The organism is Streptomyces sp. NPDC059247 (genome assembly GCF_042754005.1).
Classification (GTDB): Bacteria; Actinomycetota; Actinomycetes; order Streptomycetales; family Streptomycetaceae; genus Streptomyces.
The window spans coordinates 1-57,671 of record NZ_JBHYZW010000010.1; the positions used below are offsets into that span (position 1 = coordinate 1).

General features: G+C 72.8%; 48 protein-coding genes and 1 tRNA gene (1 of these 49 running past the window's edge). 30 read left to right on the forward strand and 19 right to left on the reverse strand.

The annotated features are described in order from the left end of the window. The first annotated feature begins 174 nt into the window (after positions 1–174). The 5 genes from ACFXGN_RS19235 to ACFXGN_RS19255 all read left to right on the forward strand — a co-directional run bounded on the left by ACFXGN_RS19235 (position 175) and on the right by ACFXGN_RS19255 (position 10,231). Entirely contained in the window at positions 175–2,460 is a 2,286-nt protein-coding gene (locus tag ACFXGN_RS19235) for an FG-GAP-like repeat-containing protein (protein ID WP_384860407.1), read from the forward strand. 184 nt (positions 2,461–2,644) lie between these two features. Next, positions 2,645–3,928 (forward strand): FG-GAP repeat domain-containing protein, encoded by a 1,284-nt coding sequence (locus ACFXGN_RS19240; protein ID WP_384860410.1) that lies wholly within the window; start codon positions 2,645–2,647, stop codon positions 3,926–3,928. Positions 3,929–4,064: 136 nt separating this feature from the next. Beyond that, on the forward strand, positions 4,065–5,369 hold the full coding sequence (locus tag ACFXGN_RS19245; RefSeq protein ID WP_384860413.1) for an FG-GAP repeat domain-containing protein: 1,305 nt from the start codon (positions 4,065–4,067) through the stop codon (positions 5,367–5,369). Positions 5,370–5,669: 300 nt separating this feature from the next. Next, a complete protein-coding gene (locus tag ACFXGN_RS19250) occupies positions 5,670–7,877 on the forward strand; it encodes an FG-GAP-like repeat-containing protein (RefSeq protein WP_384860416.1) in 2,208 nt (735 codons plus the stop codon). Positions 7,878–7,966: 89 nt separating this feature from the next. Beyond that, positions 7,967–10,231, forward strand: coding sequence for an FG-GAP repeat domain-containing protein (locus ACFXGN_RS19255; protein WP_384860419.1), 2,265 nt, complete (start codon positions 7,967–7,969; stop codon positions 10,229–10,231). Between the two features lie 333 nt (positions 10,232–10,564). Here ACFXGN_RS19255 and ACFXGN_RS19260 read toward each other — a convergent pair whose 3' ends face one another. Further along, complete coding sequence (locus tag ACFXGN_RS19260) at positions 10,565–11,752, reverse strand: hypothetical protein (RefSeq protein WP_384860421.1); 1,188 nt, start codon at positions 11,750–11,752, stop codon at positions 10,565–10,567. Positions 11,753–11,925: 173 nt separating this feature from the next. Further along, on the reverse strand, positions 11,926–12,180 hold the full coding sequence (locus ACFXGN_RS19265; protein ID WP_384860424.1) for a hypothetical protein: 255 nt from the start codon (positions 12,178–12,180) through the stop codon (positions 11,926–11,928). Between the two features lie 531 nt (positions 12,181–12,711). On the opposite strand from ACFXGN_RS19265, the gene ACFXGN_RS19270 reads away from it, so the two are divergent. The 3 genes from ACFXGN_RS19270 (at position 12,712) to ACFXGN_RS19280 (ending at position 14,192) form a co-directional block, all read left to right on the forward strand. After that, positions 12,712–13,314, forward strand: a complete 603-nt coding sequence (locus tag ACFXGN_RS19270) for a TlpA family protein disulfide reductase (RefSeq protein ID WP_384860426.1) — start codon at positions 12,712–12,714, stop codon at positions 13,312–13,314. A 162-nt stretch (positions 13,315–13,476) separates the two neighbouring features. Continuing rightward, positions 13,477–13,953: a hypothetical protein gene (locus ACFXGN_RS19275; RefSeq protein WP_384860429.1), complete on the forward strand. Its 477-nt coding sequence runs from the start codon at positions 13,477–13,479 to the stop codon at positions 13,951–13,953. A gap of 104 nt (positions 13,954–14,057) precedes the next feature. After that, the gene (locus ACFXGN_RS19280; protein WP_384860432.1) at positions 14,058–14,192 is read left to right on the forward strand and encodes a hypothetical protein; all 135 of its coding nucleotides are present in this window, start codon (positions 14,058–14,060) and stop codon (positions 14,190–14,192) included. A gap of 198 nt (positions 14,193–14,390) precedes the next feature. On the opposite strand, the gene ACFXGN_RS19285 is transcribed toward ACFXGN_RS19280, so the two are convergent. Then, positions 14,391–15,014 (reverse strand): peptidase inhibitor family I36 protein, encoded by a 624-nt coding sequence (locus ACFXGN_RS19285; RefSeq protein ID WP_384860434.1) that lies wholly within the window; start codon positions 15,012–15,014, stop codon positions 14,391–14,393. A 711-nt stretch (positions 15,015–15,725) separates the two neighbouring features. Next, entirely contained in the window at positions 15,726–16,052 is a 327-nt protein-coding gene (locus tag ACFXGN_RS19290; protein WP_384860435.1) for a nucleoside triphosphate pyrophosphohydrolase, read from the reverse strand. 462 nt (positions 16,053–16,514) lie between these two features. On the opposite strand from ACFXGN_RS19290, the gene ACFXGN_RS19295 reads away from it, so the two are divergent. Further along, positions 16,515–18,821 (forward strand): FG-GAP repeat domain-containing protein, encoded by a 2,307-nt coding sequence (locus tag ACFXGN_RS19295; RefSeq protein ID WP_384860438.1) that lies wholly within the window; start codon positions 16,515–16,517, stop codon positions 18,819–18,821. A 2-nt stretch (positions 18,822–18,823) separates the two neighbouring features. Here ACFXGN_RS19295 and ACFXGN_RS19300 read toward each other — a convergent pair whose 3' ends face one another. Then, positions 18,824–19,225, reverse strand: coding sequence for an ATP-binding protein (locus ACFXGN_RS19300; protein WP_384860440.1), 402 nt, complete (start codon positions 19,223–19,225; stop codon positions 18,824–18,826). Between the two features lie 90 nt (positions 19,226–19,315). Between ACFXGN_RS19300 and ACFXGN_RS19305 the strand changes: the two genes are divergently transcribed. The 9 genes from ACFXGN_RS19305 to ACFXGN_RS19345 all read left to right on the forward strand — a co-directional run bounded on the left by ACFXGN_RS19305 (position 19,316) and on the right by ACFXGN_RS19345 (position 26,491). Continuing rightward, positions 19,316–20,179 carry a helix-turn-helix domain-containing protein gene (locus ACFXGN_RS19305; protein WP_384860443.1) on the forward strand — a complete coding sequence of 288 codons (864 nt, stop codon included), beginning with the start codon at positions 19,316–19,318 and terminating at the stop codon, positions 20,177–20,179. Next, positions 20,176–20,421, forward strand: a complete 246-nt coding sequence (locus ACFXGN_RS19310) for a DUF397 domain-containing protein (RefSeq protein WP_384860445.1) — start codon at positions 20,176–20,178, stop codon at positions 20,419–20,421. Before ACFXGN_RS19305 ends, ACFXGN_RS19310 begins: the two co-directional genes overlap by 4 nt. A gap of 82 nt (positions 20,422–20,503) precedes the next feature. Continuing rightward, complete coding sequence (locus ACFXGN_RS19315) at positions 20,504–20,809, forward strand: DUF397 domain-containing protein (RefSeq protein WP_384860448.1); 306 nt, start codon at positions 20,504–20,506, stop codon at positions 20,807–20,809. A gap of 118 nt (positions 20,810–20,927) precedes the next feature. Further along, on the forward strand, positions 20,928–21,758 hold the full coding sequence (locus ACFXGN_RS19320; RefSeq protein WP_384860451.1) for a S1 family peptidase: 831 nt from the start codon (positions 20,928–20,930) through the stop codon (positions 21,756–21,758). Positions 21,759–21,896: 138 nt separating this feature from the next. Continuing rightward, positions 21,897–22,142, forward strand: a complete 246-nt coding sequence (locus tag ACFXGN_RS19325) for a DUF397 domain-containing protein (protein ID WP_384860454.1) — start codon at positions 21,897–21,899, stop codon at positions 22,140–22,142. 62 nt (positions 22,143–22,204) lie between these two features. Continuing rightward, positions 22,205–22,726, forward strand: coding sequence for a DUF6879 family protein (locus ACFXGN_RS19330; RefSeq protein ID WP_384860457.1), 522 nt, complete (start codon positions 22,205–22,207; stop codon positions 22,724–22,726). 298 nt (positions 22,727–23,024) lie between these two features. Beyond that, positions 23,025–23,504: a hypothetical protein gene (locus ACFXGN_RS19335; protein WP_384860460.1), complete on the forward strand. Its 480-nt coding sequence runs from the start codon at positions 23,025–23,027 to the stop codon at positions 23,502–23,504. Between the two features lie 260 nt (positions 23,505–23,764). Beyond that, on the forward strand, positions 23,765–24,319 hold the full coding sequence (locus ACFXGN_RS19340; RefSeq protein ID WP_384860463.1) for a hypothetical protein: 555 nt from the start codon (positions 23,765–23,767) through the stop codon (positions 24,317–24,319). Positions 24,320–24,472: 153 nt separating this feature from the next. Beyond that, positions 24,473–26,491, forward strand: coding sequence for a protein kinase (locus ACFXGN_RS19345; protein WP_384860466.1), 2,019 nt, complete (start codon positions 24,473–24,475; stop codon positions 26,489–26,491). Positions 26,492–26,564: 73 nt separating this feature from the next. Here ACFXGN_RS19345 and ACFXGN_RS19350 read toward each other — a convergent pair whose 3' ends face one another. Beyond that, positions 26,565–28,841, reverse strand: a complete 2,277-nt coding sequence (locus ACFXGN_RS19350; protein ID WP_384860469.1) for a collagenase — start codon at positions 28,839–28,841, stop codon at positions 26,565–26,567. Positions 28,842–29,265: 424 nt separating this feature from the next. On the opposite strand from ACFXGN_RS19350, the gene ACFXGN_RS19355 reads away from it, so the two are divergent. From ACFXGN_RS19355 to ACFXGN_RS19375, 5 genes are all read left to right on the forward strand, one after another. Continuing rightward, entirely contained in the window at positions 29,266–30,519 is a 1,254-nt protein-coding gene (locus tag ACFXGN_RS19355; protein ID WP_384860472.1) for a hypothetical protein, read from the forward strand. A gap of 99 nt (positions 30,520–30,618) precedes the next feature. Beyond that, positions 30,619–30,692, forward strand: a tRNA-Met gene (locus ACFXGN_RS19360). 41 nt (positions 30,693–30,733) lie between these two features. Beyond that, the gene (locus tag ACFXGN_RS19365; protein WP_384860473.1) at positions 30,734–31,072 is read left to right on the forward strand and encodes a hypothetical protein; all 339 of its coding nucleotides are present in this window, start codon (positions 30,734–30,736) and stop codon (positions 31,070–31,072) included. Positions 31,073–31,325: 253 nt separating this feature from the next. After that, the gene (locus ACFXGN_RS19370) at positions 31,326–32,777 is read left to right on the forward strand and encodes a condensation domain-containing protein (protein ID WP_384860476.1); all 1,452 of its coding nucleotides are present in this window, start codon (positions 31,326–31,328) and stop codon (positions 32,775–32,777) included. 76 nt (positions 32,778–32,853) lie between these two features. Next, positions 32,854–34,305 (forward strand): condensation domain-containing protein, encoded by a 1,452-nt coding sequence (locus ACFXGN_RS19375; RefSeq protein WP_384860478.1) that lies wholly within the window; start codon positions 32,854–32,856, stop codon positions 34,303–34,305. A 118-nt stretch (positions 34,306–34,423) separates the two neighbouring features. Here ACFXGN_RS19375 and ACFXGN_RS19380 read toward each other — a convergent pair whose 3' ends face one another. Continuing rightward, positions 34,424–34,831, reverse strand: a complete 408-nt coding sequence (locus tag ACFXGN_RS19380) for a Zn-ribbon domain-containing OB-fold protein (protein WP_384860480.1) — start codon at positions 34,829–34,831, stop codon at positions 34,424–34,426. Then, a complete protein-coding gene (locus ACFXGN_RS19385; protein WP_366439771.1) occupies positions 34,831–35,280 on the reverse strand; it encodes a DoxX family protein in 450 nt (149 codons plus the stop codon). Before ACFXGN_RS19385 ends, ACFXGN_RS19380 begins: the two co-directional genes overlap by 1 nt. 418 nt (positions 35,281–35,698) lie before the next feature. On the opposite strand from ACFXGN_RS19385, the gene ACFXGN_RS19390 reads away from it, so the two are divergent. After that, positions 35,699–36,871, forward strand: a complete 1,173-nt coding sequence (locus tag ACFXGN_RS19390) for a flavin-containing monooxygenase (RefSeq protein WP_384860482.1) — start codon at positions 35,699–35,701, stop codon at positions 36,869–36,871. Between the two features lie 102 nt (positions 36,872–36,973). On the opposite strand, the gene ACFXGN_RS19395 is transcribed toward ACFXGN_RS19390, so the two are convergent. Both ACFXGN_RS19395 and ACFXGN_RS19400 read right to left on the reverse strand, forming a co-directional pair. Then, positions 36,974–38,074: a CU044_5270 family protein gene (locus tag ACFXGN_RS19395; RefSeq protein ID WP_384860485.1), complete on the reverse strand. Its 1,101-nt coding sequence runs from the start codon at positions 38,072–38,074 to the stop codon at positions 36,974–36,976. Beyond that, complete coding sequence (locus ACFXGN_RS19400; RefSeq protein WP_384860488.1) at positions 38,071–38,709, reverse strand: RNA polymerase sigma factor; 639 nt, start codon at positions 38,707–38,709, stop codon at positions 38,071–38,073. The genes ACFXGN_RS19395 and ACFXGN_RS19400 overlap by 4 nt, the downstream gene beginning before the upstream one ends. Before the next feature lie 935 nt (positions 38,710–39,644). On the opposite strand from ACFXGN_RS19400, the gene ACFXGN_RS19405 reads away from it, so the two are divergent. Both ACFXGN_RS19405 and ACFXGN_RS19410 read left to right on the forward strand, forming a co-directional pair. Then, positions 39,645–40,664, forward strand: a complete 1,020-nt coding sequence (locus ACFXGN_RS19405) for a helix-turn-helix domain-containing protein (RefSeq protein ID WP_384860490.1) — start codon at positions 39,645–39,647, stop codon at positions 40,662–40,664. Next, positions 40,661–41,164: an RICIN domain-containing protein gene (locus ACFXGN_RS19410; protein WP_384860493.1), complete on the forward strand. Its 504-nt coding sequence runs from the start codon at positions 40,661–40,663 to the stop codon at positions 41,162–41,164. The genes ACFXGN_RS19405 and ACFXGN_RS19410 overlap by 4 nt, the downstream gene beginning before the upstream one ends. Positions 41,165–41,299: 135 nt before the next feature. Here ACFXGN_RS19410 and ACFXGN_RS19415 read toward each other — a convergent pair whose 3' ends face one another. After that, entirely contained in the window at positions 41,300–43,075 is a 1,776-nt protein-coding gene (locus ACFXGN_RS19415; protein ID WP_384860495.1) for an FG-GAP-like repeat-containing protein, read from the reverse strand. 316 nt (positions 43,076–43,391) lie between these two features. Between ACFXGN_RS19415 and ACFXGN_RS19420 the strand changes: the two genes are divergently transcribed. The 3 genes from ACFXGN_RS19420 (at position 43,392) to ACFXGN_RS19430 (ending at position 47,213) form a co-directional block, all read left to right on the forward strand. Continuing rightward, positions 43,392–45,629 (forward strand): acetate--CoA ligase family protein, encoded by a 2,238-nt coding sequence (locus tag ACFXGN_RS19420; protein WP_384860497.1) that lies wholly within the window; start codon positions 43,392–43,394, stop codon positions 45,627–45,629. Further along, positions 45,626–46,414, forward strand: coding sequence for an enoyl-CoA hydratase/isomerase family protein (locus ACFXGN_RS19425; RefSeq protein WP_384860500.1), 789 nt, complete (start codon positions 45,626–45,628; stop codon positions 46,412–46,414). Before ACFXGN_RS19420 ends, ACFXGN_RS19425 begins: the two co-directional genes overlap by 4 nt. Positions 46,415–46,622: 208 nt before the next feature. Then, positions 46,623–47,213: a flavin reductase family protein gene (locus ACFXGN_RS19430; protein WP_384860939.1), complete on the forward strand. Its 591-nt coding sequence runs from the start codon at positions 46,623–46,625 to the stop codon at positions 47,211–47,213. Between the two features lie 157 nt (positions 47,214–47,370). Here the strand turns inward: ACFXGN_RS19430 and ACFXGN_RS19435 are convergent, their stop codons facing one another. The 4 genes from ACFXGN_RS19435 to ACFXGN_RS19450 form a co-directional block, all read right to left on the reverse strand. After that, complete coding sequence (locus ACFXGN_RS19435; RefSeq protein WP_384860502.1) at positions 47,371–48,384, reverse strand: aminoglycoside phosphotransferase family protein; 1,014 nt, start codon at positions 48,382–48,384, stop codon at positions 47,371–47,373. Between the two features lie 97 nt (positions 48,385–48,481). Beyond that, positions 48,482–48,988: a hypothetical protein gene (locus ACFXGN_RS19440; protein ID WP_384860505.1), complete on the reverse strand. Its 507-nt coding sequence runs from the start codon at positions 48,986–48,988 to the stop codon at positions 48,482–48,484. A 22-nt stretch (positions 48,989–49,010) separates the two neighbouring features. Next, complete coding sequence (locus tag ACFXGN_RS19445) at positions 49,011–50,318, reverse strand: MFS transporter (protein WP_384860508.1); 1,308 nt, start codon at positions 50,316–50,318, stop codon at positions 49,011–49,013. Between the two features lie 171 nt (positions 50,319–50,489). Continuing rightward, positions 50,490–51,743: an MFS transporter gene (locus ACFXGN_RS19450; RefSeq protein WP_384860509.1), complete on the reverse strand. Its 1,254-nt coding sequence runs from the start codon at positions 51,741–51,743 to the stop codon at positions 50,490–50,492. 57 nt (positions 51,744–51,800) lie between these two features. Here ACFXGN_RS19450 and ACFXGN_RS19455 point away from each other — a divergent pair, with 57 nt between their 5' ends. Next, on the forward strand, positions 51,801–52,784 hold the full coding sequence (locus ACFXGN_RS19455) for a GlxA family transcriptional regulator (protein ID WP_384860512.1): 984 nt from the start codon (positions 51,801–51,803) through the stop codon (positions 52,782–52,784). A gap of 171 nt (positions 52,785–52,955) precedes the next feature. Here ACFXGN_RS19455 and ACFXGN_RS19460 read toward each other — a convergent pair whose 3' ends face one another. The 4 genes from ACFXGN_RS19460 to ACFXGN_RS19475 form a co-directional block, all read right to left on the reverse strand. Continuing rightward, positions 52,956–54,128 (reverse strand): glycosyltransferase, encoded by a 1,173-nt coding sequence (locus tag ACFXGN_RS19460; protein WP_384860514.1) that lies wholly within the window; start codon positions 54,126–54,128, stop codon positions 52,956–52,958. A gap of 77 nt (positions 54,129–54,205) precedes the next feature. Beyond that, a complete protein-coding gene (locus ACFXGN_RS19465) occupies positions 54,206–55,417 on the reverse strand; it encodes an MFS transporter (RefSeq protein ID WP_384860516.1) in 1,212 nt (403 codons plus the stop codon). A gap of 350 nt (positions 55,418–55,767) precedes the next feature. Continuing rightward, a complete protein-coding gene (locus ACFXGN_RS19470) occupies positions 55,768–56,823 on the reverse strand; it encodes a Zn-dependent alcohol dehydrogenase (protein WP_384860518.1) in 1,056 nt (351 codons plus the stop codon). After that, a protein-coding gene (locus ACFXGN_RS19475; protein WP_384860521.1) for an SDR family oxidoreductase crosses the window boundary here: on the reverse strand, positions 56,820–57,671 show its 3' portion. It continues 129 nt past the right edge of the window; only the last 852 of its 981 coding nucleotides appear in the window; its start codon lies off the right edge, out of view; its stop codon occupies positions 56,820–56,822. Before ACFXGN_RS19475 ends, ACFXGN_RS19470 begins: the two co-directional genes overlap by 4 nt.

Below are 57,671 nucleotides of genomic sequence, written 5' to 3' on the forward strand. Positions count from 1 at the left end.
GGGTTTGTCCTTCTTTATCTTAATTTTAGTTTTATCTTTTTGGTTACCCCGGCTCGGGTCAGGCTGGTTGGGTTACTGGGGGGGGGGGGCGGGGGGGGGGGGGGGGGCGGCCCCCCCCCCCCCCCCCCACCACCGGAGTCACGTACAACCCTCGCCTTCGTACGTGTGTCTGACATGACGGCACCTGCACACGAGCAGGTGCCGTTCGCCACTCCTCAGGAGAAGCACGTGACCCCTGGCACCGCCCGGCGGGCCCTCGCCGCCGCGATCACCACCGTCCTCGCCGCCACCGCGCTGGCGACCGCGCCCGCCGCGACGGCGGTGCCCGGGGCGAGAGCGGCCGGGGCGGCGGCACCGGCCGCGAAGGCGCAGGCCGTGCCGAAGATCCCGGCCTCGGCGCGGCTCGTCGGGGCCGGTGCGAGCGGCTACTTCGCCACCAACGGGCAGTACAACTCAGAGGGTTACCTCTCCTACGACTACCGCTGGTACCGGCCGGACGGCACCTCGACCCTGCTCGTCGAGGCGTGGGCCGAGAGTCGCGCGATGATCAACATGCTCGTCTCCGACATGGTGGCCGTGGCCACCCACTACGACGGCCAGGTCGTCCGGCTGCACGACATGTCCGCGCCCGCCGGTACGGCCCCGGTCCTCTTCGACCTGCGCACCCTGGGCCCCACCCACAGGGCCGTGGGCCTGCACGGTTCCACGCTCCTCGTCGAAGTGGGCGTCGGCGGGGAGCCGAAGGAACTCCACCTGGTGACCAAGGCCGGGAACACCCTCACCGACCGCAAGGTGACCGGCGTCCCCGGGAACATCCGTGGCGTGACCGAGGCGGACGGCCTTCCCGGCAGCGCGTTCCTCTCCTACGAGAAGACCGGTACCTCGTACGGCCACGCCACGGTGACGGTGGACCTGGCCTCGGCCACCGCGTCCGTCACCCACCCGTACACGGACCGGGACGGCACGGCCTTCTCCGCCACGAAGATCGTCCGTCGGGACGCGAGCGGTCTGGTCGTGACCGACCGGGCCTCCGGCACCGGCACCCGGATCGCCCTCACCGGACTCGACGGCCCCCTCGCCCTCTTCGGGGACTTCGTCGCCTACACCACCCGTGGCACGGCTCCCGCGTTCTCCGCGCGCTCCCTCACCGACGGCAGCACGGTCAAGCTGCTCGACAAGGCCACCGGCATCAGTGCCGCGCCGAACGGGACGCTGCTGGTCCGGGGCGGCACGGTCGAGCAGGGCGAGGGCATCTACCGGATCGCGACCGGCACGGACGGCGTTCCGGCCGCCACACTGATCGCCTCCACCGGCGAGGAAACCGCCCTGAAGCTGCTCGGGACCTCGATCGGCCCCGTCGTGGACCTCGACCCCATGAACGGCCGGGTCTATTTGTCCTGGGATCTGTCCCACGACGACTTCGACGCCGACGTGGAGATCACCCACAAAGCGACCAGGCAGAAGTTCACGTACAGGACCAACCACGGTTCACGGTCCATCCACTTCCTCTGGGACGGGGACTTCGACCGGCGCCAAGGCCAGGCGGGACTGACCGCGCCCAACGGCGCGTACTCCTGGAAGCTGACCGCGAAGCCGCACGACAACATCGGCCCGGACCTGGAGGCCAGCGGCGACTTCACGCTCGTCCGCTCCCCCAAGATCCATGACTTCAACGACAACGGGACCCCCGACCTGCTCGTCCGCGACACCAGCGGCAACCTGATGACGGTGGACACCACCTACGACACCTGGCGGGAAAGGGTCGCCGAAGGGGACGGAAGCAACTATGCCGGCCGTGGCTGGCAGGGCTACCGCCAGGTGGAGTCCGTCGGCGACGTCGCCGGGACGAAGGCGCCCGACGTCATCGGCATCGACAGCGCCGGTGTCCTCTGGTTCCACCCCGGCACCGGACTGGACGGCGAATCGGCCCTCGCCCCGCGCGTGAAGATCGGCGGCGGCTGGGGCGTCTACAACCAACTCGCCGGAGGCAGCGACCTGACCGGCGACGGACGCGCCGACCTCGTCGCCGTCGACAAAGCCGGAGACCTGTACCTCTACAAGGGCACCGGAAACCCCAACGCCCCCTTCGCACCCCGGAAGAAGACCGGCTTCGGCTGGAACATCTACAACAAGATCACCGCCGTCGGAAACCTCGCGGGCGGACCCGCCGGAGACCTCGTCGCCCGCGACAAGAACGGTGTCCTCTGGCTCTACCTCGGCAAGGGCGACGGCACCTTCGCGGCCCGCACCAAGGTCGGCGCGGGCTGGAACCAGTACACCCACATCGTCGGCATCGGCGACGCCACCATGGACGGCCGCCCCGACCTCTACGCCTACGGACCGCACAACACCGTCTACATCCACCAGGGCAGCGGCAACTGGCGGGCCCCCTTCCAGGAGAGGACTCCCACCGACGTGCTGTCCGGCATGAACGGAACCTTCGTCGACAAGGTGTTCTGACGGACCGCCGGTGACGGACCGGTGGTGACGGACCGCCGGTGACGGACCGGTGGTGGTGAGCGGCTGCCCGCACCGCCGCTCACCACCACCGGAGTCACGTACAACCCTCTTCTGTCGTACGCATGTCCGATACGGCGGCACGTACGCGCGCGTAGGTGCCGCTCACTCTCCGCAGGAGAAACACATGACCCCTCGCACGGCCCGGCGGACCCTCGCCGCCGCGATCACCACCGTCCTCGCCACCACCGCGCTGGCCACCGCCCCCGCCGCCACGGCGGTGCCCCTGCCCGGCGCCGTCCCGGCCGCCTCCGCCACCGAGGACCCCGCCCTGACCCTGGTCGGGACGTCCCTCGGCCCCGTCGTGAACCTGGACTCCCTGCGCGGCCAGACCGAACTCTCCTGGACCCTGTCCCACGGGAACGTCGACGCCACCGTGGAGCTGACCCACAAGGGGACCGGCTGGAAGGAGGTCCGGCAGTTCGACGACACGGACTCCACCGGGTCCTTCGGCTTCATCTGGCACGGGAACCTCTTCGAACGCTCGAACCACCCGGGGCTGCCCGCGCCCAACGGCGACTACTCCTGGAAGCTGACCGCGAAGCCGCACGACGGCACCGGCCCGGAGCTGAAGACCGGCGGGGACTTCAAGGTCGTCCGCTCCCTCAAGATCCACGACTTCAACGACAACGGGACCCCCGACCTGTTCCTGCGCGACGTCAACGGACGCACGATGAGGGTGGACACCACCTACGACTACGCACGGCACAAGGTGGTCGAGGCCGACGCCTCCATCTCCGTCTTCGGCGAGTGGAAGAGCTACCGCCAGCTGGAGTCCGTCGGCGACGTCGCCGGGACGAACGCGCCCGACGTCATCGGCATCGACACCACGGGCGGCCTCTGGTTCCACGCCGGCACCGGCGCGCACGAGGCGGCACCCCTCGTTCCGCGCGTGTGGATCGGCGGCGGCTGGGGCGTCTACACCCAGCTCGCCGGGGGCAGCGACCTGACCGGCGACGGCCGCGCCGACCTGGTCGCCGTCGACAAGGCCGGAGACCTGTGGTTGTACAAGGGCACCGGAAAGGCCAGCGCCCCCTTCGCGCCCCGCAAGAAGACCGGCTTCGGCTGGGGGATCTACAACAAGATCACCGCCGTCGGAAACCTCGCGGGCGGACCCGCCGGAGACCTCGTCGCCCGCGACAAGAACGGTGTCCTCTGGCTCTACCTCGGCAAGGGCGACGGCACCTTCGCCACCCGCAGCAGGATCGGCGCGGGATGGAACCAGTACACCCACATCATCGGCATCGGCGACGCCACCCGGGACGGGCGCGCCGACCTCTACGGCATCGGCCCCAGCAACACCGTCTACATCCACCCGGGCAGCGGCCACTGGCGGGTCCCGTTCACCCTGCGGCAGTCCACCGATGTGCTCGCGAACAGGTCGTACGCCCTGACCGGCAAGGTCTTCTGACGGTTCATCAGCGGCGGATGCCGGTCACGCCATCCGCCGCTGGGGCGCGTACAACCTTTCCCTCCGATCGCCTGTCTGAGCGAACGACGCGTGCGTGTGTACGCGCCGTTCGCCCCCCGTCCCGGAGGAGAAGAACGTGACCCCTGGCACCGCCCGGCGGGCCCTCGCCGCCGCGATCACCACCGTCCTCGCCGCCACCGCCCTGGCCGTCGCCCCCGCCGCGACGGCGGTGCCCCGGCCCGGCACCGCCCCGGCCGCCTCGGCCACCACCGCCACCGCCACCGCCTCCGCCTCCGCCTCCGCCACCGAGGACCCCGCCCTGTCCCTGGTCGGGACGTCCCTCGGCCCCGTCGTCCGGCTCACCGCTCCCCGCGAAGACACCTTCCTGAGCTGGACCCTGTCCCGCTCCGCCGCCGACTGGACCGTGGAGCTGACCCATCGGCAAACCGGGCTGAAGCAGAGCTGGCGGGCGCGGCAGCCCGGCAGCATCGTCCAGTTCGGCTGGTCGGGGGACCTCACCTCCTGGCAGTACGGTCCGGGCGTGCGCGCGCCCGGCGGCGACTACTCCTGGCGGCTGACCGCGAAGCCACAGGACGGCGTCGGCCCGGACCTGGACACCAGCGGCACCTTCAGGCTGACCCGGGACACCCACCCCCGCGACTTCAGCGACAACGGCTCGCCCGACCTGCTCTTCCGGGACTTCCAGGGCGGCCTGACGGCGAAGGACACCTTCTACGACGGCAGGGTGTCCGAGGTCGCCCCGGCGGGTTCCTCGCCGCTCGGCAGCGGCTGGGAGTACTACCCCCAGCTGGAGGCCGTCGGTGACGTCGCCGGGACGGACGCGGGCGACCTGATCGGCATCGACCGCGTCGGCTACCTCTGGCTCTTCCAGGGCACCGGCAGGCCGGGCGTCTCCCCGCGCGTGAAGGTCGGCCGGGGCTGGGAGGTCTACGACCGGCTCGCCGGGGGCAGCGACCTGACCGGCGACGGACGCGCCGACCTCGTCGCCGTCGACAAGACCGGGGACCTCTGGCTCTACAAGAGCACCGGGAACCCCGACGCCCCCTTCGCGCCCCGCAGGAAGACCGGCTTCGGCTGGAACATCTACGACAAGCTCATCGCCACCGGGAACATCGGCGGGGCCCCCGCCGGAGACCTCCTGGCCCGGGACAGGAACGGCGTCCTGTGGCTGTACCTCGGCAAGGGCGACGGGACCTTCGCGCCCCGCGCCAGGGTCGGCGCGGGCTGGAACCAGTACACCCACATCGTGGGCATAGGCGACGCCACCCTGGACGGCACCCCCGACCTGTACGCCATCGGGCCGTACAACACCGTCTACACCTACTCCGGCACCGGCGACTGGCACACCCCGTTCCGGACCCGGAAGACCACCAAGGTCCTGGCGGACCTCCCCCTGCAGCACGTGGAAAAGATCTTCTGACGGTCCGCCGGGGGCGGTCGGCGGGCCGGAACACCCCGTCGGCCGGGGGCGGTCGGCGGCCCGGACTCCCGTCGGCGGGGAGGACGGTCTGCGGCCCGGAACACCCTCCACCAGGCCGGGTCGGCGGCCCGGAGCACCCTCCACCAGGGCCGGTCGGCCGCCCGGAACACCCGCCACCAAGGCGGGCAGGCGGTTGGGAAGCCTCTCCCCCGACCCCGTACAACCTTCCACCCCTCTCCACATGTCCGACATAACGGCCCGCACAGGTGTGCGTGCCGCCCCCTCCCGGAGGAGAAGAACGTGACCCCTGGCACTGCCCGGCGGACCCTCGCCGCCGCGATCACCACCGTCCTCGCCGCCACCGCGCTGGCCACCGCGCCCGCCGCCGTCGCGACGCCGGGTGAGGCCGCCGGAACGCGGACGGCCGCGGTGACGGCGGCGGAGACACTGCCGAAGTTCCCGCTGGACACCACGCTCACCGGTGCGGGCCCGAGCGGCTTCCTCGGCAACACCACCTACGCCCGCGACGGCATCTGGATGGTGGGGGGCACCTGGTTCCGGCGCGACGGCGGCGCGGACGCGGTGACCGGGCCGGATTCCTCGGACATGGCGCTGCCCAACGCCCTGGTCTCCGACATCGTCGCCGTGGGCAAGAACGACGGGCACCGGGTCGTCCGGCTGCGGGACATGTCCGCGCCCGAGAAGCCCGGGGTCGTCCACGACCTCCGTACTCTGGGCGCCACCCACACGATGGTGGGCCTGTACGGTTCCACGCTCCTCGTCCAGTCGGGGGCCGAGCCCGGCCCCAAGGAGCTCCACCTCGTCTCGAAGGACGGCTCCGCGCTCACCGCGCGGAAGATCACCGGCGTCCCGGCGGACATGGGCTCGGTGACGGGGACGTCCGGAGCCGGGGGCACCGCCGTCGTCTCGTACGAGTCGACCGGCACCCCGGGCACGACCGGCACCCTGACGGTGGACCTGGCCTCGGCGAAGGTGACCGCCACGCTCCCGGACACACCGGTCCTCTCCGCCACGAGGACGGTCCGCACGGACGCGGGCGGTCTCGTCGTGACCGACCGGGCCACCGGCGCGGAGCGGCGGATCGCCGTCGACGGCATCGGCGCCGCGAAGGGTTTCTTCGGGGACTTCGTCGCCTACACCCTCCGGGGCAAGCACGGCCTCTTCGCCCACTCCCTCACCGACGGCACCACGGTCAAGGTGCTCGACAAGGTCATCGACACGGTGCCCGGATGGGGGGACGTCCTGCTGGTCCGGGGCGGCTCGATCGAGCACGGCGACGGCATCTACCGGCTGGACATGGCGCGGCACGGCGACACGTCCGTCGTGAAGATCGCCACCACCGGCAAGGAGACGGCCCTGAAGCTGGTCGGCACGACCATCGGTCCCGTCGTGAACACCGATCCCATGAACGGCCGGTACAACTTCTCCTGGACCCTGTCCCACTCCAGGTTCGACGCCACCGTGAGGCTGACCCACAAGAAGACCGGCCGCGTCTACAACCATAAATTCGAGGACGTGTACGGCGAGTCCGTCGGCTTCCTCTGGCACGGGAACTTCTACGAGCACTCCGACCACCCGGGGGTGCCCATGCCCAACGGCGACTACTCCTGGGAGCTGACCGCGAAGCCGTACGACGGCATCGGCCCGGACGTGAACGCCCGAGGCGACTTCAAGCTCGTCCGCTCGCCCAAGACGCACGACTTCGGCAGCAACGGGACCCCCGATCTGCTCGCGCGGGACAAGTGGGGCGGCCTCCGCCGGATGGACACCGTCTACGACGTCTCGCGGGGCAGGGTCGTCGAGGGGGACAGCGACGTCAGCCATGGCTGGCAGGGCTACCGGCAACTGGAGTCCGTCGGCGATGTCGCCGGGACGAACGCGCCCGACGTCATCGGCGTCGACGGCGCGGGCGCCCTCTGGTTCCACCCCGGTACCGGCGCGGACCAGGCAACGCCCCTGGGCCAGCGCGTGAAGATCGGCGGTGGCTGGGGCATCTACAACCAGCTCGCCGGGGGCAGCGACCTCACCGGGGACGGACGCGCCGACCTCGTCGCCGTCGACAAGGCCGGGGACCTGTACCTCTACAAGGGCACCGGAAAGGCCAGTGCCCCCTTCGCGCCCCGCAAGAAGACCGGCTTCGGCTGGGGGATCTACAACAAGATCACCGCCGTCGGGAACCTCGCAGGCGGACCCGCCGGGGACCTCGTCGCCCGCGACAAGAACGGTGTCCTCTGGCTCTACCTCGGCAAGGGCGACGGCACCTTCGCCACCCGCAGCAGGATCGGCGCGGGATGGAACCAGTACACCCACATCGTCGGCATCGGCGACGCCACCATGGACGGACGCCCCGACGTGTACGCCATCGGGCCGTACAACACGATCTACATCCACCAGGGCAGCGGCAACTGGCGGGCCCCCTTCCAGGAGAGGAAGCCCACCGAGGTGTTCCTCCGCTGGGACGCACGCGAATACAACAAGGTCTTCTGACCTGGCCGTACAACCATTCGACCTCCCCGCGAGTCCTGCGGGTGCGGCGCGCCGCGCCGCACCCGCACGTTCCGAGGAGAACCACCGTCGTGTCCCGCTCCCGCAGACCCCGTCACCGTCTCGCCCTGTCCGTCGCCGTCGCGCTCGCCGTCTCGGCCGTCGCGACCGGCGTCCTGCCCACCGCCCCCGCCCTGGCCGCGCCCGGAACCGTCGCGGCGGCGGGGCAGGCCCGGCAGGAGGTGATCCCGGTCCCGGCGGACTCCGTCGTCACCGGCACCGGCCCGTCCGGCTTCCTGACCCGTGGCCGGGAGGACAGCGGGTGGGTCTACCGCTGGACGCGGTACTCCAACGGCATGACGACCCGGCTGCCGGACGGCACGTACATCGGGAACGTCGGCAGCGACGTCGTCCTGAGGCGGGACGGCAGTGTCCAGAGCCTGTACGACCTGGCGACGGGCGCCGCCCCCGTGGTGATCGACACCGCTCCCCTGGGCGCCGGGAACTCGTTCGTACGGCCGGTGGGCACCGCCCTCCTCGTGGAGGTCCCGAACGGCGCGGGCGGTACCGCGCTCCACCTCGTGGACCGGCCGGGGGGCACCCTCCGGGACCGCGAGGTGACCGGGCTGCCCGCCGACGCCCAGGTGCTCCGCGTCGAACGCGACTCCCCCGGCACCCTCACCGTCCTCTACCGGGGCACGGTCGACGGGGTCTCCGGCAAGCGGATCGCCGTCGTGGACCTCGCCGCCCTCGCGGTCGCCGACGACCGCGCCACTCCCGCCGCCGCCGAGACGGGCGGCTGGGGGACGGACGTCGCCTCCTCCGCCACCCATCTGACGTGGACGGAGAAGGCCGCCGACGGGACGACGACCGTCGTGGTGGCCCGGCGCGGCGGGGACGTCGTGGCACGCGTCCCGGTCGGTACGAAGGGCCTGGTCGAGGTCGGGCTGCTCGGCGACGACTGGGTGACGTACGGCGTGCCGGGAGGGGTCGCGGCCACCGAGCCCGACCCCTTCCACACGCTGACGGCCCGGTCCCTCACGACCGGGCGGACCGTCCCGCTCCTGGACGGCTTCTCGCGCGTCGTCACCGAGTCCGGGGACGGCCGGTCCCTGGTGCAGGGCGGCACCCTCGGTCAGGGCCAGGGGATCTTCCGGATCGCCCCCGGGGCGGACGGCGCTCCGGCCGTCACACCCGTGGCGAGCACGGGCCTGCCCCTCGCGGTCGGGATCGCGGCTTCCGACGGCCTGCCCGTCCCCACCGGCTTCGACTTCACGCGCGTCGGCCGGGAGGGCAGGGTCAGCCTGTACTGGGACGTCGACCGGCCCTCGCACATCGACGTCTCCGTCACCCACAAGGCGTCCGGGAAGCGCTGGACCGCCACGCCGTACCGCCTGGACCGGCCGGGCCGCGTGGGCATGTCATGGTCGGGCGTCTTCAACAACGGTTCGTCGGCCTTCCTCGGCGACTACACATGGAAGGTGACCGCCCGCCCGCAGAACGGGATCGGACCCACCGCCGTGCGCACCGGCACGCTCACGCTCACCGGACGCCCCGCCCCGCACGACTTCTCCGACAGCGGTGTCCCGGACCTGCTCATGAGGGACAGCACGGGCCAGGTCCTGAACTACGACGCCCGCCAGGTCCTCTACCTGAGCGCCATCGGCTTCCGGGCCACTCCGACGGTCCTGGCGACCGGCTGGGGGGCCTACGACCGGGTCGTGGCCCCCGGGAACCTCGACGCCTCCCCGTACGCCGACATCGTCACCCGGGACCGGGCGGGCGTCCTGTGGCTGCACTCCGGCACCGGGCACGCCCTGGCGCCCCGGAAGAGGATCGGCGGCGGCTGGGGGACCTACCGTCACCTGACCGGCGGCAGCGATCTGACCGGGGACGGCCGCTCCGACCTGCTCGCCGTCGACAAGGCCGGGGACCTGTACCTGTACAAGGGCACGGGGAACGCCTCGGCGCCCTTCGCGCCCCGCCGGAAGACCGGCTTCGGCTGGGGGATCTACGACCGGATCGCCGCCGTCGGGAACATCGCCGGGGGTCCGGCGGGCGATCTGGTCACCCGCGACTCCGCCGGGGTGCTGTGGCTGTACCTCGGCAAGGGCGACGGCACGTTCGCGCCCCGGACGAAGGTCGGCGCGGGCTGGGACCGCTTCGACGACATCGTGGGCGTCGGCGACGTCGACCGCGACGGCCGTCCCGACCTGGTCGCCCAGGGCAAGGCCGGTGGCTCCCTCGACACGGTCGCGTTCTACGAGGGCACCGGCGACTGGCGGAAGCCGTTCGGGCCCCGCCATGCCGCGTACACCCCGGAGGACATGGGCACGGGCCACGCGACCCTCTTCTAGGGCGTCCGCTCCGGGGCCGGTCCGGGGCCGGGGGTCCTCCCGGGCCCGGAACGGCCCCGGACCGGCCCCGGAGGCCGGGTTCTCAGGCCGCCCCGGCCGTGGTCGGGGTCAGGGCGTGGGCCGTGCGGGCGATGAGGTCGGCGGCGCCAGGCGAGAGCCTCGAAGCGCGGCAGGTGCGCCCGTACGTCCTCCTCGGTCAGGCCGAGGTCCCGGGTGGGTGTCGTACGAAGGCCGCCGCGTTCCGTCGGAGGCGCTTTCCGCTGTCCTGATCACCAGCTGGACAGCCCGCTTCGTGGAAGCGCGAGGCTGATCGGAGAATCACGAACCGGCCTGTCAGAACCTGCCGTAGAGCCCCGTCAGGTCTGCCTCCTGGCACAGGACCGTCCCGATCAGACAGGGCAGACCCACGTACTTGCGGGTGTAGACGTTGGTGACCCGGCCGCCGTTGTAGATGTAGATGTGGTGGTTCGGCATCAGCCGGTGCTTGCCGGAACGTATGGTCCAGTTGCCGCTCTTGGTCATGTTGATGGTGGCGGCGCCGCTGATGGCTCCCTTGATTCCACCCAGCCCGCTGCAGAACGGGTTGACGGCGTGCATGACGAGCCGGATGTCCACGTAGTTCGCGCCGGACCCCAGTTTCTTGGCGGTCATGTGCCGGTCCGTGGCGGTCCGCTTGGCGACCTGCCTGCCGGTCGACTTCTTGTAGACGTAGGTGGGCGAGACCGATTTATGGCCGACCACCTTCTTGTTGCTCCAGGTGACGTTGGCGTGCAAGGCCGCGCGGTACTTGCTCGACCTCCAGTCGAATCCGGTGCGGCCGTCGCCGCCGTACTGGTAGCCCCTGGTGTAGTCACAGCCCGCCGGAGGGGCGTCCACCTTCGTGAACGGAAGGAACGCGATCCAGCTCAGCGTGGAGGTCTGGGCAACGGCGGCGGCAGTGGCTCGCTCGACCGCTTCCTCGCGCAGGCCGGCGAGGGAACCGGTGGCGGGGACGGAGACGTTCATGCCCCACAGCCTGGCCTCGGGGTGGCCGCCCTCGGGGAGCAACGGGACGACCTGGTAGGCGTACTGCCCGCCCGCCCTGACGCTGGTGTCCCGGAAGGACCGTACGCCCGCCGCCAGCCGGGCCAGCTCCTTGCCGTCGCGGGTGACGACGTAACGGGCGTTCTCGGAGTAGCCCTTCCAGGACAGTTCCACGAAGTCCTTGCCGGCTGCTGCGGTGATGCCCTCGCGGGCGGAAGAGACGTCGACGACCGCGGTCTCACCGGAGGCGGCTCGCAGGACGCCGAAGCCCTGGGTCCGAAGGTTCTCACCCTGGGCGCTGTTCGAACTGAAGCCGGTCACGTTCTCGAGCCCGCCGCCGGAATTGCCGGACAGCGCTAATGTGGCGAACGTCGCCCCGGTCCGGTCGGAGAAGGTCGCGGAGCCGGAGGCGATGGCAGTCGCCTGGAACCCGCCCGTGACGATCACGAGCGGGGCCGCGGAAAGCGCCGTCGCCTTTGTGAAGCGTGAGAGCTGCATTTCTCCCCCTTGTTCCCCGTTGATCCCGCGAACGAGCCGCGGGATCGGGCACCCCTATGTCAGGCACCTGCCAGCGACCTTAAGGATGGGGAAGGGAGAGGCGTAAGTGATTATCGGGACAGTGCCCCTATGGACAATGGCCAGAACCGCAGGCCCGTAGGGGGCCGAGGCGGTCAGAAACCGCCGGTGAAGACGAAAAGGAAAGAGAGCGGGTAGAGCACACCGACGGCGCCGGTGGCGAGACCGATGGCGCACTTCCCCCGATTGATCTTGCTGATCAGGCCGAGGACGCCGAAGACGATCGCGAGGCTGCCGGCCAGGATGCCGAAGATGCCCAGGAAGAACGCGGCGATAAGCGCTGCGATACCAAGGCCGAGTGAAACAGGCCCATAGAGGGTTGCAGGGCTTTCGGTGGTTCCGGCTGCCATGTCGCGTCCCTTGTCGTGAGGTGTCGGCGTCATCCGAGGTACGGGAAACACCATCCCGCCCCTCTCATCATGGCATCCGCCAAGGTCGTCCAGAGCGGCCCCTGAACTGTCGGCCTGAAACGCATGTGCGTGCGAGGACCAGGCCCCGCACGACGAGACCGCCGCTGCCGACCATCGCTCGGTCACGGTCGGCGTTGCCGACCCTACGGCCTTCCTGGTCACCGAAGCCTTCAAGATCCCCGGTCGTCTCGACCGGGGCGAGAAACGTCCGGATCGCCTCACCGAGCGCGGGCGGCGTGGCATCGGCCGGGCCGGAGACATCGACGTCGTCCAGGCCGTCGCCGGGGATGCTCTCCCGGTCGATCGCGTACGTTGCGGCACCGCGCAGGCCGCACGCGCACGGGCCCCGCACCGAGGCCACCGTCGCCCTGCCGAGCCGCCGACGAGCCCGGCGTCCGGCCCGGAGGCCCGGTGCCGCCACTGCCCCGAGCCGACCCCGGGCGGCCACAACACCCGTGCGAAAATCACCTCATGAGCCAAAACCACGCCTTACGCCGCACCTTGCTCGCCGCCGGAGCGGTGTCGACCGCTCTCGCCCTGTCCGCCTGCGGTTCGGGTGCGGGGGGCACGTCCGGCGGAGGGGGTACGAATTTCGTGACGAGCGAAGGTGGCATCGCGACCGTAGCCAAGGACAAGCGCCAGGCAGCCGGGGCTCTGGTCGGCGAGACCCTGGACGGTTCACGGCTCGATGTCGCCGCCCTCAAGGGCAAGGTCGTCGTCCTGAACATCTGGGGTTCCTGGTGCCCGCCGTGCCGCGCCGAGGCACCTCACTTCGCGAAGGTCTCGAAGGACCTCAAGAGCAAGGGCGCGGAGTTCGTCGGCCTCAACACCCGCGACTTCAACAAGCAGCCCGCGCTGGCCTTCGAAGAAGAGTTCAAGGTCGCGTACCCGAGCCTCTACGATCCGCACGGCGAACTGATCCTCAGGGGATTCCCCAAGGGGACGCTGATCCCCAACGGCATCCCCTCGACGATCATTCTCGACCGGGACGGCAAGATCGCCGCACGGGCGGCCATGGCCGTCGACGAAGAGCAACTCCGATCCATGATCGATCCTCTGATCGCCGAGAAATGAATTACCCCCACTCTGTCATGTCGGCTTGATGGGCACGCATTAATGGCGGAATGAAATCCCTCCCGACATGTCGTGGGTCACATGTCTTTCATGAACATGGCATTCCGATGAATTCTCTTCCTAGGGTCTCGTGACAACACCGCCGCACCCTCAGGGAGAAACATGAGTAAGTTGCGTACGGTCCTCACGACCCTGGCAGTCGCCGCAGGCCTGCTGGTCCTGTCACCCGCGGCTCCGGCCCAGGCCGCGGCTGCGGCCCCGGCCCGGGCCGCAGCCTCGTGCAGCGGCTCCCTGGTCGACTACCAGCAGATGGGTAGCTACCACAAGGTCGAGGTCTACTGGAACAGCTCGACCAAGAAGAACTGCGCCATCCTCCACACCAGTCACGGCACACCGCACGAGATGCACGTCTCCATCCAGCGGTGCACCGAGACGAGCCCCTCGTCCGGCTGTACCCCTGACCTCGCTTCGGGCGGGTACGTCGAGGACTCCGGGAACTACACCCAGTACGCGGGGCCGGTCACCCTGACCTCCGGGAACAAGTGCGTCCGGGTCTTCGCGTACGCCAAGATCGGCAGCAACAGCTGGGGAGCCGACTCCGGCAGTATGCGCGGCGGAAACCAGGCCGCATTCTGTTAGCAGCAACACGGAACCGCCTGGGAGAGCCGGTTCATCCGGCTCTCCCAGTCTTTTACGGCCACCACGTTCCCGGCCGATATCGCAAATTCATCCCACTATCGCGGATGACGGACGCCCGCTGCTGGCGGACCGGTTTCGGCCTGGTCACCTCGATGTTCGTCCTCAATGTGCTGCCCGACCCCTGGCAGCGGATCGAGGCCCTGCGGGACGCGGCCTCCTTCGCCCGGCCGGGGGCGTGAGCCGTGCGCCCGCGCTCGCGCGCCCGTTTCCGAACGGGTCCCGCTGTGGCCGCGCGGCGTTCGCTGGGGTCTCGCCCGTGGGGCACTGACAGGGCGGCGAAGTTCGGAGCGAGGGTGCGGGTGCGGCCTGTGGGGGCTGTGGGGCTGGTCTTCCGTGCGGTGTGCCGGAGGGACCGGCCCCACTGGCCCGGAGTGCTGTCAGACGCGGCTGATCCTGCTGGCGCCGCTCGTCGTGGCGAAGGCGCCGGAGGCGACGTCGCCCTTCCAGGCGGATCCCACGCAGAAGGTGCCGTCGTAGAGGCCGATGGCCTTGCCGGAGCGGTTCCACGCCGACTTGCCGGTGATCCCGATGGGCGAACAGGAGTCCGCGTAGTCCACGCTCTTCTTCGTCCCGGAGTAGTTGTCGTTCTCCCAGAAGCAGATCTTTCCGCTCTCGCAGTCGAACACCCGGAACGACCGGGCGTGGGACATGTTGGCGTAGTTGTTGGGGCCCAGCGTTCCAAGCGACGTGCCTGAGCAGTCGGCGCTGTCGAAGCCCGCCAGCCCGCCGGACCCGGCGTTGTGGATGGTCTTGGGCCCCGACTTGGTGCCGTCGGGCCAGGTGACGTCGTCAAGGGCGAGGCAGGCGCCGTCCGCCGGGGTGGAGAAGCGGTAGATCTGCCCCTGCCCGTCGTTCTGGTCCCACACGCACACGTCCTCGCCCCAGCACTGCTCCGCCGCGTTCGCGGACGGGGCGGCGAGCATCCCCGTGCCCGCGACCGTCACCAGCGCCACCCCGACCAGACGGATCGCGCGGGCCGCCCGCGCAAAGCGCTTCGTCATGTACTCCAGCCTTCCTGTCGGCGCTCTTCGGGGAAGGGCCGTGCTTCCGGGCCCTTCGCCCTTCGCGCCACCCGGTGCCACCTGAGTGGATATCGATGAGATCAATACGGGAGGAGAGGAATCCGGTTCCGGGGGTGACGGGGCATTCATCTGAAAGAGTGGCGCCCCCTGCCCCCCTGCTCCCTGCCCCCTGCACGGCCGCATGGAGGTGCCGACCAGCACCTCGTGCCGGAATCCGCCCGAGGAGCCCGATCGTTCCCGGAGCCACCGTGGTCACCACGGTCCGGGCCCCGCCCGATCCGAACCTGCCGGGCACCGGGTCCCAGCGGGTTCGGAACCGGGCACTCACGAACGGCCCCACGTGCCGGGCCCGTGGGGAGGGGACGGGTCCCGGGGCGTGCCACGCGGTCCTTGCACGGCCGGGGGCGTGAGCCGCGCCGCCGCGCCCCCGAGCTCACGCGTCCCCGTACCCCCGCGCTCACGCGTCCCCGCGCTCACTCGCCCCCGCGCTCACGAACGCCCGCACGTGCCGGGCCCGCAAGGGCCCGGGGCCCGGCCGCGCCCCGGGGCGGACTCCGGTGCAAGCTCAGGGCCCGACGCCCGACGCCCGGGCCCGACGCCCGACGCCCGGCACCCGGGGCCCAGGGCCCGGCACCCGGCACCCGGCGCCCGGCACCCGGACTCCCCGCCGGGCCCCCCGCCAAGCCGCCTTCAGCGGTTGCCCGTCCACACGATCCGGTCGGCGAAGCCGCCCCGCTCCTCCGCCTTGGCCTCGCGGAGCTTCTCCAACTGGTCGGGGCCTACGCCCAGTTCACCGGCGAGCGCGCGGACGACCTCCAGTACGTCCGCGAGTTCCTCGGGCGCCGACTCCTCGTCCGCCGCGAGGAACTCGGCGACCTCCTCGGCCAGTTTGTCCCGCAGGCGGCTCTGGTACTCCTCGGTGTCCGCCTCGTAGGTGACCGGCTCTTCCCCGGCGTCACGGATGATCTGCGGGATCCGGTCCCGAACCAGTTTGCCGTGCGCGCTGTGACGATTCATCCGCACTCTCCCTGACCCTGTCGCCGCGAGGCGGTCCCCGCACGCCGTCCTGATCCCGTCGCAGCCTAGGGAGACCCCCTCGGCCTCCGACAGGGGGCCCTGACCCATCTGCCGAGGGATTCCCCGACCTCCCGTTCTAACCGGCACCGCAGCCGCGTCCGGCCCGTCCCGCCACCGGTCCGCCCTCCCCTCCCCCGCTCCGCCCCCGGCGCGGCGGTGACCAGCGGCGCCCCCGTGACCGCCCCCGCCGTCCCCGTCCGGTCCGGCGGCCCGGTCCTCGCGGCGACCGCCCTGCGCGGCACCGCCCCCGCCCCGCCCATCCGGTTCGGAGGGAATACGGCCGAATTCAGCCTGGCGTACGGAGAACTGACGACTCCCGGCGTACAACCATCCCGGCTCCCCGAGGGTCGTGCGGTCATGGCGTGTCGCCATGACCGCACGACTTCCGGAGGAACACCCACCTTGTCCCGAGCACGCAGCCACCACCGGCTCACCGCGGCCGTGGCCGTCGCCCTCGCCGTGACGGCGGGCCTCGGCCCGGCCGTCTCCCCGGCCCAGGCAGCTCCCCCGGCCGTCTCCCCGGCCCAGGCAGCGCCCCCGGCCGTCTCCCCGGCCCTGGCCGCACCCCCGGCCGCCGCCCCGCGAGCCGCCCTCGCGGCCGACCCCGGCGGTGTCACCGTGCCGTTCCCCGACCACGAGACGCTCAAGAGCGCGGGCCGGACCGGGTTCTTCACCCAGTACCCCTCGGCCGGCATCCCCACGCCCACCACCTGGACGCGGTACGAGGACGGCACGGCGACCGTCCTGCCCGCCGGGACCCTCCCCCCGCTGGGCGGCACCGCCGTCACGACGCGGCGCGAAGGCACCGTCCACACCCTCAGCGACCTGGACACGGGCGCGGAGCCCGTCGTCATCGACACCGCCCTCCTCGGCAGCGGTTACGGTCCGGGTCGGGCCGTCGGCCCCGCCACCTTGTTCTCGTTGAGGACCGACGCGGCCGGGTACCGGGAGATCCACCTCATCACCAGGGCCGAGGACGGCACGCTCACCGACGGCACGGTGACCGGTCTGCCGGAGGGCGCGCGGGCCGCTCTGGTCGCCCAGAGCAGCGCCGACACCCTCGCCTTCCGGTACACGACCGGCCCGAGCGGCTCGCCCTTCACCTCCGTCGCCCTGGTCGACGTGACGAGCCGCAAGGTCGTCGGCACGTACGAGTCGGGGCCGCCCAGCGGGAACAACACCGAGGTCGCCGTGGACTCGACCCATGTCGCCTGGGTCGAGTCGAACCCCTCCTCGCACGACCGGACCGTGGTCGTGGTCCACCGCGCCACCGGGGAGACCAAGCGCGTCACGGTCCTCCGCGCGGGCGGCCTGGACATCGAACTCCTCTCCGGCGGCTGGCTGCTGTACGGGACGCGCGAGGGCTTCACGTCCGTGGTGAACCGTCCCTCGTACACCCTGACCGCGCGGTCCCTGACGACCGACGAGACGGTCCCGCTCCTGGACCACTTCGTCACTTCCGTCGCCGGGCCCGACGGCACCGCGCTGCTGCGCGGCGGCACGCTCGCCGACGGCGAGGGCCTGTACCGGATCGCCACAGGCCCGGACGGCAGGCCGTCGGCCCGGCTCGTGGCCACCACGGGGAAGCCGACCGCGCTCACGCTCTACGGCCAGGAGACCCCCGGGCGGTTCGACCTGGACCGCCAGGCGGCCCCCCTCGCCCTGAACTTCACCTTCGACCGGCCCTGGCCGCCCCTCACCCTCGAACTCACCCACACGGCCACGGGCAGGACCCGGACGCTCTCCGGCCGCCGGATCGACGACACCACCACCATGTCGGTGGCGTGGGACGGCAAGGTCCGGCAGCCCGGCGCCCTCAGCACCCCCCTCTTCCCCGCCCCCAACGGCGCGTATACCTGGCGGATGACCGCCAGGCCCGGCAACGGCATCGGCCCGGCCGTCGAGGCGGACGGCTCCTTCACCGTCACCCGCGAGGCCGTCCCGCACGACTTCAACGACAACGGCGCCCCCGACATCCTCGCCCGGGACGGGGACGCCCTGGCCGCCCAGAGCCTCGGCACCCTCGGGCAGGCCGCCCGCCCGGGAAGCCCCGACGCCCTCGGCACCGGATGGGGCGCCTACGACCGGCTCCTCACCCCCGGCGACCTCGGCGGAACCCCCCACGCCGACATCCTGAGCCGTGACCCGGCGGGCGTCCTCCGCGTCCACCAGGGCACCGGGACCGGTCTCGCCGCCCCCGTCCGGATCGGCGGCGGCTGGCAGGTCTACGAGCAGATCACCGGCGGCCCCGACCTGACGGGCGACGGCCGCCCCGACCTCCTCGCCACCGACAAGTCCGGTCTCCTCTGGCTCTACAAGGGCACCGGGGACGCCGTGAAGCCCTTCGCCCCGCGCGTGAAGGCCGGGACCGGCTGGGGCGTCTACGACCTGATCACCGTCACCGGGAACGTCGGCGGCGCCCCCGGCGGGGACTTCGTCGCCCGCGACCGGGCCGGTGTCCTCTGGCTGTACCTCGGCAAGGGCGACGGCACCTACGCGCCCCGGACCAGGATCGGCGGCGGCTGGAACGCCTACAACGCGGTCGTCTCCTTCGGCGACCACGACCGGGACGGCCGCCCCGACCTGCTGGCCGACGCGGCGGGCACCCCGTACGTCTACCGGAACACCGGCGACTGGCGCGCGCCCTTCGCGCCCCGCGAGGAGGTCTACAGCCGCCCCGGCGCCTTCGGCGGGCGCCTCGTCTTCTGACCTCATACCGGGACGACCGCCCAGACCGTCTTGCCGACGGCCCGGTCCCTGGTGCCCCACGCGGTGCTCAGCGCCCCGACGAGGAGCAGGCCGTAGCCTCCCTCGTCGGGCTCCGTGGACGGCAGCGGGCGGCGCTCGCCCCGCGCGTCGGACACCTCCACCCGTACGTGGTCCCCGTGGTGCCACATCCGCACCTCGAAGTCCCGGCCCGCGACCTTGCCGTGCCGGGCCGCGTTGCTCGCCAGTTCCGCGACGACCAGCGCGACGGCCTCGGCCGCCCGGCCCGTCACGTGCCAGTCGTCCAACTGGTGCACCGCGAACAAGCGCGCGAGGCGCGCGCCCCGGCGCGTTCCGGAGAGCCGTAGCGTGAACTCACCGATTGGGGTGGATGTTTCGGAATTCATGCCCCAGAGATTGGGGGGCCCGCCCTAGTCTGACCAGCAGCGACGCGGCGACGTTGAGTGACTGTACGAGTGCGCCAAAGGGCGGTACGGATGTCAGGGAACGCGGATGAGCGGCCGGAACGGCCCTCCATGGTGGACGGTACGACGCACCTCTTCAGGGCGCTCGGGAAAATCATCAAGGTCCTGCGCAGAAACGCGGGCCTGAGCCAGTCGGAGCTGGCCGCCCTCGCCCATTGCAGCGAGGACCTCGTCTCCGCGATCGAGCGGGGCGTGCGCATCCCGCAGCCGGACTTCCTCGTCGCCGTCGATCCGCTGCTGAACGCGGGCGGCGTCCTCGCCGCCGCCGTGGACGACGTACGGGGTGCGCTGGCGCGGGCGCGGGTACGACATCCGGACTGGTTCCAGGACTTCGCCAAGGCGGAGGCGGAGGCGGTGGCCCTGCACTACTACGCCGTGCAGGCTGTGCCGGGCATTCTGCAGACCGCCGCCTATGCCCGCTCGCTCTTCGAGCACCGCCGCCCGATGCTGGACGAGGAGACCGTCGACAAGCGAGTGTCGGACCGGACCTCGCGGCAGGCGCTGCTGGAGAAGTGGCCCGCCCCGACGCTCAGCTTCGTCCTGGAGGCGGCCGTCCTGCTGCGCCCGTTCGGCGGCCCGAAGATCCACCGCGAGCAGTTGCTGCGCATCCTCGAAGTGGCCCGGCAGCGGACGGTCGAGCTCCAGATCATGCCGCTGGACAAGCACGAACACCCATATCTGGGTGGCTCGTTCACCATGCTCACCCCGAAGGGTCGGCGCGAGGTCGCGTACACCGAGATCTACGGCCACGCCCGGCTGGTGACCGACCCGGACGAGGTGCGGCTGTACGCCGAGCGCTATGGCATCCTGCGGTCGCAGGCACTCAACAAGAGCGAGTCCCTGGTCTGGATCGAGAAACTGCTGGGAGAGGGATGAACACCGTGGAACTGTCCTGGTTCAAGAGCAGCTACAGCGACTCTGAGGGCGGCGAATGCATCGAGGTCGCCTACGACTGGCGCAAGTCCAGCTACAGCAGCGGCTCGGGCGGCGAGTGCATCGAGGTAGCCGCTCACCCCACCACCATCCACGTCCGTGACTCCAAGAACCCCCACGGCCCCCAGCTCGCGGTCTCCCCCGCGTCCTGGACGACGTTTGTGGACGTGGCCACGACGGTATGACCGGCACGGCGCCGCCCTGAGGGGTGGCGCCACGCCGAGCCGAAGGCTCCGGGCGCAGACACTCCGAGACGCGGGGAGAGCCATGAGCACCACGGAACTGTCCTGGTTCAAGAGCAGTTACAGCGACGGCGAGGGCGGCGAGTGCCTCGAAGTCGCTTACGAGTGGCGCAAGTCCAGCTACAGCGGCCCCGAGGGCGGTAACTGCGTCGAGGTCGCGTGCGACTGGAAGAAGTCCAGCCACAGCGGCCCCGAGGGCGGCGAGTGCGTCGAGGTCGCCGCGCACCCCACCACCATCCACGTCCGGGACTCCAAGAACCTTGAGGGTCCTCAGCTCGCGGTCTCCCCGGCGTCGTGGTCCGTGTTCGTCGGGGTGACCGCCGGAGCGTGACCGGTCCGGGCGGGTGGGGGTGGCCCCACCCCCACCCGGCCCGCTGGCCGGATGGGCCGGTGGCGCGCCACCGAGCAGGCTGAACGCGTACGGATTCCCGAACAAAAGGAACTTCTTCGTGTTCAGCGCCACGCCGTCCCGTCGTACCGCCCGCGCCCTCGCCGTGGGCGCCCTCGCCGCCGCCACCTGCGCCACCCTCCTGACGGGGAGCGCGGGAGCGATCGTGAACGGGGACGACTCCAGCGAGAGGTATCCGTTCATGGCGACGATCCCGATGTCGGCGCCGAAGCACGGTCTGCTCGACGGCAACTGCGGGGCTTCGCTGATCAGCCCCCGGTGGGTGCTGACGGCCGCGCACTGCGTGCGGGGCGACGGGCTGGAGCTGGAAGGCGTCGTCAGGGTCGGCTCCGATCACCGGAAGTCCGGCGGAGTGGTCCGGAAGATCGACCGGTCCTTCGTCCACCCGGGGTACGTGAACGGCGCGAACAAGGTCGCCAACAAGGACGACGTCGCTCTGGTGCGGCTCGACGCGCCGGTCCCGCTGAAGCCGGTCAGGATCGCGGACCGGGCGGGAAGGCCGGGCACACCGACCCGGCTCCTGGGGTTCGGGACCACCGAGGACGACGCGTTGGCTTTCCCGGACCGGCTCCAGGAGCTGAACACCCGGCTGGGCGCCGCCTCCGAGTGCGCCCCGGGCTACGCGCACCGGACCCGGCTGTGCACGATCAGCACCGTGCCCGGGGCGATGGCGTGCTTCGGGGACTCCGGCGGGCCGCAGCTCCAGAAGGGCCGGAACGGCGACTGGGAGCTGGTCGGGGTCACCTCGGGCCCCGGAGCCCCGAACGTACCGTGCTCGCAGGGACCGGGCCTCTACTCCAGCGCCCCCGCCTACGCGCACTGGATCCGCCAGACCATGCGGGACCACGGCGGGCGCGGCGGCGCCTCGTAGGACCCCTTCCCGTCCTCCGGGGTGTCACCGGCGCCCTTACGACGGGGAAATCCGCTCGGCTACCGTGTCCCACCCGGGGGGAACCAGCGCCCCGGACGCGTACGACCGGAGTCCTCAGGCAACCCATCGGGAGAGCCCATGAGTACGGCAGATCTGACCTGGTTCAAGAGCAGTTACAGCGGCGGCTCGGGCGGCGAGTGCGTCGAGGTCGCGTACGACTGGAAGAAGTCCAGCCACAGCGACAGCGAGGGCGGCGAGTGCGTCGAAGTCGCCGCGCACCCCACCACCATCCACATCCGGGACTCCAAGAACCCCGAGGGTCCCCGACTCGCCGTCTCGCCCGCGTCCTGGACCGCCTTCGTGAGCACGACGACGACCGTCTGACCCGTCCCGGCGGCGCCCGCACGGGCGCCGCCGGTCGGCCTGAACAGCGAAGAGGGGGCTCCGTGAAGGACGCCAGGAACCTGGGTGACCTGTTCGACTCGTTCGAGGAGGAAGCCTTCCGGCTGGAGACCCTGGACGACTACAGCGGGTCCGGGAACGTGGACGCGTACCGGGCCTTCCTCGCGGGAGAGCCCCAGCCCGCCGACTACAACGACGGCTGGGTGGAGGAACTCCGCCGCCACACGGGCGCCGGGAAACGCGTCTACCGCGTCCACGTCCTCTCCCGGCCCCTCACGCCGTACCTGAGGTTCGAACTCGGCTGGGGCTACCGGAAGAACGCCACCGGAGGGGAGGAGTTCTTCGTCCTCGACACCACGGACGGGAGCGATCCGCTGCACGGCGTGCCGGACTTCTGGCTCTTCGACGGCGTCACCCCGGCGGTGATGCGGTACACCGAGGACGGCTCGTACACCGGGTCGGAGATCCTCCCGGACGACCGGTCCCAGGAGTTCCGCACCTACCGGGACACGGCCCTCGCGAACGCCGTCCCCTTCACCGACTGGTGGGCGAAGCACGGCGAGTGACCAGAGCCCGGCCCGGCGCCGCGCCGCGCGGGACCGGGACGGGCAGGACGCCCCCGCTCGCCGCCGACGTCGGCCGAGGCCGTGTCCGGGGACGCCCTGCGGTGATGCGGGGAGGCGGCCGGGGCGGGACCGCGCGGGCGGAGACGGGGCCGTGCGGGAGCGGCGACCGTCTTCGTGCGGGCCTCGCCCACGTTCGCCGGAATGCGGGGGTCTCCCGGGCGGCGGGGGGTTTGCTGGGCCGCCCGGCCTCCCGTTCGGGTGGCCGGTCCCAGCGGAACCCCCGAAGGATGTGATGGACATGATCACCCTGAAGAAAGCCTGTGCGGTGGCAGCGGCCGTCGGAATCTGCGCCGGTGCCCTCACCACGCTCCCGGCCAGCGCGGCGCCGAGGGAGGGCCACATCTACAACAAGCAGACGGATCTGTTCCTCAGCCCCGGCCCGTACGACAGCCTGGACGTTGAGGAATTCGGCAGGAGCGGCGAATGGGAGCTCCGGACACCCCCGGGGGCGGCCGCCGACGTGTACCAGCTGAAGTTGAAGGGCACCAACCTGTGCATCAAGGCCCTGACCCCCGCGGACGTGGGGCTGGTGGAGTGCGTGGCCAACCCCGGCAAGCCCCAGAGGTGGTTCGTGACCGCAGGGACGGGCCACTGGGGAACCATCCAGAGCAGGCAGTACCCCGGGCACTTCCTCGGAACCACGGGCGGACCTGTTCAGCTCGTAGAGACGCAGCAGCTGGACGCCCCCGTGCTGTGGCGGTTCGCCGAGGAAGGCTGAACCCTTTTCCGGAAGCGGTCGGCTCCGGTCGCCGCGACCGAGCCGACCTGAGGCACCGAGCGCCCACCCCCGCGACCTCACGACGACATCGACGGCCGCGCCTCACTCGCCGCCACCACCGCCCGCCGCCGGAACCTCGACACCGGCGGCGGCGCCGCCCTTTCCCCAGCCGTCAATATCGCACCGCGCCCCGCACTCCTTCGAATGATCCACTTTGGTTGAAGCAGAGCATTCGAGTCGGCTTCCGATACATATGTCACATGATCAACTCCCGTCAGTTCCAGTGCGGTATCGCCGCTCTCGCCGCCACCGGCGCCCTCGCCCTCTCGTTCTCCCTCGTGCCGCCCGCCCAGGCGGTGCCTGCGGCTCTGGCACCCGCGCCCGTGAGCCCGAGGGTCAGCCCCACCTGTAGTGAGGAATGGGTCGACTTCGGCGAAGGCCACAGCCGACGGATGAAGAGCCAGCTCTGTCTCAACGTCAACGAGAGGGGCGCCCTCGTCCCGACGCTGACGATCCAGTGCCACTGGTCCGTGTTCGCCGGAGAGGGCTGGACGGAGCCCAACGGCTGCGGCATCGCGGACCCCGCCCACCTCCAGATCACCAACTCCGAATACACGGACGGGGGGATCTATTCCAACCTCAGTGGGGTGCGGGGGAAGGGCGCGGTCGCCACCACAGGCCGTGACCAGGACTGCTCCGAAGGCAGCTGGAAGCTGTGGTCGAGCTACATCATGGAGACGAAGGACGGCATCGGCCGCTGGAACAACAACGTGGAAGCCTCCCACGAGACCACGTTCAACGTCACCTGCTCCTGACGGAACACCGCCTCCCGCCGACCCGCGCCCGGACCCGCGCCCGGAGCAGGGCGGGTGTCAGGCGGAACCGGTTCGTTCCGGGCCAACCAGGTCTCCGCAAAGCCTTGTTGACTCGCATTCAGCTCGTCATTCCGGACCGCTACCCTGGCCCCCATGACGGGGGAAACTGAACAGAGTTCACGTCCTGACGGGCTGGGCGGGAGCGGGGCCCTGCCCCTGGAGCCGGGCGATCCCCGGCAGATCGGAGCGTTCCGGCTGCTCGGGGTCCTCGGCTCCGGCGGGATGGGACGCGTCTACCTCGGGGCCGTGCCCGGGACCTTCGCGGCGGTCAAGCGGGTCCTCCCGCTGCTCGCCGAGGACCCCGACTTCCTCAGCCACTTCGGACACGAGCTGGACAACCTGGCCCGGCTGCCCGCCGGGGCCGACACCAAGCTCCTGGCGAGCGACCGGACGGCGAAACCGCCTTGGTTCGCGACCGAGTTCATCCCGGGCATCACCCTGAGCGAAGCGGTCCGGCTGCACCGGGGACCGCTCCCCGTGGACGCCCTCTGGCGGCTGCTGCACCACGCCGCCGCCGGGCTCGCGCTCGTCCACGGGGCCAGAATGGTGCACCGGGACCTGAAGCCCTCGAACGTCATGCTGACCGCCACCGGACTGTCCCTGATCGACTTCGGGGTGGCCCGCGCCGCCGACCAGAGCCGACTGACCAGGACCGGCATGGTCATCGGGACACCCGCCTACATGGCACCCGAACAGGCCGTCGCCGACCGGACGCTGACCGGCGCCGCCGACGTCTTCGGGCTGGGGAGCCTGCTCCTGTACGCGGCGAACGGACGGCCCCCGTTCGGCGACGGCTCAGGACCCGACCTGCTCTACCGGGTCGTCCACGGGGAGCCGGAGTTCGGGACGCTCCCGGAGACCGCGCCCGAACTGGCCGCGCTGGTGCGGACCTGCCTCGCCAAGAACCCCGCAGAGCGGCCCACCGCCGCCGACCTCGCCGGGGCCACCGCCGTACACGCCGAGGACGCCGTCTGGCCCGCCGCCGTCGCCCGGCGCATCGCCGAGCGGGCCGTCTTCGCCGCCGGGGCGCCGACCGCCGAACACCTGGCGGAACTGGCCGCGGCCGATCCCGCCGAGGACGTCGCCACGCTCCCCCTGACCCCCCGGGACGGGAAGGAGCCCGCCACCGTGCCGCCGGTCCCGATACCCGTGGTCCCGGGACCGGTCTCCCGGGAGAAGCGGCGCAAGCGGCTGCTGCTGCTCGCCCTGCCGGTCGTGGTGACCACCGGGGCGACCCTGACGATGGCCCTCGGCCCGTACCAGATCGGCCGACTGGGCGCGGCGCCCGGACCGTCGTCCGCGCCGCCGTCCACGGTCGCCTCCCAGCCCGCCGGAGTGCCGTCCCCGCCCGGACCGGGCTCGCCGTCCGCGAAGACCCCGGACGGGAAGCCGTCCTCGTCGTCGCCGCCGGGTGCCACCTCCCCCGGGGCGCCGCCGCCCGCCGACGGAGGTGCGGCCGGTGGCGGGGCGGGAGGGGGCGCCGGAGGGGGCGCCGGAGGCACGGGGACGCTCCCCGGCGGCTCGGGGAACGGCTCCGGGAACGGCTCGGGCAGTGGTTCCGGGAGCGGGAACGGGGGCGGCGGCGGGACCCGTACGACTCCGCCCGCCGGTGGGGGCACGACCACCCGGCCCGCGCCCCGGCCCACACCCACCCCCCGGCCGACGACCACCCGGCCCGCGCCGCCCGGCGGCTCGACGCCCTCGGGGACGTACTCCCTGAAGAGCGCGAGCGAGGGCACCTGTCTGGCCGAGCACGACCAGGGCTTCGCCGTCACCGTCAACGACTACGCGTGCGGCTCCGCGCCCGCCTCCGGGACGATCTCGTACTCCTGGACGTACAAGGCGAACGGCGACGGCACCTTCCGGCTGGTCAACCGGAGGACCGGGCACTGCCTCCAGCCGTCCAGCGGCGGCGCGCCCGGCGGGGGAGCCACCGCCTGCGACGGCTCCGGCGCGCAGAACTGGAAGGTCTTCGCGACGACGTCCTCCGGCCGCGCGCTCCAGAACGTGGGGAGCGGGCAGTGCCTCGCGGCCGGGCCGCCGTTCGTCATGTCGTGGGACTGCGACGCGGGGAACAGCAGGATGCTCTGGCGGAACGCCTCCGCCCTGTGACGCGGCGGAGCCCGGCGGAGTGCGCCGCCGGGCCCCGTACCGGCCGGGCTCCCCTCGGGACCCGGCCGACCGGTCACTTGGACTGCGTGGAGAGCGTCACCCCGCTGAAGTCCTGCGCGGCGGCGAGGGTGAAGTACACCCAGCCCGACGGCGGGTTGTCGATCGTCAGGGTCTCGGTGTTCCCGGCGCCGGTGGACTTCGCCAGGAAGCTGCCGGGCGTGGCCCAGCTTCCGCCGCCGTAGTACAGGTCGGCGTTGCCCGTGCCGCCGCCGCTCGTCAGCTTCAGCTGCTTGACCCCGGCCGGCAGGTACACGAAGTGGTAGCTGTAGTTGCCGGTGGTGGCGGCGAGGCCGTCCCGGCGACAGTTCTGGTCGAACTGGCGGGTGTCGGCGATCGTGCAGAGCGGGATCGTGGTGGCCGGGGGCGTGGCGTCCGGCAGCGGACCGCAGTCGTCCGTCGCGCAGGTCGTCGTCAGCCAGGTCTCGAAGTCCGCGTCGTAGCGGGTGCCGATGGTCTGCTTCAGGAAGGTGCGGGCCCCGGCCCAGTCACCCGTGCGGTACTTGCCGAGCACGGTCTCGATGTCGGCGGGGTGCTTCTGGAGCATGTAGCGGACCGCGAGGAAGCCCCAGCGGTAGACCCGGTTCGAGTTGACCTCGGGGTCCTCCTCCTGGCCGTACACGGTGTCGAAGAGGTCGCTCAGCCTGTACGTCTTGCGGGCGGCCTCGGCGATGGCGTCGGCGTTGCGCTCGTTCCGGTAGCCGAAGGAGATGTTCTCCGCGATGCCCTCGACCCACCAGATCGTGGGCGTGGTCATGCCCGCGTCGAAGTCGCCGTGCATGTTGAAACGGCCGTCGAGGTAGTGGGTGTACTCGTGGTTGAGGTTCCAGATCTGGAAGTCCGGGCGCAGCCAGCTCGCCTCGTGGGCGATGAAACGGGCCTGGTTGCCGGGGACGGCCGGGTTGCCCTCCTCGTACATGCCGCCGTTGTCGATGTCGATGTTGTAGAGGGCCCAGGCGTACAGCGCGTACTGGGTGTAGTCGTCGAAGACGACGACCTCCAGGTCGGTGTTCACATCACCGGGGATCGCGCCCTTGTCGCCGATGATCCGGTGGAAGTACGCGTCCTGGCCGACCAGGCTCGTACAGGTGCTCGCGAGCTGGCCGGGGGACATGTCCTGGGCGCGGATCTTCAGGCCCGGGGTGCAGGTGTGCTGGATCGGCAGGACCGCCGGGAGCACGCGCTGACCGAGGTCGCAGATGGCGTAGGCCGCGCAGTTGCCCCGGTCGTACTGGCGGGTGGCCCAGCCGAGGTTCATGGTGATCGGCGCGGTCGGGCCGACGTTCGGGTAGCGGTTGATCAGGTCCTTGAGGAGCGGGCGGACCCGGTCCTTCAGCTCGGGGACGTCCAGGACGTTGCCGAGGTAGCGGCCGACGTTGCTGACGACGTCGAGACGGTTCAGCTGGGCCTCGTTGCGGGTGATGAACCCGGCCCAGGTGTCGACGATCGCGGGGTCGGCCTTGAGGGCGGCGCGCCAGCCACGGGCGTCGTTCTTCGCCTTGAAGGCGTTGTCGACGACCCACTCGACGTGCTGCATGGCCAGGTTCATCTGGCCCGGCCAGGTGCCGTTGTAGCTGCCCAGCATCCACTTGACGACACCGGCGTAGCGGCCCGCCTCGTGGGTACTGTCGATCAGCGTGACGACCTCGTTGAGGATCTCGCCGTTGGCGTCGGTGACGTCCTTGCTGCGGGGGGACGCGAAGTAGGCGTCGAGGGCGCCGCGCGCGGCGGTCGCGAGGGGAGTGCCGTAGTCGCCGACGGTGGCGGCGTTGTTGTCCTGCACGTAGTAACCGGCGCGCAGGAACAGCACGAGCTGGCCGGTGGCGGTGCTGTTGTCGCCCGCGTAGGTGGCGAAGCTGTCGCGCAGGGCGTTGGCGACGGTCACCATCTGCTCTTCGCGGAAGGCCTTCCGCGCGTTCTCCCCGGTGAGGTTGAACAGCGGGTAGGTGCAGGTGATCTGCGGCAGCGCCTTGAGCTGCTGGACCAGCGCGGCACCGGTGGAGTTGATGACTCCGGAGAGGTCGGGGCAGGCGGCGGTCGCGGCGAGCCTGGACGCCTTGGCGGTCCCGGCGGCGGGCGCGGGCCTCGGACCGGTCTCCTCCGTGCCGTCCTGCGAGGACAGGCGGAAACGGGGGTTGGCACCGATCGCGTCGGGCGACTTGGGGACGGGGATCGCCCGGGGCGCCGAGGCTCCCCGCGGGTTCCCGGCGCCCGGGGCGGTGGCACCGGCGGGGGCGGCCTGGCTCTGCGGCGCGAGCAGACCGAGGGCGAGGAAGGCGGCGGCGCCGAGCACGGGAAGTCTTCGCGCTCGCGTCTTCGATATCCGGAAGGGGGGAAGCATCGGTGGGGGCCTCCGAGGCCGTTCGTGCCACGTGATGGGAAACACGGGCCGCTGTCATGTGACGTGTAAAATTTCACATGTCGCATTGTTCTGGAAGTCTTCTGGCCGGATTAGTCGGTCACGGACGAGGAAAATTTGGAACGGCGCTGGTCAGGCGTGTGGGGGCGAGGGCCGTAGCACGGGTGGGGGCGGGCGGTGGCCGGGAGTCGGGCGGCGGGCGGGGCTGGGGAACGGCCGGAAATCGGGGTGGTCATGGCCTCCGGGGCGGCCCCGGGCCCGTTCTGCCCTCGGGTCTGCCCTCCCGGACCTTCCGGGCCGTCCCGGGCGCCGTGAGGCTCTGCGGGGGCACGGCTGGCCGTCCGGAGGCAGGAGAACCATGTACGCACGGCGGGAAGCGGAGACGGAGCGGGCGAACACCGTTCCTCGGGCGCGGACGGAACGACCGGCGCAACAGGCCGACCGGATAAGGGCGTTGCAGCGGACGGCGGGCAACGCGGCGGTCGTCCAGACGATGCCGAACACCCTGCTGGGCCGGGGCAGCGGCGGACAGGGCCCCGCCGGACTCGTGGCGAACAGCGGCGCCGCAGAACGCGAGCGGGCCCTCAGCGAGAGGTTCGGCATCCGCATCGGGCCGCCCACGGACCGGCCGGACGACCACTTCAGCCACTCCATGCTCTACCGGATCGAGACGATCCTGAGCAGCCTCCCGGAGGCGGACGTCCGCGACAACCCGGAACTGCGGGCCATCGAACCCGCCGCGGCCGACTCGGACAGCGCGGCCAGCACGTACAGCGGAGACGACCGGGCCATCACCATGGTCAGCCCCTTCGGTATGCCCTCCTGGCTCTACACCGAGCTGAACCGGGGCGTCCGCTGGCAGCGCAAGCAGATGGACCAGGGCGCGATGGCCGACTACGAGGGGATCAGCGAAGCCGGGGACAAGGCCCTCGGCATCGACGGCCGGGAACGCGAGGTCATGGGCGGCGTCTCCGACGTGCTGGCCAACGGCAACCTGGTGAAGTGGACGCTGCGGCACGAGATCGGCCACTCCGTCGACAAGCGGGCGCAATGGCTGGACAGACTGAAACACCTGCCCCACTTCGGAGGCTGGGAGACCTACGGAGAGGCGCGGAACCAGGACATCGGGGTGATGGTGAACGCGGTCCTGACCAGGGCGGGGCTCGGAAACCGCCTGACGGTCGAGGACAGGTACCACTCGACGCTCCCCCAGGCCGTGGCGCTGGAGCTGAACTCGGGGAGGGCCTGGTCCAACCCCGCCCTGCTGCAGAACCTCGCCGCGAACTTCACCGGCCAGGACCAGGCGTTCCACGACGGGCTCGCCGAGGTCGTGAGGTTCGGACAGCACGCCCTCGCACAGCCGTGGACGCTGCCGGACGGCGGCGGGGACCTCCTCACCATCGACGGCCGGACCTACCACGTCGACCACTACGGGAACTGGGTCAGCTACCTGCGGGAACAGCGGGAACAGCACGCCGTCTCCAACTACATGTTCTCCACGCCGGACGAATGGTTCGCGGAGGCGTACGCGGCCTTCCACGACCCCAAGCCGGGCGCCCGCGACCGGCTCCACCCGGACGCGGTGGCGTGGTTCGAGGCGCCCGACGCCTAGAGAACCGGGTGGCCCGACGCCTGGAGAACCGTGCGGGACGGCCCCGCGAGGCCGCGTGGTCTCGCCACCCGGACCATCCGTGTAGAGTGGCCTTACCGACGCGGGGTGGAGCAGCTCGGTAGCTCGCTGGGCTCATAACCCAGAGGTCGCAGGTTCAAATCCTGTCCCCGCTACTCTCGTACGAAGGGCCCGGCACATTGCCGGGCCCTTCGTCGTGTCCGGACACCGCGCTCGTGCGGGCGGCGCGCTCGTGCCGGGCGTCGGCTTCCGGTGGGGCGGCGGCCGGGGCGGCGGCTCGTACGGGCGGCCGGTCGAGGTCCTCGCCGTCTCCGGGAGCCTCGCCGCCCTCCAGCGGCGCGGGCCGCCCGACGCGCCCCGCCGCACCGCGCCACCCGCCGTACCTCCCCTATCAGTTCCGCGTGTCGGACAGATGTCCACGGAGGCGTACGCGGGCTTCCGCGACCCCGGGCGGGACGCCCGCGACCTGCTCCGTCGGGCCGCCGAGGCCCGTTTCGAGGCGCCCGCGCCCGGTACCGCGATCGCGTCCGCGTGACGATCATGATTCTGACTCGTTGGTGTGACCGTGCGCTGATGAGCTGACGGTCGCACGGGTCGTGCCGTGGTCCGAGGGCACGGCCGGGGGCTGGAGGCGGTCGCCGCCGCCTGCTGGTCAGCTCGTCAGCGAGGTAGGAGCCACGGCGATGGCCCGGAGAGCATGAGCGGGTGTGTCATCAGCCGCCGTCCGCGTCGCCACGTCGAACTCTCCGCCTCTCCGTGCGATGTGACGTCTGATCAGGAAGGCCACCATGCTGCAACTGCCCGTCGAGGACATGGAGCCGGCCCCCGGACACGCCGTGGAATGGGCGGTGTCCTCGGCGGGAACCGCCGGGCGCGCCGAAGGCTCCGATCCGGGCGCCCTCGCCTCGTACAACCAGAAGGACCACTTCTCGGTCGCCCAGAGCCTCCGCGCGGCGGACATCGGCTACTCCTCGTACATCGGCGGCTCCTTCGAGATCCGGGGCCGTGTCGACCTCGACGCGCTGGAAGCCGCCCTGCTGCACTTCGTACGCCGCCACGACGTGCTGCGCTGCGACTTCGGGGAGCCCGGAGCGGGCGCGGGGACCGGGACCGGGGAGGGCGCGGGGACCGTGGAGGGCGCGGACGGGCCCGTGTTGAGGGTCGTCCCGCCGCAGGACGTGAAACTGGAGCGGGTCGACGTCGGGCGGCTCGACACCCCGGCCGAGACCCGCGCCTACGTCCTGCGCTTCCTCCAGGGCACCGACACGCTCCGGGGACCCTGGATCGTCATGGGCGCGCTGCTGCGGGACGACTCCGCCACGGTCTACTTCGCCTGTGACCACCTGCTGGCCGACGGGGTCTCGACCCCCGTGGCCGTACGGGACATCGCGGAGGCGTACGAGGCGTACGCCCAGGGCCGGGAGCCGGTGCTGCCCCCGGCGGACGGCTTCCTCGGCTACGCCACGGCCGAGCGGCACCGGGGCGCGGCGATGGGCCCCGACGACGCGCTCCTCGACCACTGGAAGGGGTTCGTCGCGCGCAACGGCGGAGAGCTCTTCCCCCGGTTCCCGCTGGACCTCGGGATCGAGCCGGGAGTGGTGTACCGCGCCGTGAACGAGGCGGACGCGCTGCTCCCCGCCGACCGCCTCGACGCGATGGAGGCCCACTGCCGTGCGGTGGGCGGCCGGGTGTCGACCGGTGTCCTCGCCGCTCTCGGCGTCAGCCTGAGGAGGGAGGGCGGACCGGACGTCCACCGGGCGCTGCTGCCGGTCAGCACGCGGGACCGGGGGCCCGGCGCCCACAGCATGGGCTGGTTCGTGAACACGCTCCCGGTCGAGTTCCGGGTGGCCGACGAGACGGACTTCGCGGGCGTCATGGCGGGTGCGCAGTCCGCCCTCGACGCGATGCGGCCGTACGCCGAAGCCCCGTTCGTCCGCGTCTTCGACCTCCTGACCTGCGACCAGGACGGGCCCCAGGTCTGGCCGTACGCCGTCAGCTTCTTCTCCTACCTGGACTTCAGGACGACCCCGGGGGCCGACCGGCACGAGGAGCTGAAGGCCCGCAAGTACGTCTCCACGTCGCACAGCAACGGCATCTTCTTCTGGTTCCACCGCAACGACACCGGGCTCCACCTGAACTCCATCTTCGTGGACACCCCGCAGGCCCGCCGCACCAAGACCGCCCTCGTCGGGACGCTCGTACGGTCGCTGGACAGCATCGCGCGCACCGGCCGGTTCTGACGGGCTCCACCCAGGTCACGGGCGGAATCCGCCCAGGTCACGGGCGGACGCCCACCATCGAAAGGGGCGCCGACCGGTGCTTCAACTCCCCAGCTCCGAACTGGTCCTCGCACCGGGGCACGCCGTCGAATGGCGCGTGCAGACCTCAGCCGCCCGTACGGCCGTCCCGGGGCCCGGGCCCGTCCCCGCCGCCGGGTCCGGCGGGCCGGAACCGTCCCGTCCGCTGCCCTCGTACAACCAGGAGTACCACTTCGGCGCCTTCGCGCCCCCGGCCGACGGCGCCGGGGACCGGGACCGGGATACGGACCGCCGCACCGACTCCTACGCCGGGACCTTCGAGATCCGGGGCGGGCTCGACCGCCCGGCGCTGGAAGCCGCCCTGCTCCACTGCGTACGGCGCCACCCGGCACTGCGCTGCGCGTTCCGCCCGTCGCCCGGCGGTCTCGTCATCGAGGTCGCCGCGCCGCAGGACGTCAAGCTCGAACCGGTCGACCACGGGCCCGTGACCTCGCCCGCCGGGGCCCGCGCCCACGCGGAGAGGTTCCTGCGGGCCACCGACACCCGCGACGGACCCTGGATCGTCATGGGCGCGATGGTCCGCGAGGAGTCCACGACGGTCCACTTCGCCTGCGACCACCTCGTGACCGACGGCACCTCGATGATGATCGTCCTGAACGACATCGCCACCGCCTACGAGGCCTTCGCGTCCGGCCGGGAACCGGAGCTCCCCGTGGCGGGCGACTTCACCGACCACAGCGGCGAGGAACGGCGGCGGACCGCGTCGGCGCGCGCAGACGACAGCGGGCTGGAGCACTGGAGGGGCTTCATCGCCCGCAACGGCGGCCCCTTCCCCCGGTTCCCGCTGGACCTCGGGATCGAGCCCGGCGGCGGCGGTCCCGCGCGCAACACGACCGCCACGCTGCTGGACGCCTCCGGCGCGGCGGCCCTGGAGGCCCGCTGCCGGGAGGCCGGTGCGAGCGTGGCGACCGGCGCCCTCGCCGCCGTCGGCGTCGCCCTGAGGAAGCTGGGCGGGCCCGGCGTCCACCGCACCCTGGTGCCCGTCGGCACGCGCGGGCGCGGGCGCCACGCCCACAGCGTGGGCTGGTTCGTGAACCTCCTCCCGGTCGAGTTCCCGGTGGCCGAAGGGGCCGGTCTCGTCCGGACCGTGGCCGCCGCGCGGGACGCGTCGACCCGGATGATCCGGGGCGGCCGGGTCCCCTTCGTCGTCGTCCTGCGGCTGCTGGCCCCCGAGCACTACGCGCGCCCCTGGCCCCACGCCGTCAACTTCTTCTCGTACATGGACTTCAGGGACGTCCCCGGCGCGGCCCGGCACGCCGACCGGGAGGCCGGTGTGTACACCTCGGTGCCCGCGACGAACGGCATGTTCCTGTGGCTGCACCGCACCCACGACGGCCTCCACCTGAACACCGTCCACGTGGACACCCCGCAGGCCCGCCGCACCGGGGCGGCCCTCGTCGGCACCCTGGCCCGGACGCTGGAGGACATGGCCCACCACGGCGGCCTGTGAGCCGGGCCCCGGGGGGGGGAGGTCAACGGGGGCGGGCCCGGTGCGGTGGCGGCCCGTGATGGATTGACCCGTCACGGACCTGGTCCGTCACGCACCGGCCCGTCATGGACCTGGTCCGTCACGCCGGGTGGGCGGGGGCGGTGAAGACCGGGACCGTGACGCCGTCCTCCCCCGTCCGGAACCGCACCACCAGGTCCATCCCGATCCGCAGGCCGTCCTCCGGCACGTCCACGACCTCCGTCATCATGCGGGGGCCCTCCGCCAGGTCCACGACGGCCGCCACGTAGGGGACGCGCCCGCCGAACGGCGGGAGGTCGTTGCGGTGCACGACCGACCAGGTGTAGAGCGTGGCCCGGCCCTCCGCCGCCACCCAGTGGACGTCCTCGCTCCAGCAGGACGGGCAGAACTCGCGCGGGTAGTGGTGGACCCGGTCGCAGGCGGCGCAGCGGCGCAGCAGCAGCCGCTCCTCGGCGGCGGCGTCCCAGTAGGGGCGGGTGAAGGCGTCGACGTCGGGGGTGGCCGTCATCAGAAGAGTCCGATCGCGTGGTCGAGGGACCAGGTCTGCCAGGACATCGCGAGGAGGGCGACGAGGGAGATCAGCGCCATCATCGCGTTCTGCCCCTGCTCGGCCCAGTCGTGGATCATCAGGACGAGGTAGAGGAGGTTGAGCAGCAGGCCGCCGACGAGGGCGACCGGGGTGAGGAAGCCGGTGACGAGGCCGAGCCCCAGGGCGAGTTCGGCGTGGACGACGACGTACGCCATGAGCTTGGGGCGGGGCGCGACGACCGCGTCGAAACCCTTCCGGACCACGGGCCACCGGTGCCGCGCCGCGACGTCGGCGGCCCAGGCGATCCCCGTACCGCGCTCGAACCACCCCTTGCGGTCCTTGTGGCGCCAGCTCTCCAGCCACCACAGGCCGAGCCCGATACGGAGGACGGCGAGCCACTCGGCGCCGGTGAGCCAGACGGTCTGCATGTGCGCTCCCTCGGGGAACTGGATCTGACGGTACGTCAGTTCAGCGCAGGAGCGCGGCGGACGCAAGGGCCCGGGGGGGCGGGGGTCGCGCCGGGGGGCGTGAGGCCGGGGGCACACCCGGGGGTCGGGGGGTCCGCGCGGGTGCGGGGCCGTGCGGGTGCGGGGCCCGTACGGACACAAGGCCCATGCCGACGCGGGCCGACTCCCTTGCGGGCGCGCCCAGTTTCCGGCGGGTGCCGTCCCGCGTGGATACGGGACCCGTGCGGACACGGGCCCACGCCGACGCGGGCCGACTCCCTTGTGGGCGGGCTCAGTTCCTGGTGGACGCCGCCCCGCGCGGGCCCGCGTGATCGATTCGCAACCGAAACCCCTCCCCGTCGAGACCCACTACGTGTACACGTCATTACGCTCAGCAGTCATGGCCACCACCCCGCGCACCCGCCCCGGACCGCCCGACCACCCCGTCTACGTCATCGGTGGCGGTCCCGGCGGACTCGCGGTCGCCGCCGCGCTGGGCGCGCGGGGCGTCCGGGCCGTCGTCCTGGAGAAGACCGACGCCGTCGGCGCCTCCTGGCGCACCCACTACGACCGGCTGCGGCTGCACACCACCCGGCGCCTCTCCGGCCTCCCCGGGCTGCGGATGCCCCGCTCCTTCGGCCGGTGGGTGGCCCGCGCGGACGTCGTCCGCTACCTGGAGAAGTACACCGAGCGGCACGACCTGGAGATCGTCACCGGCGTCGAGGTGCACCGGGTGGAACGCGCCGGGAGCGAGTGGCTCCTGCACGCCAGCGGCGGGCGGCGGCTCACCGCCCGCGCGGTCGTCGTCGCCACCGGCTACAACCACACCCCGCGCCTCCCCGACTGGCCCGGACTCGACACGTACGAGGGCGAGTTGGACCACGCGCGCGCGTACCGCAACCCGGAGCCGTACGCCGGGAAGGACGTCCTGGTCGTCGGCATCGGCAACACGGGCGCCGAGATCGCCGCGGACCTCGCCGAGGGCGGCGCCGCCCGCGTCCGGCTCGCCGTACGGACCGTGCCGCACATCCTGCGCCGCTCCACCGCGGGCTGGCCCGCCCAGCGCTCCGGCATCCTCGTGCGGCGGCTCCCGGTCCCGCTCGTGGACCTGCTCGGACGGCTGCTCGCCCGGGTCGCGGCGCCGGACCTCTCCGCGTACGGCCTGCCCCGGCCGGACACCGGTCTCGCCAGCCGCCAGCGGGCGGGCGCGGTCCCGGTCCAGGACGTCGGCCTCGTGGCCGCCGTACGGACCGGGAAGGTCGAGATCGTGGCCGCCGTCGACGACCTCGACGGGCCCGACGTGGTCCTCGCGGACGGCACCCGGATCACCCCCGACGCGGTCGTCGCCGCGACCGGCTACCGGCGCGCCCTCGAACCGCTCCTCGGCCACCTGGACGTCCTCGACGACCGGGGCCACCCGCTGGTGCGCGGCGCCCGCACCGCCCGCCACGCCCCCGGCCTCTACTTCACCGGCTTCACCAACCCGATCAGCGGGATGCTCCGCGAACTGTCCCTGGACGCCGAACGGATAGCCCGCCGGGTCTCCCGCACCCGCCGACCCGAACCCTCCTGACCGGGCGCGGGGCGCCACGGTCCGGCCTTCCCGGGACCGGGAGGACGCCGACGGCGGCGGTCCCCTGGTGGGGGCCGCCGCCGCCGGGTGGTCCGGGGAGGGTCAGGCCGCGGCGCCCTTGGCGGGGCGGGTCTTCTGGGCGTCCACGACGGCCCGGTCCAGGATCGCGGTGCGCTCGGTGACCGTGCCGGGCTTCACGCCGCCGAACTCCTTGACCTGGACGCCCCGGCTGCCGAGGTAGGCGAAGGTCGTCCGGTCGAAGACCAGCTCAAGGCGCTCGCCGTACTGCGGGTCCAGCCGGGCGAGGGCGAGGCCGGTGCGGCCCGCCGCGTCCTCGGAGTTCCGGACGACGACCACACCGGGGATCTTCGCGGCGGCCCGGTAGAGCGCGGCGGCGGTCCGGGCCGGGACGAGCTGCTCGCCGATGATCGACCTGATCTCCTGGAACGCCTGCTGGTCACGGTCGCGCGGCCCGCCGCCCTTCGCGTAGATCGACTTCAGCAGCGCGTCCGGGTCGGTGGGCTGGGCCTTGAGCCAGTCGTACGACCGGTGGGAGGGGGCCGCGCCGGGGATGTCCTTGCCGTTCACCGGCTTGGAGTTGGGGCCGTCGTGATCGAGGGTGATACCGCCCTCGTCCTGGTAGCCGGGCTCGTCCAGCCAGCCCTTCAGCCCGTCCGGGGACCTCCAGATCTCGCGCTGGTGCAGCGGCTGCACCCACGTCTTCTCCTCGCCGGTGTCGAAGTTGTGCGAGGCCGACATGAAGGAGACCTTGCTGTTGACGTAGATGTACTGGCCCGGCTTCGGCTCGGGCGTCGGCCGCTCGGTCGCGGCGGAGGCGATCCGCTGGACCGTGGAGACGAGCTCGACGGTGCTGCCCGCCTCGACCTGGACGACGGCCGCCTCCACCAGGCCGGGCGTCGCGGGTCCGCCGCCCTGGGTCAGCGTGCCGACGGCGAAGACCGCGGTGAGCGCGGCGGCGGTGACCGGGACGCCGATCAGCAGGGCGCGGCGGACCGGGCGGGCCGGGGCCTCGGCCTCGGGTGCGGAGGTGCGGATCTCGTTCAACAGGTGCTCCTCGAAAAGCAGCTGACGGCCAGGGGGCATCCGGGGGTCCGACGGGGCCGGCAGCAGCCGGGCGAGCTCCGCGTGGTCCAGCTCCGGGTGGTCCAGGGGCTCGGTCCGCTTCCAGAACTTGCGGGTCATCCGTACGTCTCCTCATGCGCCTCGTACGACCGGGCCGCGAAGGTGCGGCCACCCTGTACTTGTCCGGGACCGGGAAGCGGTTCCCGGTATTTTCTGAGTTCCTGTCCGGCGAGCTTGCGCAGTCGCGTGCGGGCGCGGGAGAGCCGCGAACGGACCGTGCCGACGGGGACGCCCAGCGCGGCGGCGGCCTCGGCGTATCCCAGCCCGGACCACACGCACAGGGTGAACACCTCGCGTTCGGTGCGGCGCAGCTTCTTCAGCGCCCGTTGGGCGGCGGCGAGCTGGTCGGCGTCGGCCATGCGTCCGACGACCTCGTCGGAGAAGTCCGGGACGGTGTCACGGACGGGCAGCCGCCCGAGGGCCGCCTGGTGACGGCGGGCGGCGCGACCGGTGTTGCGCAGCACGTTGACGGCGATGCCCATGAGCCAGGGGCGCGGTCCGGCCTCGTGGTCGAGGAGCCGCTCCCGCAGCCGCCAGGCCTCCAGGAAGGTGAGCGAGACGACGTCCTCGGCGAGGGCGTGGTCACCGGTCACCCGGACGCCGTGCCGATGGACCAAGGGGGCGTGATCACGGAAGATCTCCCTGAACGCCTCGGGGTCCCCCGCGCGTATCCGGGCGTGCAATGAATAGTCCACGACCTGCCTTGTCCGCCGGGAGCACCCGGTTCCGGTGACCTGGCTCACAGCTCCCCCGGCCGATCCGCCGCCGTCGCCGCCGTACGGTCCCGGGGGCGCCGCCCTGAGGACTCCGTCACGGGTCGGCGGAGTCCTGGGACTGGGGCCGAGGGCTGGGGCCGGGGGGCCGGAAGCCGGAAGCCGAGGCCGATCGGCCCAGCCTGAAGCGTACGAGCCGGGCGGGCGTCCGCCGACGGGCCCCCGCCCGGGGGTAGGTGGCCCGTGGCCGACGACCCATGACCCGGGCCGCCGGGCTGCGGGCCGTCGGGCTGGCTCCGGGCTCCGGGGGCGGGGTTCGGGCCGTCAGGCTCCGGGCTGCGGCTGCGACTGCGAGCTCCGGGCCGTCAGACTCCGGGGGCGGGTGCGACTCCGGGCCGCCAGGCTGCGGGGCGGGTGCGGCTCCGGGCTGCCAGGCTCCGGGGCGGGTGCGACTCCGGGCCGCCAGGCTCCGGGCTCCGGCTGCGACTGCGGGCTCCGGGCTCCGGGCCGTCAGGCTCCGGGCTCCGGGCTCCGGGCTCCGGGCCGTCAGGCTCCGGGCTCCGGGTGCGGGGTTCGGGGGCGGCCGGGGCCCCGGGCCGCCAGGCTGCGAGGGCGGGTGCGGCTGCCGAGCCAGGCGGGCCCGGCACCGGCCATCCGGTGGGCGGCGGGACTTCCGTACGCGTCCGGACCGGTCGGGCAGGGCCCGCCGAGGCGCCGGGCGGGCCCCGCCCGGCGCCCTCCGCCGTACCGTCCCGTCCGTCCCGTCCATCCCGTCCATCCCGTCCATCCCGGGACGGTGTCCGGGACGCTTTACGGGCTCCCCCGCTCATCCCCCCGCGCCCCGCGCGCGTCCTCCCCCTCGCCCTAGTGGTCTAGACCTATTGGCGGGGGCCCGCGGCCCCCGAAGAGGGATGGAAATGCGACGTCACACGTGCGCCCGGGGAGACTGCGAACTGATCCTCACCCGGCCCGACCCACGACTGCGGCCCGGAGTCGTCGGCTACTGCTCCTACCGTCTGACCGGAGACGGCCCCCGGCAACGGATCTTCGCCCCCGGCGGCGCCGTCTCCCTCTTCCTCGGCCTCGACGGGGAGATGTCGGCGGGCCACACGGGACCGGACGCCCCCGTGTCGCTCCGCCGGGCCGCCGCCCTCTACGGCCCCCACCTCCACCCCAAGCTCCTCGGCCACCGGGGAACCGCCGAGGGCGTCGAGATCAGCGTGCTGCCCTGGGTCGCCCGGCTGCTGTTCGACGCCCCCCTGGGCGACCTCGCCGACGCCGTCGTGGAAGCCGACGCCGTCCTCGGCCGCTGCCTCCCCTCCCTCGCCGAGGACCTCCGCACGGCCCCCGGCCCCCGCGCCCGCTTCGACGTCCTCGACCGGCACCTGCTGCGCTGGACCGCCTCCGCCGACGCCGCCCGCGCCCCCTCCCCGACCGTCCTGCACGCCTGGGACCTCATCACCCGCTCGGCGGGCACCCTGACCGTCCGGGACGTCGCGGCCCGCACCCGGTGGAGCAGCAGACTGCTGGAACTCCGGTTCCGCGAACAGATCGGGCTCTCCCCCAAGCGCCTGGCACGGGCCCTGCGCATGGAACGGGCCATCGGCCTGCTCGCCACCGGCCGCAGCCAGACCGACACCGCGCACACCGCCGGATTCAGCGACCAGCCGCACCTCTCCCGCGAGTTCAGGACCCTGACCGGACTGCCGCCCGGCCGCTTCCTGGACCACCTGGCCCCCGGCTGCGCCTGGCCGACCGTCGCCCAGGACAGCACCTCGTCCTTCGCATTCGTACAAGACCCGGCCGGAGCCCCGCGACAAGACTCGGACCACGACGGGACACCACACCCCGCGAACGCGCACCAGCACCAGCACCAGCACCAGCACTCATATCCGTACCCGTACCCGTACGTCTCCATCGAGAGGAACCCGCGATGACCCGCGCAACGAACCGCCTCCTCGGCCGCGCCGCCGCCGTGACCACCGGCCTCGCGGCCGTCCTGGGCACGGCGCTCGCCGGGGCGCCGACCGCGTCGGCGGTGGGCAGCTCCATCCCCAGCTACCTGGCCGACAACAACTCCTGCATCGGGATCGACGGCAGCGGCTACGCCATCCTCTGGAGCTGCAACGGCAACCCCGACCAGCGGTGGACGTTCGCCGCCGCCGGCGGCGGCTACGTGCGGCTCGCGAACGAGCAGAACGGCTGCCTCGACATCCCGCAGGGCTCCACGGCCCCCGGCACCTGGGCCATCCAGTGGCAGTGCAACAACGGCACCAACCAGCAGTGGAAGGTGGAGAACCTCCCCAACAACAGCTTCCGGCTGCGCAACCGCAACTCCGGCCTCTGCCTCGACGCGTCGGGAGCCTCCTCCGCCAACGGCACCCATCTGATCCAGTGGGACTGCAACGGCGGCGACAACCAGCGCTGGCTGTACTGACCCACCTCCCCGGCCCGGCCCCTCCCCGCCGGACCGGCCGGAAGGGACCGGCCCCGGACGCACGGCGCCCCGCCCCCTCGTACCGAGGGAGCGGGGCGCCGACCGGTCCCGCACGGACCGGTTCCCGGGACGGGATCAGAACGTGTTGATGCCCTTCCAGCCCCAGCCGATCTTCACCCGGGACTTCAGACCGCCCTTGCCGTCACCGTCGTACCGCCACAGGTCACCGGCGGTGTCCCGGGCGATCACGTCGGGCACGCCGTCCTTGGTCATGTCACCGGCGCCGGTCAGCGTCAGGTTCTTCCAGCCCCAGCCGATCTTCTCGCGGCCGGGCCCGTAGCGGAACAGGTTCCCCGCGACGTCCTGGGCCAGGTGCGCGGTGGCGCCCTTGCCCGCCAGGTCGCCCACGGCCGTCACCTGGTAGTTCTGGTAGCCGCTGCCGTACTGGACGCGCGGCAGGAACCCTCCCTTGCCGTTGCCCGCGTACACCCACATGGCGCCCTGGGCGTCGATGGCGAGGACGTCGGGGGTGCGGCTGCCCGTGCCGACCGGGTGTTCATCCCGGAAGTCCCCGGAGGCCGTGAGCCGCATCTTCTGCCAGCCCCAGCCGATCTTCACCTTGGGGCGGAGGCCCCCGAGGCCGTCACCGTCGACCCGCCACAGGTCACCGGCGGCGTCCTGGGCGAGGACGTCGGGGAAGCCGTCGCCGCTGAGGTCGCCGACCGCCGTGAACCGGTAGCCCTTCCAGCCCCAGCCGATCTTCACCCGGGACTTCAGGCCGCCCTTGCCGTCACCGTCGTACCGCCACAGCACACCGGCGGCGTCCTGGGCCAGCAGATCGGGCACGCCGTCCCCGCTGTAGTCGCGGCGGAAGGTGTCCCAGCCCTCGTTCAGACCGACCGGGTTGACCCAGGAGATGTCGGAGGCCGTGGTGCCGGGCGCGGACAGCGTCACGATCCGCCCGCTCTGCAGGGGATGTGTGACGGTGGCCTTCTGCTCCGTGCCCCCGGCGAGGTAGGCGAACGAGAGGGTCGTCGGCGCCCACTCGGGCCGCAGGACGTTCTGGCCCCGGGTGATGATCCTCTCGGCGCCGCTGTCCACGGGCTCGTCCACCCCACGGGCGTGCACGTCGTACGTGCCGTCGTCGCCGTTCGCGTAGGAGATGTCGGTGCTGGTCTGGCCGAAGGTCGGGTGCAGCCCCCGGACCAGCGGCTTCGGGTCGCCGCCCTTCTTCGGCTCCCACGTGTGGATCGTGCCACCGCGCACGAAGACGATCCGCCCGTCCGGAGCCACGTCGACCTGGGTGTCCCAGGTGCGCTCCGGCTGCGCGAAGAGGTAGCCGAGGCCGGTGCCGTCGAGGTTCACCTTCATGATGCGCAGGCGGTCGTGGCCCGGCTTGGCGGTGAAGCTCAGGTAGAGCTGCTTGCCGTCGGGCGTCCAGTCGAGGCCGCTCAGCCAGCCGTCCGGCTCGTCGACGTCCTTGCGGACCAGCCGGGCGTTCGTGCCGTCGGCGTGCGCGACCCAGATGTCGGCGAAGCCGTCGTTGCTGATGAAGGCCATGTACACACCGTCGGGCGAGTACGTGACCCCGGTGATCTCCGCCTTGGGGAGACCCTTGCCGGTGGGCACCAGGACCCGCCGGTCCGTGCCGTCGGAGTTGACCGTGACCAGGGTGTCCGTGCGCACCCCGTCGACGTTCCTGTGCTCGGTGAAGACGACCCGGGGCGCGGACCGGACCTCGCGCGGCGGGTCGTACGCCTCGGCCGGAGCCGCCGTCACCGCGGTGAGCGCGGCCGAGGAGGCGAGGACGGCCAGGGCGGTGGCGAGGGCGCGACGACGGCCACGCGGGCCGGTGGTACGGGCGGTGCTGGTCGTGCCGGTGGTGCTGGCGGTGCTGGTCGTGCGGTACAAGAGCCCCCCAGGGCGGTGTCGTGGAGCGGCGTCGTACGTGTCGTCACTCGTGGCTTCAAAGGGTGAGACAGCCCGTCCGGTCGAATGGTTGTACGGCTCCGCCAGGGCGGCCGGGGACGCCACCCCGGCCACCCCCTCCCGGACCGGTCCCGGACCGACCCCGGCCCCCTCCCGTACCGCTCCCGCACCGCTCCCGCACCGCTCCCGTACCGCCCGTTCACGCTTCCCCGCGCACAACCATTCCTGACAGACTGTCAGTTCTGTAATCTGACTAAGCGTCAGGTGTATACGGATGGGTGAAGGGCGGGCGGAACACATGCTTGGATCGACTCACGGCACCTTCACGGCCGGACTCCGCGCCCGTGTGGTCGCCTGCGGGGAGCCGGACCGCGAGGCCGTGCACGGCACCACCGCCGCCCCCGGCGACCTGGACGTCAGCGGACGCCCGCTGCACGCCCCCGTACCCGACCTCGACCGCTTCTTCCGGCCCGAGTCCGTCGCCGTCGTCGGCGCCTCCGACACCGAGGGCCGCCCCAACACCGGCATCACCCGGCAGCTCCTCGCCTGGGCCGAACGCGTCGGCGCCCGTCTGGTGCCCGTCCACCCCACCCGTACCAGCGTCTTCGGGATCGACTGCGTCCCGTCCGTCGCCGCCCTCACCGAACCCGTCGACCTCGCCGTCCTCCTCGTCGCCGACCCGCTGCCCGTCGTCGAGCAGCTCGCCGACACCAAGGTCAGGTTCGCCGTCGCCTTCGCCTCCGGCTTCGCCGAGACCGGCGAGGCGGGCGCCGCCGCGCAGGAACGGCTCGCCGCCGCCGTGCGCCGCTCGGGGCTCCGGCTCCTCGGCCCCAACACCAACCTCAACGCCTTCGAACACTTCCGCGACGACCTCGAAGGCCCCGCCGTCGCCCTCATCACCCAGTCCGGCCACCAGGGACGGCCCGTCTTCTCCCTCCAGGACATCGGCGTCCGCCTCTCCCACTGGGCCCCCACCGGCAACGAGGCCGACCTGGAGACCGCCGACTTCCTCTCCTACTTCGCCGGACGCCCCGAGGTCGGCGCCATCGCCTGCTACGTCGAAGGGCTCAAGGACGGCCGTTCCTTCCTCCTCGCCGCCGACCGCGCCGCCCGCAACGGCGTCCCCGTCGTCGCCGTCAAGGTCGGCCGCACCGAGACCGGCGCCCGCACCGCCGCCTCCCACACCGGCAAGCTCACCGGCGCCGACCGGGTCGTCGACGCCGCCATGCGCCAGTACGGCGTCATCCGCGTCGACGGGCTCGACCAGCTCCAGGACACCGCCGCCCTGCTCGCCCGCGCCCGCCGACCGCAGGCCGACGGCGTCGTCGTCTACTCCATCTCCGGCGGCACCGGCGCCCACTTCGCGGACCTCGCCACCACCGCCGGACTCCGGCTCCCCACCCTCCCGGAAGCCAAACAGGACGAACTCCACACCTGGATCCCGGAGTACCTGAACGTCGCCAACCCCGTCGACAACGGCGGCCACCCCGTCGGCGACTGGCGCGGCCGGAAGATCATCGACGCGATCCTCGCCGACCCCTCCGTCGGCGTCCTCGTCTGTCCGATCACCGGCCCCTTCCCTCCCATGAGCGACAAGCTCGCCCAGGACCTGGTGGACGCCGCCGAGGCCACCGACAAACTCGTCTGCGTGGTCTGGGGCTCCCCGGTCGGCACCGAGGACGCCTACCGCACCACCCTCCTCGGCTCCTCCCGCGTCGCCACCTTCCGCACCTTCGCCAACTGCATCGGCGCCGTGAAGTCCTACCTCGACCACCACCGCTTCACCGCCGCCTACCGCTCCCCCTTCGACGAGGCCCCCCGCACCTCCTCCCCCTCCTTCCGCAAGGCCCAGGCCCTCATGCGGCCCGGCCACCGGCTCAGCGAGCACGCCGCGAAACAACTCCTGCGCGCCTACGGGATACGGGTCCCCCGCGAACAGCTCGTCACCAGCGCGGCGGCGGCCGTCCGGGCCGCCGGGCTCGTCGGCTACCCCGTCGTGATGAAGGCCTCCGGCGCCCAGCTCGCCCACAAGACGGAACTCGGCCTGGTGAAGGTCGGACTGACCTCCGCCAGCCAGGTGCGGGACGCCTACCGCGAACTCACCGACATCGCCCGCTTCGAGTCCATCGACCTCGACGGCATCCTCGTCTGCCAGATGGTCGGACGCGGGGTCGAGATGGTCGTCGGCGTCACCCGCGACGACCTCTTCGGCCCGACCGTCACGGTCGGCCTCGGCGGGGTCCTGGTGGAGGTCCTCGACGACACCGCCGTACGCGTCCCGCCGTTCGGGGAACGGGAAGCCCGCTCCATGCTCGGCGAACTGCGCGGCCGGGCCCTCCTCGACGGCGTCCGGGGCGCCCCGCCCGCCGACGTCGACGCCCTCGTCGAGGTCGTCCTGCGCGTCCAGCGCATGGCCCTCGAACTCGACGGCGACCTCACCGAACTCGACATCAACCCGCTGATGGTGCTGCCGCGCGGCCAGGGCGCGGTGGCCCTGGACGCGCTCGCCGTCTGCCGACAGGAGCCCCTGGCATGACCGAGGACCTGCTGCACACCGTCGGGAACGGCGTCTCCCGGATCACCCTCAACCGCCCCGAGGCGATGAACGCGGTCACCTGGGACCAGCGGGAACGGATCATCACCCTGCTCGAAGCGGCCTCCGCCGACCCCGCCGTACGGGCCGTGGTGATCACCGCCACCGGACGCGGCTTCTGCGCGGGCGCCGATCTGCGCGGCGCCCCCGCGACCGGCGGCCGGACCGCGGGGGACGTCACCCGGACCATCCGGCGCGGGGCCCAGCGGTTCATCGGAGCCGTACTGGACTGCGAGAAGCCGGTGATCGCGGCGGTGAACGGGACGGCGGCGGGGATCGGCGCGCACCTGGCGTTCGCCTGCGATCTGGTCCTGGCCGCCGAATCCGCCCGCTTCATCGAGGTGTTCGTCCGGCGGGGCCTGGTCCCGGACGGCGGCGGGGCGTATCTGCTGCCCCGGCTGATCGGGCCGCAGCGGGCCAAGGAACTGATGTTCTTCGGGGACGCGCTGTCGGCGGCGGACGCGCGCGAGTGGGGCCTGGTGAACCGGGTCGTCCCGGCGGAGGACCTGGAGAAGACGGCCACGGAATGGGCGGAACGCCTCGCCCGGGGCCCGACCCGGACCCTCGCCCTCACCAAACAACTGGTGAACGCGTCCCTGGACACCGACCGGGCGACCGCCTTCGCGGCGGAGGCGACCGCACAGGAACTCACCATGACGACGAGCGACGCCCAGGAGGGCGTGGCGAGCTTCGTGGAACGCCGGGAGGCCCGCTACCAGGGGAGATAGTCGCGCGACGGGGGTCGGGGGCGGGGCGGTCGGGGGGCGGGGCGGTCGGGGGGCGGGGCGGTCGGGTTCCCTTGCGGGTCCCCCTCGTAAGGGAACCCGCAAGGGAACCCTCAAGGGAACTTCTCAGGGAACTCGTACGCGAAGCCCCGGGGGCTTCCCATCTGACGAGTCGTCAGTTTCAATGGACGGTGTGATGGGACACGCGGGGATGGCGGCCAGCGCCGTCCGACACCTGAGAGCGGCCGGTTCGCCCACGGCCGTGGAACCACTGCCCCGGCCCGTGCTGCGCGCGGTACGGGACGACGAGCGACCGCCCCTCGACCCGGCGGAGTTCCGCCGCGTCCTGGGCCACTTCGCGAGCGGCGTCACCGTCGTGACCGCCCTCGCCCCGGAAGGACCGGCCGGATTCGCCTGCCAGTCCTTCGCCTCCCTCTCCCTCGACCCGCCGCTGGTCGCCTTCATGGTCGCCCGTACGTCCACGACCTGGCCCCGGATCGCCGCCGCGGGCTCCTTCTGCGTCAATGTGCTCGGCGCCGGACAGGACGGACTGTGCCGGTCCTTCGCCGTCAGCGGCGCCGACAAGTTCGCGGGCGTCGACTGGACCCCCGCCCCGGCGACCGGCGCCCCCCGCCTGACCGGCGCGCCCGCCTGGATCGACTGCGCGATCACCGCCGTCCACACCGGCGGCGACCACCTGATCGTGGTCGGCCGGGTGGAGGCCCTCGACGCGGCCGAGGACGGAGAGCCCCTGCTCTTCCACCGGGGGCGGTTCGGCCGGTTCAGCCGCCTCGACGGCTGAGACGGCCCGGGGCGGTACGGCACTCCCACCGGGCGGGCACACCCGTGGGGCGGTACGGGCGATCCGCCGGATTGCGGCGGCTCACACCGTCACCGCCCCGGCCCCGCCACCGTCACCGGCCCCGCCGCTGTCACCACCGGCACCGGCACCGCCGCCGTCACCAGGCGTCCTCCGCCGCGAACAGTTCCCGCACCCAGTGGGCGCTCGCCTCACGGCTGTCGGCGAGCGGGGTGCCGGGGAAGACGCGGAACCAGGAGCCCGCGCGGCCCAGCGCCGCCAGCCGCACCGCGAGGAGCGCCGCCCCGCGCAGTTCCCCGGCCGAAGGGCCCAGGTCCGCCCACGGCTCCAGATACGCCTCCACCAGCGGGGCCACGGCCCCGGGACCGTACCGCTCCGCCACCGCCCGCACCGGGACGAGGAGACTGCCGAAGGGGTGCGCCACACAGGCGTCCCCCCAGTCGAAGAAGGTGAAGCGGCCCGGTGCCGGGGCGAGGATCTGGCCGTCGTGCAGATCGCAGTGGTCCAGCGAGTCGGGCACGCCGTACGCGTCGAGTTCCGCGCACAGGTCGACGAGCCGGGACCGCCGCCCCCGCAACGCGGCCCGCTCGGCCGCGTCGAACAGCGGATTGCCCTCGACCAGCGCGTCGAAGACCTCCGGCAGGTCCCGCGTCCGGGCGCCCGGCACCCCGAGCTCCACCATCCGGTCCGCGTACGGCAGCAGCCGCCGCTGCGTCCGCGCGTACCGGCCGACCGCCAGCGCCCACTCCGCCGGGCCCGCCGCCCCCGCGTCGAGCACCCCCCGGAACAGCGGCCCGCCGTCCGGCAGCAGCGTCCAGCCGCGCTCCGCGTCCACCGCGAGCGGCGCCATCACGTCCTGCGGCACCCACTCCGCGAGCGCCGAGGAGAGCCCCGCCTCGAAGGCGTTGGACGGCGCGCCCGCCTTCAGCCAGACCGCGTCCCGCTCGCCCTCCCCCGTGCGCAGCCGCATCAGGACCGACCACGGGCGCACCCGCACCTCGCGCGGCCCGGTCTCGGTCCTGCCGTGCGCGGCGAGTTCCCGCCCGGCCCAGCCGAGGGCCTCCCGCCGCCACTCCCGGTCGTCCCAGGGCGTCACCGCGTCCGGGAACTGCCCCCGGTCCACCACCGTCTCCGGCTCTTCGCTCGTCCTCATCGCCCGATTCCACCACCGGCACCCGCGCCGACGCACCGGAAATAGGACGCGGCGTACGGGCACGGGGCCGGAGGTCGGGTGGGGCGAGCGCCGGGGCTCAGGCGGCGATCACGCCCGTGCTCAGGCCGACGCCCCCGAGGGCCAGCGCGCCCAGGACCGCGAGCGTGCCCCAGTACAGCAGGCGCACGAACCAGCCCCGGCGGGCCGGACGGGTCAGCACCACCGCCACCGCGAGGACCGCCGTGCCCACCGGCCAGGCCCACCATCCGGCGAACGGGACCAGGAGGGCGCCCGCGGCGCCCGCGAGCGTCAACTGCCAGCCGATCGGGCACCCGCCGACCGTCCGCGCGAGTCCCTCGCCGCCCAGCACGGCGGGCAGGACGACCACCGCCGACACCGCGACCGCCGCCAGCAGGCCCAGCAGCGTCACGAACGGAAGCCCGAAGAGCTGGAGCGGACTGAGCGACGACCCGTCCTCCGCCGGCCGCCCGGCATCGCCGAACACCACCCTCAGGACCATGAACAGCGCCCCCTGGAGCAGCAGCGCCAGCATCGAGACCCTCACCATGCGGGCGTGCGTGCGCCCTTCGACCGGACCGCTCATCGCGATCACCCCCCGCGGATCATCATGCTCCCGCGATGGCGGGCGCCTGCGCCCGGGGTCGCCTGATCACCAGCGCCATCAGCGCCGCCGCCGCGCACAGCGCGCCCGAGGCGTACCAGACCACGTCGTAGCTGCCGAAGACGTCCCGGGCGAGCCCGCCCGCGAACGCGACCACCGCCGCGCCGACCTGGTGGGAGGCGAGCACCCAGCCGAAGACGATCGCCGAGTCCTCGCCGTAGTGCTCCCGGCAGAGCGCGATCGTCGGCGGGACCGTCGCCACCCAGTCCAGACCGTAGAAGACGATGAAGAACACCATCGGCGGCTGGACCGTCGGCGCGAGCAGCATCGGCAGGAACAGCAGCGAGATCCCGCGCAGCGCGTAGTAGACGGCGAGGAGCCTGCGCGCCTCGAAGCGGTCGGTGAACCAGCCCGAGGCGATCGTCCCGGCCACGTCGAACACACCGATCACCGCGAGCAGTCCCGCCGCCGCCGTGACGGGCATCCCGTGGTCATGGGCGGCGGGCACGAAGTGCGTCTTGACCAGGCCGTTCGTGGACGCCCCGCAGATCGCGAAGGTGCCCGCGAGAAGCCAGAAGGGGCCGGTGCGGGCCGCCTTGAGGAGCACGCCGACCGCGCGCCGGGCGGCGCCGGGCACGGGCGCGGGCTTCTCCGCGTACTCCCCGCCGTACGGGGCGAGCCCGACGTCCGCCGGATGGTCGCGCAGCAGCAACCATACGAAGGGGACCACGGCGAGCGCGGCGAGCGCGACCGTCACGGCGGCGGGACGCCAGCCGTGGTGCTCGACCAGCCAGGACAGCAGCGGCAGGAAGACGAGCTGCCCGGAGGCCCCGGCGGCGGTGAGGATGCCGGTCACCAGGCCCCGGCGGGCGGTGAACCAGCGGTTGGTGACGGTCGCCGCGAAGGCCAGCGCCATGGAGCCGCTGCCGAGCCCGACGAGGACGCCCCAGAAGAGGACGAGCTGCCAGGCGGCCGTCATCCACACGGTGAGCAGCGATCCGACGGCGATGACCGTCAGGGCGACGGCGACGACCCGGCGGATGCCGAAGCGGTCCATGAGGGCGGCGGCGAAGGGGGCGGTGAGGCCGTAGAGGGCGAGGTTCACCGAGACGGCGAAGCCGATCGTGCCCCGCGACCAGTCGAACTCGGCGTGCAGGGGCTCGATCAGCAGACCCGGCAGGGAGGCGAAGGCCGCCGCCCCGATGATCGTGACGAAGGTGACCGCCGCGACGAACCAGGCGCGGTGGACACGGGGGGTGCGGGGTGCCCGTCCGTCAGGCGTACGGACGGGCGTCTCGGTTGTCTGGGCCATGCCACGAGCATCCCGGCCCGCCCGACGCCGGACCATTGGCCCGAACGACAGCTTTCGAACGGATCGGGACAGGGGTGGAGACCGGGGGATGGGCGCAGGGCATCGGGCCCAGGGGGCGGGGGCGGGGCCCCGGGCCCCGGACACTCCCCCTCCCCCCTCCCCCCCTCCCCCCTACACCCGTGGCAACGTCCTGATCGGGCGGACCACCAGCAACGCGCACACCACGAGCACCGCGATGCCCGCGCCCGTGAGCAGGACCGCCTCCGTGCCGACCAGCCCCGCCACCGGGCCGGACAGGGTGCGGCCGACGCCCATCATCAGGAGCGAACCGGCCACGTCGTACGCGTGCATCCGGTTCAGCGCCTCCTGCGGTACGTGCGTCTGCACCGCCGTCGACCACATCACCAGCCAGAACGCGAAGGCCGCGCCGCCGATGAACTGGCCCGCGCCGAGCAGGGCGACGGGCGCGCCGAGCCCGAGCAGCACGAGGCCCACGGGGAGCCCGAGGAGGGCGACCGCCCCCGCCGCGAGCGGCTTGCGCGGGCGGACCCGGAGCGCGAGGAGACCGCCGACGGCACTGCCCGCCCCGTTGACGGCCATGAGCACGCCGTACGTGGCCGCGCCGTGGTCCTCGGTGACCAGGCTCGCGGTGAGCGGCACCATGGGCCCCGCGACGGTCAGCCCGTACACCGTCCAGATGGAGATGACCCCCCAGAGCCACTTGCGGGCGGTGAACTCACGCCAGCCGCCGACGAGTTCGACCCCGAGGGAGGCGCGCCGGATCGAGTCGGAGGGCAGCGGGTCCATCCGCAGCAGGACGAGGCAGAAGGCGCTGGCAGCGAACGTGGCGCCGTTGACGGCGAAGGCGGAGCCCGCGCCCCAGAGGGCGACGAGCAGACCGGCGGCGGCCGGTCCCGCCATGGTCATGAGGGCTTCGGCGACGCGCAGCACCGCGTTGGCGCGCTGCACGTCGGGGACTATGCGCGGGATCGTGGAGGCGACGCCCGGCTGGAAGAGGGCGGCGCCGACGCCCATGAGGACGGAGAGGGTGTAGACCGCCCACAGCGGCGGGCTGCCGAGGGTGAAGGAGACGGCGAGGACGGCGGCGCCGGGCAGCCGGAGCAGATCGGCGAGGATCATCATCCGGCGGGCGGTGAACCGGTCGGCGAGGACCCCGCCGAAGAGGACGAAGAGCGCGAAGGCGGCGGTCCAGCCGCCGAGCGCGTAGCCGACGGTGGCGCCGGAGTGCCCGGCGCCGAGGAGCCCGGCGGCGAAGGCGACCGGGACGGTGCCCTCGCCGAAGACGGCGACCGCGCGGGCGATGAAGAAGAGCCGGAAGTTGCGGTTCCACAGGGCGGGCGGCCCGGCCGGTACGGGAATCCGTTCGGCGGCCTCAGACTTGTACGTGTTGTCCGTCACGGACACGAAGAGCTACCAGTGATGGGTCTGGACCACCACTGAATTTCGGAGGGAGCACCGCCCGTGCCGCCGTCACCGCACCGCGTCGCCGTCCTCGCCCTGCCGGGCCTCCTCCCCTTCGAACTGGGCATCCCGCACCGCATCTTCGGGCGCGCCCGGGACGCCTCGGGGGACCCGCTGTACGAGATCGTCACCTGCGCCCCGGCGGCCGGTCCCGTCCCCACGGACGCCGACTTCTCCATATACGTCGAGCACGGTGCGGAGGTCCTCGCCACCGCCGACACCGTCGTCGTCCCCGCCTCCTACGAGCTGGGGCCGGTCTTCGACGAGGGGCGGCTCACGGGGGAGCTGTCCGCCGCCCTGGCCCACATCCGGCCCGGCACCCGGCTCGTCTCCATCTGCACCGGCGGATACGTGCTCGCCGCCGCCGGATACCTCGACGGCCGCCCGGCCACCACGCACTGGGCGACCGCCGCGCACTTCCAGCGGGTGTTCCCCCGGGTCCGGGTCGACGCGGACGTCCTCTTCGTCGACGACGGCGACGTCCTCACCTCGGCGGGCGTGGCCGCCGGGATCGATCTGTGCCTGCACATCGTGCGCCGCGACCACGGGACGGCGGTCGCCAACGACGTGGCCCGCAGAACGGTCGTGCCGCCGCACCGGGACGGCGGGCAGGCCCAGTACATCGAGCGCCCGCTGCCGCAGGCGGGCACCCACACCACGACCGCCGCACGGGCCTGGGCCCTGGCCCGGCTGCACGAGCCGATCCAGCTGCGGGACCTCGCGGAGAAGGAGGCGATGAGCGTACGGACGTTCACCCGCCGGTTCCGCGACGAGGTCGGCATCAGCCCCGGCCAGTGGCTCACCCAGCAGCGCGTGGAACGGGCCCGGCACCTCCTGGAGACCACCGGACTGCCCGTCGACCGAGTGGCCAGGGACGCGGGCTTCGGCACGGCCCAGTCCCTACGGGTCCACCTGATGGGCGCGATCGGAGTGACCCCGACGTCGTACCGGCGCACGTTCCGCGCGGGGGCGGAGACCGCCTGAGGGCCCCGGCCCGCCCTCACGGTCCGCAGAAGCCCCTACGGGCCGGGGCCGACCGGATCGCCACAGCCACGAGAAAGGCGTGCCTGCGGCGGAGCCACGCTCACGAAGCTGGTGGCGGTGTCACGGACACACGTGGTGCGATGTGGTCCACCCGGCGGCCGTCCGCCGGTATCAGGCGGCGGCGGACAGCACCACGTCCACGAGCCTGTCCGCCGCGTCCGGGCGCCCGTGTGTCCGGGCCCGTTCCGCCATCGCCGCCCGCAGGGTGGGGTCGGTCAGGAGCGGGCCGACCGCGCTCCGGAGAGCGGGGCCGGTGACTTCGGCGAGCAGGGCGAGTGCGGCCCCCGCGTCGGCCAGGTGACGGGCGTTGTGGGCCTGCTCGTTCCCGGCCGACGTGGCGAGCGGGACGAACACTGCGGGCTTGCCGAGCGCGGTCAGCTCCGCCAGGGTCCCGGCACCGCTCCGGGACACCACGACGTCGGACAGCGCCAGCACGTCCGGCAGCTCCGACCCGAGGAACCCGGTCAGGTGGTAGCGGCCGGCGAGGGCCGGGTCCAGCCCGGCGGCGGCCGAACGGAGTTCGTCCACGTTCGCCGGACCGCACTGGTGGATCACGTTCGCGTGCGCCAGCAGCCAGGGCAGTACTTCACGGACGACACCGTTGATCTGCTGGGCGCCCTGGGCTCCGCCGGTGACGTAGACCGTCGGCAGACGCCGGTCGAACCCGTGCAGAGCCAGCGCCTCGACCGCCTTGTCCGCGTGGCCGCCCAGGACTTCCGGTCGCACCGGGTTCCCGGTGACGACCGCGCGCTCACGCACCTCGGCGGGCAGCAGCGGCAGCGAGGACTCCGAGGACACCGCGATCCGCGCAGCCGAACTCGCGAGCTTCCGGTTGGCCAGGCCCAGCCGGACGGTCTGCTCGTGCAGGACCAGCGGAACGCGGCACAGCCGCGCGGCCAGCCCGGCCGGGACCGCGACGTACCCGCCCGTCGCCAGGACCACGTCCGGCCGGAAGCCCGACACGATCGACCGGGCCTGAGCCACCCCGAGCGGCACCCGTGCCATGTCCTTCACGTTCGCGGTGGACAGCATCTTGAGCGGATTCGACGAGCGGCGGATCTTCCCGGTGGCCACCGTCCTGAACGCGATGCCCTCCGCCGGGGCGACACGCGCTTCGAGACCCTCCGCCGTCCCGATCCACAGGACGTCCAGCGTGCCGCCCGCATCCGCGAGGCGGCCCTGCAGGGTACGGATCGCCGTCAAGGCCGGGTAGGTGTGGCCGCCGGTGCCCCCGCCCGTCACGAGCAGCCGGAACGAACGCGGGAGCACCGACGAAGTATTCATCCCACGCACCCTAGTGGCCGCCCAGCCGCCCACGCCCAAGGACGCCGGACGGTCCGCCGTCCTACCCGGTCGCCGTCCTACCGGTCCGCCCTCAGGGCCGGAGTCTCCTCCGGCAGGGGGGCGGGTTTCCGGTGGTCCGCGCGGTGTTCGCCCAGTGCTCCGGCGAGGGTGAGCAGCAGGGTCAGGCCGACCCCGCAGAGGATGGCCGTCGAGGGGGCCACCACGTGGAGCAGCCCGCCCGCGAGGGCGCCGCTCACCGCGTAGCCCGCGCCGACGGCCGCGTACATGACGGAGTACCCGGCGGCGAGCGCGGACGGCGGCAGGAGCTGTCGGAGCGTCAGGTTGCGGGCGAGGCTGGCGGGGGCCATCAGGAGTCCGGCGCAGGCCAGGGCGAGCCCGATGGCCGCCGTTCCGGGCAGGACCGCGACCAGGGCGACCCCGGCGGTCACGCCCAGGACGAGGACCAGCGACTGCACCGGCAGCCTGCCGGGCCAGCCGCCCCGGAGGCCGTACACGAAGGCGCCGACGGCCGAGGCGACCGAGAACCCGGCGAGCAGCGGGCCCGTCCAGCCGATCCCGATCCCGCGCTGTTCGAGGAGCGCGGGCAGGGTCAGCTCGGCGAGCGCGAGCAGGGTCATGGCGCCCGCGCCCATGACGTACACGGGCCAGGCGGCGAGCAGCGCCCGCCGTACGGACGCGCCCTTCTCCTGCGGCCCGCTGGACCAGCCGGGCGGCAGCAGCCACAGTCCGGCGGTGGAGAGGGCCATGGACGTCCCGGCGAGCAGCATCGGGAGGGCGGGATCGACGCCGAGCGCCAGCCCGGTGGCGAGGGCGGGGGCGGCGGCCCAGATGCCGAAGGTCAGTACCGATTCCATGCTCATCGCCTGGGTGAAGGACCGCTCCGGGACCAGGCGGGTGAGCAGGGCCCGCATCCCGCCGGGCACGGCGGCGGGACCGGCGCCCGCGAGCAGCGCGAAGGCGGCGAGCACCACGGGGTGGGCGCCGGGCCAGAACCCGATGCCGAGGAACCCTGCGGCGCCCGCCGCGAGCCCGGCGGCGAGCTGCGGCCGGGCCCGTTCGGCCTTCATCCGTATCCCGAGGACGGGCGCGGCGAGGATCTCCCCGAGGACGTACGCGGCGGCGAGCACCGCCCCGAGCGCGTACCCGCCGGGCCGCTCCCGCACCAGGAACACCAGCGCGAGCGGCGCCATGGCGACGGGCAGCCGCCCGGTGACGGTGACGGCGGACCAGACGAGGACGGGACGGGTGGCGAGCGCGCGGTAGGACATGCCCAGGACCGTAGGGGCAGACGCCCCTGTTGCCCAGGGGGCGGCCAGGGGCGACCAGGGGGCGGCCAGGGGGCCGCGCGGAGGCCCCGCGCCCTGACCGGACCGGACCGGCCGACGGCCGAGCGGCCCGTGGCCCGTGGCTCGGCCGTCCGTCGCCTGGCGGCCCGTGGCCCAACCGCTCGTCGCCCGTCGCCCGACGCCCGGCCGCCCGACGCCTGGCGGCCCGTGGTCCGGCCCCCCGACGCCCGGCGGCCCGTGGCCCAACCGCTCGTCGCCCGGCGCCCGGCGGCCCAACGCCCGGCCACCCATGGTCCGGCCACCCAACCGCCCGGCCGCCCAACCTCCCCTGGTCAGAAGGTCAGGACCCCCCGGGCCACCTTCCCCGCCTCCGCGTCCTCCACCGCTCGGGCGAAGTCCTCCACCGGGTACGTGGCGGTGACGAGTTCGTCGAGCAGGAGGGTGCCCGTGCGGTACAGCTCCGCGTACAGGGCGATGTCCCGCTGGGGGCGGGAGGAGCCGTAACGGCAGCCCAGGATCGACTTGTCCAGGAACATCGCGGCGGGCAGGAACGTCGCCTCCGCCTTCGGGCCCGTCATGCCGAGGAGGACCGCCTGCCCGTGCCGGTCGAGCAGGTCCACGGCCGTGCGGACCAGCCCGGTGTGCCCCACGCACTCGAAGACGTGGTCGGCGCCGGTCGGCAGGATCTCCCGCACCCCGTCCGCCGAGGACAGGAAGTGGGTCGCGCCGAACCGCCGTGCCACCTCCTCCTTCGCCGGGTTGGTGTCCACGGCCACGATCGTCAGGGCACCCGCGATCCGGGCCCCCTGGAGGACGTTCAGGCCGATGCCCCCGGTGCCGATGACGACCACGGTCTCGCCCCGGCCGACCCTCGCCCGGTTCAGCACCGCCCCGACCCCGGTCAGCACCCCGCAGCCCATCAGCGCGGCCGAGGTCAGCGGGATGTCCTCCGGGATCCGCACCGCCTGGACCGCCTTGACGACGGTCCGCTCGGCGAACGACGAGTTCGACGCGAACTGGTACAGCGGCGCGCCGTCGCCGGTCCGCGAGAACGGGCGTCCCGGCCGCCCGATGGCCTTCCGGCACATCGTGGGCCGTCCCCGGTCGCAGTCCGCGCAGGCGCCGCAGTTCGCGAGCGTGGACAGGGCCACGTGGTCGCCGGGGACGACGTGGACGACCCCGGGCCCCACCGCCTCGACGACCCCCGCGCCCTCGTGCCCGAGCACCACGGGCACCGGGAACGGGATCGTCCCGTCGACCACCGCGAGGTCGCTGTGGCACAGTCCGGCGGCGGCCACCCGGACCAGCACCTCACCGGGCCCGGGGTCCCGGACCTCCAGATCGTCGACGACCTCGATCCGCTTCCCGTCGAAGACCACACCCCTCATGACGACGCACCCGCCTCACCGGAAGCACCGGATACGCCGGACGCACCCGCCGCACCCGAGCCCCCGCCCGCGTTCGGACGGGCCCCCTCCGCCGCCGCCCTCGCCATCTCCTCAAGGCGGGCCAGCATCGGCATCGGGTCGACGCCCACCGTGCCCGGCAGGAAGTCGGCGATGCGCTCCGGGGTCCAGCCGCCCTCCGCGTACCCGGCGCGCAGTTCGCGCGGCTGGGCCCAGACCGCGATCTTGGGGCCCGCGATCGTGTAGACCTGCCCGGTGATCCGCTCCTCCCTGGCCCGGTCGGAGAGGAGATAGACGACGAGCGCGGCCACGTCCTCCGGCTCCCCGATCTCCTTCAGCTCCATCGGCACATTGGCCGACATCCGGGTCCGCGCGACCGGTGCGACCGCGTTGGCGGTGACCCCGTACTTGTGGAGGCCGAGCGCCGCCGACCGGACGAGCGAGATGATCCCGCCCTTGGCCGCCGAGTAGTTGGCCTGGGCCACGGAGCCCTGGTGGTTGCCGCTGGTGAAGCCGATCAGGGTGCCGCCGCCCTGCTTGCGCATCACCGCCGAGGCCGCCCGGAAGACGGTGAACGTGCCCTTGAGGTGGGTCGCCACGACCGGGTCCCACTCCTCCTCGGACATGTTGAACAGCATCCGCTCGCGCAGGATGCCCGCCACGCACACGACCCCGTCGACCCGCCCGTACTCGGCGAGGGCCACGTCCACGAGCCGCTGCCCGCCCGCCATCGTCGCGATGTCGTCGGCGACCGCGACGGCCGTGCCGCCCGCCGCCTCGATCTCCTTCACCACCCCGAGGGCGACCTCGGACGTCGGCTCCCCGCCCTC

Excerpts from the sequence above, each read along its gene's own strand:
- ACFXGN_RS19305 (WP_384860443.1), top strand. The coding sequence starts at position 19,316 with ATGTCAGGGAACGCGGATGAGCGGCCGGAACGGCCCTCCATGGTGGAC.
- ACFXGN_RS19300 (WP_384860440.1), bottom strand. The coding sequence starts at position 19,225 with ATGAATTCCGAAACATCCACCCCAATCGGTGAGTTCACGCTACGGCTC.
- ACFXGN_RS19345 (WP_384860466.1), top strand. The coding sequence starts at position 24,473 with ATGACGGGGGAAACTGAACAGAGTTCACGTCCTGACGGGCTGGGCGGG.
- ACFXGN_RS19395 (WP_384860485.1), bottom strand. The coding sequence starts at position 38,074 with ATGACCCGCAAGTTCTGGAAGCGGACCGAGCCCCTGGACCACCCGGAG.
- ACFXGN_RS19445 (WP_384860508.1), bottom strand. The coding sequence starts at position 50,318 with ATGGCCCAGACAACCGAGACGCCCGTCCGTACGCCTGACGGACGGGCA.
- ACFXGN_RS19340 (WP_384860463.1), top strand. The coding sequence starts at position 23,765 with ATGATCAACTCCCGTCAGTTCCAGTGCGGTATCGCCGCTCTCGCCGCC.
- ACFXGN_RS19240 (WP_384860410.1), top strand. The coding sequence starts at position 2,645 with ATGACCCCTCGCACGGCCCGGCGGACCCTCGCCGCCGCGATCACCACC.
- ACFXGN_RS19355 (WP_384860472.1), top strand. The coding sequence starts at position 29,266 with ATGTACGCACGGCGGGAAGCGGAGACGGAGCGGGCGAACACCGTTCCT.
- ACFXGN_RS19270 (WP_384860426.1), top strand. The coding sequence starts at position 12,712 with ATGAGCCAAAACCACGCCTTACGCCGCACCTTGCTCGCCGCCGGAGCG.
- ACFXGN_RS19390 (WP_384860482.1), top strand. The coding sequence starts at position 35,699 with ATGGCCACCACCCCGCGCACCCGCCCCGGACCGCCCGACCACCCCGTC.
- ACFXGN_RS19470 (WP_384860518.1), bottom strand. The coding sequence starts at position 56,823 with ATGAGGGGTGTGGTCTTCGACGGGAAGCGGATCGAGGTCGTCGACGAT.
- ACFXGN_RS19370 (WP_384860476.1), top strand. The coding sequence starts at position 31,326 with ATGCTGCAACTGCCCGTCGAGGACATGGAGCCGGCCCCCGGACACGCC.
- ACFXGN_RS19260 (WP_384860421.1), bottom strand. The coding sequence starts at position 11,752 with ATGCAGCTCTCACGCTTCACAAAGGCGACGGCGCTTTCCGCGGCCCCG.
- ACFXGN_RS19420 (WP_384860497.1), top strand. The coding sequence starts at position 43,392 with ATGCTTGGATCGACTCACGGCACCTTCACGGCCGGACTCCGCGCCCGT.
- ACFXGN_RS19265 (WP_384860424.1), bottom strand. The coding sequence starts at position 12,180 with ATGGCAGCCGGAACCACCGAAAGCCCTGCAACCCTCTATGGGCCTGTT.
- ACFXGN_RS19335 (WP_384860460.1), top strand. The coding sequence starts at position 23,025 with ATGATCACCCTGAAGAAAGCCTGTGCGGTGGCAGCGGCCGTCGGAATC.
- ACFXGN_RS19385 (WP_366439771.1), bottom strand. The coding sequence starts at position 35,280 with ATGCAGACCGTCTGGCTCACCGGCGCCGAGTGGCTCGCCGTCCTCCGT.
- ACFXGN_RS19380 (WP_384860480.1), bottom strand. The coding sequence starts at position 34,831 with ATGACGGCCACCCCCGACGTCGACGCCTTCACCCGCCCCTACTGGGAC.
- ACFXGN_RS19315 (WP_384860448.1), top strand. The coding sequence starts at position 20,504 with ATGAGCACCACGGAACTGTCCTGGTTCAAGAGCAGTTACAGCGACGGC.
- ACFXGN_RS19465 (WP_384860516.1), bottom strand. The coding sequence starts at position 55,417 with ATGTCCTACCGCGCGCTCGCCACCCGTCCCGTCCTCGTCTGGTCCGCC.
- ACFXGN_RS19425 (WP_384860500.1), top strand. The coding sequence starts at position 45,626 with ATGACCGAGGACCTGCTGCACACCGTCGGGAACGGCGTCTCCCGGATC.
- ACFXGN_RS19290 (WP_384860435.1), bottom strand. The coding sequence starts at position 16,052 with ATGAATCGTCACAGCGCGCACGGCAAACTGGTTCGGGACCGGATCCCG.
- ACFXGN_RS19325 (WP_384860454.1), top strand. The coding sequence starts at position 21,897 with ATGAGTACGGCAGATCTGACCTGGTTCAAGAGCAGTTACAGCGGCGGC.
- ACFXGN_RS19285 (WP_384860434.1), bottom strand. The coding sequence starts at position 15,014 with ATGACGAAGCGCTTTGCGCGGGCGGCCCGCGCGATCCGTCTGGTCGGG.
- ACFXGN_RS19280 (WP_384860432.1), top strand. The coding sequence starts at position 14,058 with ATGACGGACGCCCGCTGCTGGCGGACCGGTTTCGGCCTGGTCACCTCG.
- ACFXGN_RS19310 (WP_384860445.1), top strand. The coding sequence starts at position 20,176 with ATGAACACCGTGGAACTGTCCTGGTTCAAGAGCAGCTACAGCGACTCT.
- ACFXGN_RS19275 (WP_384860429.1), top strand. The coding sequence starts at position 13,477 with ATGAGTAAGTTGCGTACGGTCCTCACGACCCTGGCAGTCGCCGCAGGC.
- ACFXGN_RS19430 (WP_384860939.1), top strand. The coding sequence starts at position 46,623 with ATGGCGGCCAGCGCCGTCCGACACCTGAGAGCGGCCGGTTCGCCCACG.
- ACFXGN_RS19460 (WP_384860514.1), bottom strand. The coding sequence starts at position 54,128 with ATGAATACTTCGTCGGTGCTCCCGCGTTCGTTCCGGCTGCTCGTGACG.
- ACFXGN_RS19440 (WP_384860505.1), bottom strand. The coding sequence starts at position 48,988 with ATGAGCGGTCCGGTCGAAGGGCGCACGCACGCCCGCATGGTGAGGGTC.
- ACFXGN_RS19235 (WP_384860407.1), top strand. The coding sequence starts at position 175 with ATGACGGCACCTGCACACGAGCAGGTGCCGTTCGCCACTCCTCAGGAG.
- ACFXGN_RS19405 (WP_384860490.1), top strand. The coding sequence starts at position 39,645 with ATGCGACGTCACACGTGCGCCCGGGGAGACTGCGAACTGATCCTCACC.
- ACFXGN_RS19435 (WP_384860502.1), bottom strand. The coding sequence starts at position 48,384 with ATGAGGACGAGCGAAGAGCCGGAGACGGTGGTGGACCGGGGGCAGTTC.
- ACFXGN_RS19410 (WP_384860493.1), top strand. The coding sequence starts at position 40,661 with ATGACCCGCGCAACGAACCGCCTCCTCGGCCGCGCCGCCGCCGTGACC.